Source organism: Streptomyces sp. NPDC048590, assembly GCF_043199535.1.
In the GTDB taxonomy this organism is placed as follows: Bacteria; Actinomycetota; Actinomycetes; order Streptomycetales; family Streptomycetaceae; genus Streptomyces.
In genome coordinates, this window is sequence record NZ_JBICWC010000012.1 from 1 (window position 1) to 57,671 (window position 57,671).

At 72.2% G+C, this 57,671-nt stretch carries 42 protein-coding genes and 2 pseudogenes (1 of these 44 running past the window's edge); 30 read left to right on the plus strand and 14 right to left on the minus strand.

All coding sequences use genetic code 11. The features are described 5' to 3' along the window. On the minus strand, window positions 1-1,403 hold a 1,403-nt coding region (locus tag ACGFNN_RS29785), incomplete at its 3' end, for a S8 family serine peptidase (RefSeq protein WP_393560529.1). 405 nt (window positions 1,404-1,808) lie between these two features. On the opposite strand from ACGFNN_RS29785, the gene ACGFNN_RS29790 reads away from it, so the two are divergent. Both ACGFNN_RS29790 and ACGFNN_RS29795 read left to right on the plus strand, forming a co-directional pair. Continuing rightward, the gene (locus ACGFNN_RS29790) at window positions 1,809-5,561 is read left to right on the plus strand and encodes a S8 family serine peptidase (protein ID WP_393560531.1); all 3,753 of its coding nucleotides are present in this window, start codon (window positions 1,809-1,811) and stop codon (window positions 5,559-5,561) included. Between the two features lie 364 nt (window positions 5,562-5,925). Continuing rightward, window positions 5,926-6,924 (plus strand): TrmB family transcriptional regulator, encoded by a 999-nt coding sequence (locus ACGFNN_RS29795; protein ID WP_393560533.1) that lies wholly within the window; start codon window positions 5,926-5,928, stop codon window positions 6,922-6,924. A gap of 219 nt (window positions 6,925-7,143) precedes the next feature. Here ACGFNN_RS29795 and ACGFNN_RS29800 read toward each other — a convergent pair whose 3' ends face one another. The 4 genes from ACGFNN_RS29800 to ACGFNN_RS29815 form a co-directional block, all read right to left on the minus strand. Continuing rightward, on the minus strand, window positions 7,144-8,178 hold the full coding sequence (locus ACGFNN_RS29800) for a zinc-dependent alcohol dehydrogenase family protein (protein ID WP_393560535.1): 1,035 nt from the start codon (window positions 8,176-8,178) through the stop codon (window positions 7,144-7,146). 110 nt (window positions 8,179-8,288) lie between these two features. Beyond that, window positions 8,289-9,173 carry an aldo/keto reductase gene (locus ACGFNN_RS29805; protein WP_393560536.1) on the minus strand — a complete coding sequence of 295 codons (885 nt, stop codon included), beginning with the start codon at window positions 9,171-9,173 and terminating at the stop codon, window positions 8,289-8,291. Continuing rightward, window positions 9,173-9,598: a hypothetical protein gene (locus ACGFNN_RS29810; RefSeq protein WP_393560537.1), complete on the minus strand. Its 426-nt coding sequence runs from the start codon at window positions 9,596-9,598 to the stop codon at window positions 9,173-9,175. Before ACGFNN_RS29810 ends, ACGFNN_RS29805 begins: the two co-directional genes overlap by 1 nt. 121 nt (window positions 9,599-9,719) lie before the next feature. Continuing rightward, window positions 9,720-9,869, minus strand: coding sequence for a hypothetical protein (locus ACGFNN_RS29815; RefSeq protein WP_393560538.1), 150 nt, complete (start codon window positions 9,867-9,869; stop codon window positions 9,720-9,722). 293 nt (window positions 9,870-10,162) lie between these two features. Here ACGFNN_RS29815 and ACGFNN_RS29820 point away from each other — a divergent pair, with 293 nt between their 5' ends. The 4 genes from ACGFNN_RS29820 to ACGFNN_RS29835 all read left to right on the plus strand — a co-directional run bounded on the left by ACGFNN_RS29820 (window position 10,163) and on the right by ACGFNN_RS29835 (window position 14,234). Continuing rightward, window positions 10,163-11,059: a helix-turn-helix domain-containing protein gene (locus tag ACGFNN_RS29820; protein ID WP_393560540.1), complete on the plus strand. Its 897-nt coding sequence runs from the start codon at window positions 10,163-10,165 to the stop codon at window positions 11,057-11,059. 28 nt (window positions 11,060-11,087) lie between these two features. Continuing rightward, window positions 11,088-12,107, plus strand: a complete 1,020-nt coding sequence (locus ACGFNN_RS29825; protein ID WP_393560542.1) for an aldo/keto reductase — start codon at window positions 11,088-11,090, stop codon at window positions 12,105-12,107. A gap of 157 nt (window positions 12,108-12,264) precedes the next feature. Further along, window positions 12,265-13,329, plus strand: a complete 1,065-nt coding sequence (locus tag ACGFNN_RS29830) for a DMT family transporter (protein ID WP_393560544.1) — start codon at window positions 12,265-12,267, stop codon at window positions 13,327-13,329. After that, window positions 13,308-14,234 carry a LysR substrate-binding domain-containing protein gene (locus ACGFNN_RS29835; RefSeq protein ID WP_393560546.1) on the plus strand — a complete coding sequence of 309 codons (927 nt, stop codon included), beginning with the start codon at window positions 13,308-13,310 and terminating at the stop codon, window positions 14,232-14,234. The genes ACGFNN_RS29830 and ACGFNN_RS29835 overlap by 22 nt, the downstream gene beginning before the upstream one ends. 80 nt (window positions 14,235-14,314) lie before the next feature. Here the strand turns inward: ACGFNN_RS29835 and ACGFNN_RS29840 are convergent. Then, a pseudogene (locus tag ACGFNN_RS29840) lies at window positions 14,315-14,689 on the minus strand (ricin-type beta-trefoil lectin domain protein); the annotation flags it as partial. 1 nt (window position 14,690) lies between these two features. Here ACGFNN_RS29840 and ACGFNN_RS29845 point away from each other — a divergent pair. Together ACGFNN_RS29845 and ACGFNN_RS29850 are read left to right on the plus strand one after the other, a co-directional pair. Then, window positions 14,691-15,719 (plus strand): annotated as a pseudogene (locus ACGFNN_RS29845) (non-reducing end alpha-L-arabinofuranosidase family hydrolase); the annotation flags it as partial. A gap of 656 nt (window positions 15,720-16,375) precedes the next feature. Beyond that, window positions 16,376-17,098 carry a glycoside hydrolase family 11 protein gene (locus ACGFNN_RS29850; protein WP_393560844.1) on the plus strand — a complete coding sequence of 241 codons (723 nt, stop codon included), beginning with the start codon at window positions 16,376-16,378 and terminating at the stop codon, window positions 17,096-17,098. A gap of 205 nt (window positions 17,099-17,303) precedes the next feature. Here ACGFNN_RS29850 and ACGFNN_RS29855 read toward each other — a convergent pair whose 3' ends face one another. The 3 genes from ACGFNN_RS29855 to ACGFNN_RS29865 all read right to left on the minus strand — a co-directional run bounded on the left by ACGFNN_RS29855 (window position 17,304) and on the right by ACGFNN_RS29865 (window position 25,108). Further along, entirely contained in the window at window positions 17,304-21,020 is a 3,717-nt protein-coding gene (locus ACGFNN_RS29855; protein ID WP_393560548.1) for a S8 family serine peptidase, read from the minus strand. A gap of 325 nt (window positions 21,021-21,345) precedes the next feature. Beyond that, entirely contained in the window at window positions 21,346-24,561 is a 3,216-nt protein-coding gene (locus ACGFNN_RS29860) for a TIM-barrel domain-containing protein (RefSeq protein WP_393560846.1), read from the minus strand. A 385-nt stretch (window positions 24,562-24,946) separates the two neighbouring features. Further along, entirely contained in the window at window positions 24,947-25,108 is a 162-nt protein-coding gene (locus tag ACGFNN_RS29865; protein WP_393560550.1) for a hypothetical protein, read from the minus strand. A 39-nt stretch (window positions 25,109-25,147) separates the two neighbouring features. On the opposite strand from ACGFNN_RS29865, the gene ACGFNN_RS29870 reads away from it, so the two are divergent. Next, a complete protein-coding gene (locus ACGFNN_RS29870; protein ID WP_393560552.1) occupies window positions 25,148-25,294 on the plus strand; it encodes a hypothetical protein in 147 nt (48 codons plus the stop codon). A gap of 47 nt (window positions 25,295-25,341) precedes the next feature. On the opposite strand, the gene ACGFNN_RS29875 is transcribed toward ACGFNN_RS29870, so the two are convergent. Then, window positions 25,342-26,511, minus strand: a complete 1,170-nt coding sequence (locus tag ACGFNN_RS29875; RefSeq protein ID WP_393560554.1) for a PucR family transcriptional regulator — start codon at window positions 26,509-26,511, stop codon at window positions 25,342-25,344. Between the two features lie 141 nt (window positions 26,512-26,652). Continuing rightward, window positions 26,653-27,813 (minus strand): alpha-hydroxy-acid oxidizing protein, encoded by a 1,161-nt coding sequence (locus ACGFNN_RS29880; protein ID WP_393560556.1) that lies wholly within the window; start codon window positions 27,811-27,813, stop codon window positions 26,653-26,655. A gap of 263 nt (window positions 27,814-28,076) precedes the next feature. Here ACGFNN_RS29880 and ACGFNN_RS29885 point away from each other — a divergent pair, with 263 nt between their 5' ends. Both ACGFNN_RS29885 and ACGFNN_RS29890 read left to right on the plus strand, forming a co-directional pair. Next, entirely contained in the window at window positions 28,077-28,913 is an 837-nt protein-coding gene (locus ACGFNN_RS29885) for a class II aldolase/adducin family protein (protein ID WP_393560558.1), read from the plus strand. Between the two features lie 252 nt (window positions 28,914-29,165). Beyond that, the gene (locus tag ACGFNN_RS29890; RefSeq protein WP_393560560.1) at window positions 29,166-29,696 is read left to right on the plus strand and encodes a MarR family winged helix-turn-helix transcriptional regulator; all 531 of its coding nucleotides are present in this window, start codon (window positions 29,166-29,168) and stop codon (window positions 29,694-29,696) included. A 43-nt stretch (window positions 29,697-29,739) separates the two neighbouring features. Here the strand turns inward: ACGFNN_RS29890 and ACGFNN_RS29895 are convergent, their stop codons facing one another. Continuing rightward, window positions 29,740-31,458 carry a chloride channel protein gene (locus ACGFNN_RS29895; protein ID WP_393560848.1) on the minus strand — a complete coding sequence of 573 codons (1,719 nt, stop codon included), beginning with the start codon at window positions 31,456-31,458 and terminating at the stop codon, window positions 29,740-29,742. 404 nt (window positions 31,459-31,862) lie between these two features. Here ACGFNN_RS29895 and ACGFNN_RS29900 point away from each other — a divergent pair, with 404 nt between their 5' ends. Further along, a complete protein-coding gene (locus tag ACGFNN_RS29900) occupies window positions 31,863-32,654 on the plus strand; it encodes a class I SAM-dependent methyltransferase (RefSeq protein WP_393560562.1) in 792 nt (263 codons plus the stop codon). A gap of 285 nt (window positions 32,655-32,939) precedes the next feature. Continuing rightward, entirely contained in the window at window positions 32,940-33,278 is a 339-nt protein-coding gene (locus tag ACGFNN_RS29905) for a hypothetical protein (RefSeq protein ID WP_393560564.1), read from the plus strand. A gap of 402 nt (window positions 33,279-33,680) precedes the next feature. On the opposite strand, the gene ACGFNN_RS29910 is transcribed toward ACGFNN_RS29905, so the two are convergent. Next, window positions 33,681-35,018: a hydrolytic protein gene (locus tag ACGFNN_RS29910; protein ID WP_393560566.1), complete on the minus strand. Its 1,338-nt coding sequence runs from the start codon at window positions 35,016-35,018 to the stop codon at window positions 33,681-33,683. 200 nt (window positions 35,019-35,218) lie between these two features. Between ACGFNN_RS29910 and ACGFNN_RS29915 the strand changes: the two genes are divergently transcribed. The 4 genes from ACGFNN_RS29915 (at window position 35,219) to ACGFNN_RS29930 (ending at window position 42,121) form a co-directional block, all read left to right on the plus strand. Continuing rightward, window positions 35,219-35,932, plus strand: coding sequence for a LuxR C-terminal-related transcriptional regulator (locus tag ACGFNN_RS29915; protein WP_393560568.1), 714 nt, complete (start codon window positions 35,219-35,221; stop codon window positions 35,930-35,932). A gap of 152 nt (window positions 35,933-36,084) precedes the next feature. Then, window positions 36,085-39,261, plus strand: coding sequence for a hypothetical protein (locus tag ACGFNN_RS29920; protein ID WP_393560570.1), 3,177 nt, complete (start codon window positions 36,085-36,087; stop codon window positions 39,259-39,261). Next, window positions 39,258-39,965 (plus strand): DUF4255 domain-containing protein, encoded by a 708-nt coding sequence (locus ACGFNN_RS29925; RefSeq protein WP_393560572.1) that lies wholly within the window; start codon window positions 39,258-39,260, stop codon window positions 39,963-39,965. The genes ACGFNN_RS29920 and ACGFNN_RS29925 overlap by 4 nt, the downstream gene beginning before the upstream one ends. An 83-nt stretch (window positions 39,966-40,048) precedes the next feature. Then, a complete protein-coding gene (locus ACGFNN_RS29930; RefSeq protein WP_393560573.1) occupies window positions 40,049-42,121 on the plus strand; it encodes an ATP-binding protein in 2,073 nt (690 codons plus the stop codon). A 62-nt stretch (window positions 42,122-42,183) separates the two neighbouring features. Here ACGFNN_RS29930 and ACGFNN_RS29935 read toward each other — a convergent pair whose 3' ends face one another. Then, on the minus strand, window positions 42,184-44,286 hold the full coding sequence (locus tag ACGFNN_RS29935) for a DUF4157 domain-containing protein (RefSeq protein ID WP_393560575.1): 2,103 nt from the start codon (window positions 44,284-44,286) through the stop codon (window positions 42,184-42,186). Between the two features lie 249 nt (window positions 44,287-44,535). Here ACGFNN_RS29935 and ACGFNN_RS29940 point away from each other — a divergent pair, with 249 nt between their 5' ends. The 13 genes from ACGFNN_RS29940 to ACGFNN_RS30000 all read left to right on the plus strand — a co-directional run. After that, on the plus strand, window positions 44,536-46,092 hold the full coding sequence (locus tag ACGFNN_RS29940) for a phage tail sheath family protein (RefSeq protein ID WP_393560577.1): 1,557 nt from the start codon (window positions 44,536-44,538) through the stop codon (window positions 46,090-46,092). 36 nt (window positions 46,093-46,128) lie between these two features. Then, complete coding sequence (locus ACGFNN_RS29945) at window positions 46,129-46,569, plus strand: phage tail protein (protein WP_362539471.1); 441 nt, start codon at window positions 46,129-46,131, stop codon at window positions 46,567-46,569. Continuing rightward, complete coding sequence (locus ACGFNN_RS29950) at window positions 46,566-47,063, plus strand: hypothetical protein (RefSeq protein WP_393560579.1); 498 nt, start codon at window positions 46,566-46,568, stop codon at window positions 47,061-47,063. Before ACGFNN_RS29945 ends, ACGFNN_RS29950 begins: the two co-directional genes overlap by 4 nt. Beyond that, window positions 47,060-47,218: a DUF6760 family protein gene (locus tag ACGFNN_RS29955; protein WP_362539477.1), complete on the plus strand. Its 159-nt coding sequence runs from the start codon at window positions 47,060-47,062 to the stop codon at window positions 47,216-47,218. Before ACGFNN_RS29950 ends, ACGFNN_RS29955 begins: the two co-directional genes overlap by 4 nt. 1,999 nt (window positions 47,219-49,217) lie before the next feature. Continuing rightward, on the plus strand, window positions 49,218-50,192 hold the full coding sequence (locus ACGFNN_RS29960) for a hypothetical protein (RefSeq protein WP_393560581.1): 975 nt from the start codon (window positions 49,218-49,220) through the stop codon (window positions 50,190-50,192). Between the two features lie 29 nt (window positions 50,193-50,221). Further along, window positions 50,222-50,647, plus strand: a complete 426-nt coding sequence (locus tag ACGFNN_RS29965) for a phage tail protein (protein ID WP_362539483.1) — start codon at window positions 50,222-50,224, stop codon at window positions 50,645-50,647. 92 nt (window positions 50,648-50,739) lie between these two features. Further along, window positions 50,740-51,462 (plus strand): LysM peptidoglycan-binding domain-containing protein, encoded by a 723-nt coding sequence (locus ACGFNN_RS29970; protein ID WP_393560583.1) that lies wholly within the window; start codon window positions 50,740-50,742, stop codon window positions 51,460-51,462. Next, window positions 51,459-53,285 (plus strand): VgrG-related protein, encoded by a 1,827-nt coding sequence (locus ACGFNN_RS29975; RefSeq protein WP_393560585.1) that lies wholly within the window; start codon window positions 51,459-51,461, stop codon window positions 53,283-53,285. The genes ACGFNN_RS29970 and ACGFNN_RS29975 overlap by 4 nt, the downstream gene beginning before the upstream one ends. A gap of 37 nt (window positions 53,286-53,322) precedes the next feature. Beyond that, window positions 53,323-53,643, plus strand: coding sequence for a PAAR domain-containing protein (locus ACGFNN_RS29980; protein ID WP_362663542.1), 321 nt, complete (start codon window positions 53,323-53,325; stop codon window positions 53,641-53,643). Continuing rightward, the gene (locus ACGFNN_RS29985; protein WP_393560587.1) at window positions 53,643-54,113 is read left to right on the plus strand and encodes a GPW/gp25 family protein; all 471 of its coding nucleotides are present in this window, start codon (window positions 53,643-53,645) and stop codon (window positions 54,111-54,113) included. The genes ACGFNN_RS29980 and ACGFNN_RS29985 overlap by 1 nt, the downstream gene beginning before the upstream one ends. Continuing rightward, the gene (locus ACGFNN_RS29990; protein ID WP_393560589.1) at window positions 54,113-56,071 is read left to right on the plus strand and encodes a putative baseplate assembly protein; all 1,959 of its coding nucleotides are present in this window, start codon (window positions 54,113-54,115) and stop codon (window positions 56,069-56,071) included. Before ACGFNN_RS29985 ends, ACGFNN_RS29990 begins: the two co-directional genes overlap by 1 nt. 37 nt (window positions 56,072-56,108) lie before the next feature. Next, window positions 56,109-56,672, plus strand: a complete 564-nt coding sequence (locus tag ACGFNN_RS29995; RefSeq protein ID WP_393560591.1) for a phage tail protein — start codon at window positions 56,109-56,111, stop codon at window positions 56,670-56,672. Window positions 56,673-56,676: 4 nt separating this feature from the next. Further along, window positions 56,677-57,671 carry the 5' portion of an NADase-type glycan-binding domain-containing protein gene (locus ACGFNN_RS30000; protein WP_393560592.1) on the plus strand. The gene runs 202 nt beyond the window's last position, so only the first 995 of its 1,197 coding nucleotides appear in the window; the start codon lies at window positions 56,677-56,679; its stop codon lies beyond the right edge, outside the window.

A 57,671-nucleotide genomic window follows, 5' to 3' on the forward strand; every position in this document is an offset into this window, starting at 1 on the left:
AGGTTGACGACGTCGACGCCCTTGTTGACCACGGCGTCGATCATGCCTTCGGCCAGGGCGTAGGAGGTGCAGCCCGAAGCGAAGAGGCAGACCCGTTCGGAGACGATCCGCGCACCCGGTGCGGCGCCGTCCATCTTCCCGCCGAACATGCCGTGCCCCGCGGTGATACCGGCGACGTGGGTGGCGTGCGCGCCCGCGACGATACCGATGTTCACGAAGTCGGCGGTCTTCCCGACACTGCTCCCACCGCGCGCGGACAGGTCCACGTCGTCCCGGTACTCGACCGTGAACGGCATCGACTCGGCGACCGCCGTCTCCGGGTCGTCGGTGCCGAAGGTGCCCCAGGTGCCGCTCTTCGCGTACGGCTCGACGACGTCCTCGTCACCGAAGGCGTGGTCCAGGTCGGCGTCGACCCAGATCCGGTGGTCGGACGGCCGGTAGAGGACCGCGAACCGGTCCTTGTAGTCGCCGTCCCTGTTGACGTCGCCCCCGAGCTCCCCGCCCCAGGTCGAGTCCTCGTCGAAGATCTGGAACTCGTAAGAGCCGTCGGGCGCCCGGTAGTCGACGCCCCCGTTGCGGAAGGTTCCGTTCACGGCGGAGACGTTCAGCCGCATCTCCAGCCAGGTCGGGTCGGCGTCGGCGACCGGATCGGTGGCCGTCACCCAGTCCTGGATCTTCGGCTTGCCGTCCGTGGTGGTCCGCAGGGCCGGGTGGGAGGCGTCGACACCGGTGTCCAGGATGCCGACCGTGACACCCCGCCCGTCCCACGAGGGGTGCTCGGCGGTGAATCCGGTGGCGCCGGTCTCCGCGACGGGCAGGTACGGGTTGTCGGCCGGAGTGCCCTTGCCCGGCGCGGCGGGGGAGCCCGTCCTGCTCACCTTCTCGTTGTCGGCGGCGGTGACCGGCGACGGATCGGGGATCCTGTACGTCTCGTTCAGGTCCACGGCACGTACCGAGGCGAGTCCGGCGAGTGCGGCGACCTTCCCGGTGGGCACGGTCGCGCGGACGTAGCCGAGCTCGTCGTCCGCCTTCCCGACGTGGCCGCCGACGTCCGCGATCTTCGCGCGCAGCGTCTTCGTGTCGCCCTCACCGGTGGCGAGCATCACGGTGACGGTGCTCTTCTTGCTGCTCTCGGCCTTCTGCAGCAGCGTCCGGTCGTGGGAGCCGAGCTTGTCCTTCGCGGGCGTGAGCGCCTTCTTCGGGGAGTCGGGCACGGATGCGCCCAACGGGCGCGGCACATCTGCTGCCTGGGCGGGCAGGGCCGACAGGCTCAGGAGTGAGCCTGTCAGGCCGACCGCGAGGACGGCGGCGGTGTACCGCCGTCTGCGGCGGGGGGCGGAGCGTGGCATGGGTGCCCTTTCGGATGTCAGGTCCACGGCGGGAGCCGGGACTTCGGCGGTCACGCGAACGACCTCCGCGGGATTGCCGGGAGGTCGTGGTCACCGGTCTACCGAGTGGGGCGCCGCCCCATACCCGGGATTCGTGGCGGATGCATGACAGGCGTCAACTCGCCACGTGTGTGCGGTGATCCGAGCCGCGTCCGGTCCTGCTGCCGATGGACGACACCGGCCCGCGCGTCCGCGGACCGGCGGCGAACGAACCCCGTGCCCGCCCGGCGCAGAGCGGGCGCTGCCTCTCCCCAGTCAGGCGTCATCGTCCGTCCGGCCGACGGTGGCGCACCCGGGGGCGCCGCGCGGCTGGCGGATGTGCGCCAGGACGCCATTCGCCACCTCCGATTCCCCCTTTCGGCAAGGGAATTGATGAGGCTGTTGCCCGCCGGAACCTCTCTCTCCACCCGGAGGACACCTGTGAGACGCAGCAGATCATGGCGGCCGGCGGCCGCCGGCCTCGCGGCCGTCGCCCTGCTGGGCGTCGGTATCCCCGCGGCTACCGCCGACGACGGGGCGGACGCCACCCCAGCAACCTCCGCGCCTGACCGGGCGTCCACGGGCCGGTCGGTCAGCGTCACGCTGATCACCGGTGACATCGTCGACGCCCGCGTCGACGCCGACGGCCGGGTCCTGTCGGCGGCCCCCCGCACTGCCGACGGCACCGATTACCCCGCCGCCGTCTGGCAGGACGGCACGCGCACCTACGTGTTCCCCGAGGGCACCGAGAGGCTCGTCGACGCGGGCACGGTCGACGCCGCGCTGTTCGACATCGGCAGGCTCGTGGCCGACGGATACGACGACGCGCACACCGACACGCTCCCCGTCGTCGTGGCGTACGAGGACGGGCGCAGGCCCCGCGGCGCCACCCCGGGTACCACGACCACCGCGAGCCTCGAATCCATCGGCGGCGCCGGCCTCTCCGTCGCCAAGTCCTCCGCCGCCGACGCGTGGAAGGACCTCGCCCCCCGCGACGGACGGTCCAGGGCCGCGGGCGGCATCCGCAAGATCTGGCTGGACGCCAAGGTGCGCGGCACGGCCGCCCCTGCCCTCGGCACCCCGACCGTCCCGCTCACCGGCGCCACCCGCGCGCACAGCGCCGGGCTCGACGGCTCCGGAGTGAAGGTCGCCGTACTGGACACCGGCGCCGACGCCGGACACCCCGATCTGGCCGGCCGGATCGTTGCGAGCAAGGTCTTCGTCAACGGAGCCGACGGCGAGGACCGCACCGGCCACGGCACGCACACCGCCTCGACCGTCGCCGGCACCGGCGCCGCCTCCGACGGCCGCTACGCCGGCATGGCACCCGGGGCATCCCTGCTCATCGGCAAGGTGCTCGGAGACAACGGATCGGGCAGCATCAGCGGAATCGTCAGCGGCATGGAGTGGGCGGTCGATCAGGGCGCCGACATCGTCTCCATGTCCCTGGGCGCGGACGGCGCCACCAGTTGCGGTGGCCCGGACGTCGAAGCGGTGCAGAAGCTCGGCGACGAGGCTCTGTTCGTCATAGCGGCGGGGAACGCCTCGCTGCGCGGCACCGTGTCCACACCCGGCTGCGCGCCGAAGGCGCTCACGGTCGGTGCCGTCGACCGCAAGGACGGCACGGCGTCGTTCTCCAGCCGCGGTCCGTCCGTGGACGGCAGGAGCGCGAAGCCCGACATCGCGTCGCAGGGCGTCGACGTGGTCGCCGCGAGGTCCGGCGGCCGCGGCGAGCTGGCCTACCAGTCGATGTCCGGTACCTCGATGGCCACCCCGCACGTCGCGGGCGGCGCCGCGTTGCTCCTCCAGCAGCACCCCGGGCTCACCCCGGCCCGCCTCAAGGGCCTGCTGACCACCTCCGCGGCGAGCACCGGTGCGCCCGTCCTGGACCAGGGCTCCGGCCCGCTCGACGTCGCGCGGGCGGTCACCCAGCCGGTGGTCGCCGAACCCGCCTCGCTGCTGGGTGACTTCGCGTACCCGCAGGCCGCTCTCGACGCCGTCGAGAAGCCGGTCACGCTGACCAACATCACGGACAGGCCCGTCACCCTGGCCCTGACCGTGCGGGACGTGCGCGGTGACGACGGCTCCCGGCTGGCCGGCTTCGCGAGGGCGGCCCGGCGCATCGTCACCGTCCCCGCGAACGGCACGGCCGACGTCCCGGTCCGGATCACCCCGTCCGCCCGCCTCGACTCCGGTGACTACGGCACGGTCACCGGGCGCCTCGTCGGCACCGGCGCCCACGGCACCCGCGTCACCGTCCCGTTCGGCGTGCACATGGAGGAGCCGTCCGCCGACCTCACCGTCAAGGGCCTCGACCGGCACGGAGACCCGGCGGCCACCCCGTCGACGTTCCAGCTGTACGACGACCACCGGGACACCGCGAAGCGGTACATCCTCGGCTATCCGGACGCGGGCAGCACCACGATCCGGGTGCCTCTGGGCACGTACGCCCTCGGCGGCGTGATCATGACGCGTGACGCGAAGGGCGGCGTCGGCCTGGTCGCCTCCCTCTCCCAGCTGTACGACCCCGAGGTGAAGGTCTCCGGCGACACCGTCGTCACGCTCGACGCACGGGACGCCCAGCCGGTGGGCTGGGACACCGACCGGCCCAGCCGGCCGGCCGGCTTCGCGCTCGGCACGACCTTCGGCATCGACGAGAGCAGGAAGCTACTGGCGGGCTACGTCACGGCGGTGCCGTCCTACACGCAGCGGGTGTACGCCCAGCGGGTCTCGGGCGACGACCGGCTCACCTTCCTCGCGTCGGCACGCCAGGTCGCCCCGCTCGCGGTGCTGAAGTCGTCCGAGGGCCGGGTCCTCGACTCGCTGCCGCTGCAGACGGCCACCGAGTTCGACGGGAAGGGATCGGCCGAGGTCGTCGCCGTGGGCAAGGGTACGGACGAGAACTTCGCCGCCCACGACCTGACGGGCAGGATCGCCCTGGTCGACGCGGGCGTCGCGGGAGGCAACGGCTACGGATGGGCGAAGGCGGCCGAGAAGGCGGGAGCCGTCGGTGTACTCGCGGCGGTCCCCGACACCGAGGGCAGGTTCCAGATGTCCGGTCCTGAGGGCGTGCCGCAGGCCACCATCACCTGGGCCGACTCGCTGGCGCTCAAGGCGCTGGCCGAGCAGGGCACGGCCACCGTGAGCTGGTCCGGAACCGAGAGGGCGAAGAGCCCCTACGTCTACAACCTGGCGTCCGTCACGCACGGCGCGATCCGGCCGGGCACCGAACGGGTCCGCGACTCCGGCCTCGCCGTGCGCGACGCCCGGTACCACGTGCAGGGCGCCACCGACGCGACCTACTGGTCCGACGTCCAGCTGGGGCTGCCCGGCATGTCGTCGGTCTGGGCCGGCGGCACCACGCTGGCACTGCGCGCGCCGCGGACCCGCACCGAGTTCTTCACCCCGGCCGGCCGGGACGGCCTGACCTGGACGACGCTGATGCGGCGGAACCTCGGACCGAACGGTGGCACCGCCTACGACGGACCGCACACGGTCGACAGGGGCCGGGCGACGGCCGACTGGTACAAGTCGCCCTACGGCCCGGTCCTCAACACCTACGCCAAGCCGCTGATGACCCGGGACAGCAACCGGCTCTCGTACGCCCTCGCACCGGTCGGCGACGCGGGCGGCCACGACTCGACGATGGACCAGAGGGACTCAAGCGCCCGGCAGCTCCTCGTGAACGGGGTGGCGGCCGTCCCCACCGCCGGTCTGGTCACGCTGCCGCAGGAGAAGGCGGAGATCACGTTCCGCCAGGCGTGGAAGCGCCCCGCCTCGGCCACCGCCCGCACCGGACTGGCCTACAGCACGGAATGGACGTTCTCGTCGAGCGCCGCCGACCAGGGCGCTCAGCGCCTGCTCGTCCCCGTCGTCGACGTGCCCAGCGACCTGCGCAACAGCCGGCCGGCCGGTGTGACGACCACGATCGGGATCGGCGCGGTGATCGACGGCGCCGGCGGCCCTGTCTCCCTGGCCGGTGCGACGCTCGAGTACGCCTACGGCGACGAGAGCGCCGCCGAGTCGGTCTCCGACTGGCAACCGGCCCGGCCGGCGCGCGCGGACGGCACCTGGCGGGCGACACTCCCGGCGGACGCGCCCGCGGGCGCCTTCGTGCACCTGCGAGTGACCCTTCGCGACGGTCACGGGGCCGGGGTGACCCAGACCCTGGTCCGCGCCTACGAGGTGCGCTGAGCACCTGCCTCCGGGCCCAGGATCACGGACGGAACGGTCCCGGATCACCGCGTCGCGGCCTCCGCCACGGCGCCCGTGACACCGTGACCGACCCGACCGAAGGGGTCTTGCGCCCTGCCGCGGGGCCCGGCACACCGGGTCCCGCGGCAGGGATTCCGGGCCCTTCGGGGCCGCCGGTGGCCCGGCGCCCGTCGGGCCCGGATGCCGGCGGTCCGCCCGGTCGCACGGCTCTCCGGTACCCCAGCTGTTCCGTATCGGTGCCGGGGGTGCTTGCGCCGGTCTCACGACACTGCGCCAAACTGTGGCCTCCGGCACCGCGGTGGTCGCGGAAGCGGAAGAGGAAGCGGAGGGAGACGAGAGGGCCATGCTGCGATCCATCGGTCTGCCGCAGGACGAGGAGCGGGTGTACCGGGTACTGGTACGGCTGCGCAGTGCGACGGTTCCCGAGGTGGCCCACCACCTGGACCTGGACACGCGGGCTGTCGGCCGGCTGATCGGCAGCCTGGAGAGCGGCGGCATGGTGTCACGTGATGTCGGACGGGACGGCGCCTACGTGGTGGCACCGCCACGGCTGGCCTTCGGCCCCGCACTCGCCGCGGGACGTCATGCCCTGGAACAGGCGGAGTCCACGGTGGCGGCTCTCGCGGACGAGTACCGCCGGGGCGCGGCCGGACAGGAACGGGCGGGGCTGCTGGAGGTGGTGACCGGCGCCGAGGCGATCCGGCACCGGTTCGAGCAGATCCAGTACAGCGCCCAGCGGGAGCTGCACGCCCTCGTCACGGTGGACCCGGCGGTGGTGCGGGAGGACGAGCACGAGGCCGAGGAGCAGGCCACCGGTCGCGGGGTCCGGTACCGGGTGGTCCTGGAACAGGCCGCTCTCGACCGGCCTTCGACCACGGCGGAGCTCTCCGCGGCACTGGGGCGCACCCAGTTGGTACGCGTCGTCGAGCGGGTTCCGTGCAAGCTGGTCGTGGCCGACCGGGCCACTGCGTTGATGCCTTTGCTGCGCCGGGATTCAGGTCCGGGCGACGAGGAGCCGACCTCGGTCGTGGTGCGTGCTCCGGGTGTCGTGGAGGCGCTGCTCAACCTCTTCGAGGCGGTCTGGAACTCGGCCCGTCCACTGCTGCTGTCGGCATCGGGCGAAGTGGAGGCGGAGCCGCAGACGGAGGGCCCGGACGACACCGACCTCCTCCTGCTGTCCCTGATGCTCACCGGGCTGACCGACCGTGCGGTAGCGGCCCGCCTGGGACTGGGACTGCGCACGGTCCAGCGTCGGCTGCAGAGGCTGATGGAGGTCGCCGAGGTCTCCACCCGGATGCAGCTCGGCTGGCATGCCTTCGAACGGGGATGGGTGCGCCGTTGACCCTGCACACCTCGGGACGGCAGAGGCCCTGACCGGTAGCCGCCGGAGCCACAGGCCCGATGGGCACACACATACGTCCGAGGGCCACGGAGGCCGGTCGCCGTCGCGGTGACAGCCGTCGCCGCGCCCGCCGCGAGGCCGGTGACGGCGAGCGTGGAGACGTGGCCCGGGAAGAGGCGCTCGTGGGCGGCCGCAGCCGTGGCGTCGGGCTTGCGGCGGTCACGGGCGCACCAGCGTCTTCAGAGCCTCGCGGTCGTTCATGGCGCGGTAGCCGTCGGCGATGTCCTCCAGCGAGACCGTGCGGTCGAAGACGCGGCCGGGCCGGATCGAGCCGTCGAGGATGTGTGGCATCAGCTCCTCGATGTAGGCGCGGGCCGGGGCCACGCCGCCGGTGAGGGTGATGTTGCGCATGAAGTCGGCGAACCCGAAGGGCACGTCGGTGAACTGCGGCGCGCCGACCCGGCTGACGGTGCCGCCGTCGCGGACCACGCCGAAGCCCGTCACGACGGCCTCCTTCAGGCCGACGCATTCGAGGACCTTGCGGGTGCCCTCGCCGCCGGTCAGTTCGCGGACCCGGGCGACGCCCTCGTCACCGCGTGCGGCGACCACGTCGGTCGCGCCGAACTCGCGGCCGAGATCGGTGCGGGCCTGGTGGCGGCCCATGAGGATGATCTGTTCGGCGCCGAGCAGCCTGGCGGAGATCACGGCGGACAGGCCGACGGCGCCGTCCCCGATGACGGTGACGGTGTCGCCCCTGCCCACGCCTGCGGTACGGGCGGCGTGGTAGCCCGTGCAGAGCACGTCGGAGAGCGTGAGCAGGTCGGGGAGCAGTTCGGAGTCTTCGGCCACGGGCAGTTTCACCAGCGTGCCGTCGGCCTGGGGTACGCGGGCGGCCTGGCCCTGGCCGCCGTCGACGCCGTTCACGCCCCACTGCCCGCCGTGCGGGCAAGAGGTCTGCAGGCCCTCGCGGCAGTAGGCACAGGTGTTGTCGGCCCAGACGAACGGGGCGACGACGACGTCTCCTCGCTGGAGGCCACGTACGTCGGCTCCGGTCTCCTCGACGACGCCGAGGAACTCGTGGCCCATATGGCGTGGGTTGTCGGTGGGCTCCAGCGACTTGTAGGGCCACAGGTCGCTGCCGCAGACGCAGGACAGCACGATGCGGACGACGGCGTCGGTGGGCTGCTGGATCTTCGGGTCGGCGACGTCCTCGACGCGGACGTCGCCGGCGGCGTGCATCAGGGTGGCGCGCACGGTGGGGGCTCCTTCAGGGGCTTGGATGTGGGTTCAGCGTGGTTCGAGGCGCGGGGTGGAGGCGCGGGCCCGGTCGGTCAGGACGTGGCGGCTGGGCGCGTCGACGGAGGTCAGGCTTCGGGGATCGTCCGGCCGAAGTCGGCGAGCGTGACGGCCTCGGGTTCGGGGCCGCCGCGGCGTCCGGTCTCCAGGGCGTCCAAGGCGGCCAGTTCGCCGGCGGTGAGCTCGAAGTCGAAGACGTCGATGTTCTCGGCGATGCGGTGGCGCTTGGTGGACTTCGGGATGACCGAGCGGCCCTGCTGGAGGCCCCAGCGCAGGAGCACCTGCGCGGGGCTCTTGCCGTGGGCCTCGGCGATGCGGGTGACGGCCGGGTCCTCCAGGACGCTGCGGCGGTTGTCGCCGTAGCCCGGGTAGAAGGTGATGCCGCCGATGGGGGACCAGGCCTGGTCGAGGATGCCGTGGGCGTCGTCGAAGTCGAGGACGGCGCGCTGCTGGAAGTAGGGGTGGATCTCCAGCTGGTTGACGGCCGGGACGACGTCGGTGGCGTCGAGCAGCCGGGTGAGGTGGTCGACCATGAAGTTGCTGACGCCGATGGCCCGGACCTTGCCGTCGGCCAGGAGCTTCTCCAGGGCGCGGTAGGCGGCGAGGGTCCTGTCGAAGTCGGACGGCAGGGCCTGGTGCAGGATCAGCAGGTCGATACGGTCGAGCCCGAGCTTGGCCGCGCTCTTGTCGAAACCGTGCAGGGTCTCGTCGTAGCCGTAGTCGCTGATCCAGATCTTCGTCTCGACGAAGATGTCGTCGCGGGGCACGCCGGAGTCGCGGATGGCTCGGCCGACCTCGCGTTCGTTTCCGTAGGCGGCGGCGGTGTCGATGTGGCGATAGCCGAGGTCGAGGGCGTCCCTCACCGCGGCGATGGTCTCGTCGGGCGGGGTCTGGAAGACGCCGAGCCCGAGGGCGGGCATCTCGACGCCGTTGCTGAGCGTGAGGGTCTGCATCAGAGTGACCTTTCGGTTCGGGTTGCCCGTGCGGGCACGATGAGGGCCAGGACCGTGGCGGCCGCCGGGGCGAGGAGGACGGCTGAGTCGGTCAGCGCGGCTCCGGAGCGGGCCGCGATGTCGGCCGGTGAGTGGTCGGTGGAGGCGGTGGCGGCGACGGCGGCCAGCAGGCTCGGGGCAAGGGCGCTGCCGATCTGGTGGACGGTGCCGCCGAGGCCGGAGGCGGCTGAGGGGTTGACGCCGTCGATGCCGCCGGAGGTCAGCGGTGCCGACGTCAGACCTCGCCCTGCTCCGATGAGCGCCATGGTCAGCATGACCATGAAGTAGCTGACGCAGATGATCACGAGGATCAGCGTCGGGGGAGCCGGCGGACTGCACGGCCGCCTTGCCGCGGGCGTCGACGTGAGCTGAGCGGCGGTGGTCATGACATCACCTGCCCCATCGTCAGCCCCTCGTCACCGGCGGTAGCGATCGCACGCCGCTCCGTCGCTGCAGCCGCACTCCCACGTGCGGCGGCGGCCTTCGCCTTTCTCGCATGCTGCCTGTTCACGGCCTGACCAGCACCTTCAGAGCGTCCTCCGACGGGCAGCCTGGCCAGGGTGCCGTCGGCAAGCAGCACTCGGGCTGCCCCGTGGTCGGGTCGGCCACGTCCTCGACGTGGAGGTCGCCTGCTTCGTACATGAGCGCTGCGCGCACGGTGCTCCCTCGGATCGGTGAGGACTGAGGTCAGGACCGACTGAGGTCAGGACCCGCTTCCGCGGTGTCCGGTCCTCGGTCCCGTCCCAGGGAACATCGCGTGGCCCCTCGGGTGGGAGTCACTGCTCTTCCAGGTACTGGCAGTACCTCGCAGGCCCTCCCGGGCCGTCCTACGGTGGAGAGGCCGGCACAAGATTCACGCCGATCCGAGGAGTTCCCCGTGCCACTGCCGTCCGCCGCGACCGCCGCCCGTCCCGCTCCGTGCCGTACGGCGCTCCGCCTGGAGAGCGACCATGGCTGGTCCTGACAAGAAGAGCGTGGCCGGGGAGGTGCGCGAGTTCCTGAGCACCCGCCGGGCCCGGATCACCCCGGAGCAGGCAGGGCTGCCCGTCTACGGCGGCAACCGCCGGGTCGCGGGGCTGCGCCGCGAGGAGGTCGCCCTGCTCGCGGGCATGAGCGTGGACTACTACGTCCGGCTGGAGCGCGGCAACCTCAGCGGCGCCTCCGACTCCGTCCTCGATGCACTCGCGCACGCCTTGCAGCTGAACGAGGCCGAACGCACCCACCTGTACGACCTCGCCCGCGCCTCCACCCCGGCCGGCAGGAGGCCGACCGTGACCTCCTCACGGGTACGGCCCACGATCCTGCGGATGCTCGACTCGATGACCGACGTCCCGGCGTTCGTCCGCAACGCGCGCTTCGACGTCGTGGCCGCCAACGCGCTCGGCCGTGCGCTGTACGCGCCGCTCTTCGACTCCCCGCTGTTCGCGCAGCGCGGGCCGGTCAACAGCGCCCGCTTCCTGTTCCTGGACCCCGCGGCCCAGGACTTCTGGGTCGACTGGGACAAGGGCGCCGACGACGCCGTCGCCTTCCTGCGCACCGAGACCGGCCGGGCGCCGCACGACAAGGCGCTCACCGATCTGGTCGGGGAGCTGACGACCCGCAGCAACGAGTTCGCCCGCAGGTGGGCCCGGCACGACGTGAAGTTCCACCGCTCCGGCCTGAAGAACTTCCACCACCCGCTCGTCGGTGACCTCGCGCTGCCGTACGAGGCGCTGGACCTCCCCTCCGACCCGGGCCTGCGCCTCAACTTCTACACACCCGAGCCGGACTCCCCTGAACGCCAGGCCCTGGACCTGCTCGCCAGCTGGACGACCACCGGCACGGTCGTGCCCGCCGACACCGACTGACCTCACACGAACGAGGAGAACCCACCGCATGCAGTACCGACCGCTCGGCCGCACCGGCGTCCAGGTCAGCCCGCTCTGCCTCGGCGCGATGATGTTCGGCCCCTGGGGCAACGAGGACGAGGCCGACTCGATCCGGATCATCCACCGCGCCCTCGACGCGGGCATCAACTTCGTCGACACCGCCGACGTGTACTCCGCCGGCGTTTCGGAGGAAATCGTCGGCAAGGCCCTCGAGGGCCGCCGCGAGGACGTCTTCCTGGCGACGAAGTTCTTCATGCCGATGGACCAGGACGACCCCAACCAGCGGGGCGGATCCCGCCGTTGGATCATCCGGGAAGTCGAGAACTCCCTGCGCCGTCTGGGCACCGACCACATCGACCTCTACCAGGTCCACCGGCCCAGCCCCGACACCGACGTCGCCGAGACCCTCGGCGCACTCACCGACCTCGTACGCCAGGGCAAGGTCCGCTACATCGGCTCGTCCTCCTACTCCGGCTCGCAGATCGTCGAGGCCCAGTGGGCCTCGCGTGACCGGAACCTGGAGCGGTTCGTCACCGAGCAGCCCCCGTACTCGGTCCTGGTCCGCGGCATCGAGGAGGACGTGCTGCCCACCGCGCGACGGCACGGCATGGGCACCCTCACCTACAGCCCGCTCTCCGGCGGCTGGCTGTCGGGCCGCTACCGCAAGCACGCCACCGAGGGCCCGGCCTCCACCGCCCGCCCCCAGGCCCGCTTCGACATGGACACCCCCGCCAACCAGCGCAAGCTGGAGGCCGTCGAACAGCTCGCGGTCCTGGCGGAGAAGGCCGGTCTCACCCTGATCGAGCTGGCGGTCGCCTTCGTCATCAACCACCCCGGCGTCACCTCCGCGATCGTCGGTCCGCGCACCATGGAGCAGTTGGAGGCGTTCCTGCCCGCGGCCGGCATCGCCCTGTCCCCGGACGTGCTGGACGCCATCGACGAGATCGTCGCCCCCGGTGTCACCGTCAACCCGGTCGACAACAGCTACGGGGACTTCGAGCTGCGGGCCGAGCAGCGCCGACGCTGACGTCACCGGACCCGGCCGACCGGTCGAGGTGGGCCGGGCCGGGGTAGCGGTGCCGTGCTGCCGATCGTGGGCACGAAGCCCAACCATAAGTGAAGCTATTGTTTTGTCGAGAAAATGCTAAATAGATCTTTCTGACGGAAAGTGGCACGTTGGTGGGGTGAACCGCCATCCCGCCTCCCCGCGCTTCCTCGCCCTGACGGGCACCGTCGTACTGTGGGCCGCCGCCTTCCCCGCGATCCGCGTCGCGGTCGACGGGCTCGGCCTGGCCGCGCTGTCCTTCCTCCGGCTCGCCATCGCGGCAGTCGCCCTGCTGGTCATCGCTCCGTTCGCCGGCGTCCGCCTGCCCCGAGGGCGCGACCTTCCCCTCATCGTCCTGTGCGGACTGAGTGGCATGACCGCCTACCAAGTCCTGCTCAACTGGGGGGAGATCCATGTCGAGGCGGGCACTGCCAGCCTGCTCATCGCCGTGGCCCCGATGTTCAGCGTCCTGCTCGCCGGTGTCTTCCTGGCCGAGCCGCTGACCCGAAACGTCGTCGCCGGAAGCGGCATAGCCCTCGCGGGGACTGCCCTGGTCACCCTCGCCGAAGGGTTCTCGGGCTTCAGTCTCGCGTCCCTCGTCGTGCTGGCCGCCGCCGTCGTCCAAGGCGTCTACCACTTCGCCAGCAAGCCATTGCTGCGGCACTACAGCGGCCTGGAAGTGGCCACGTACGCCATGTTCTCGGGGACCGTCCTCGCGTTGCCGCTTCTGCCCGGGTCGGTCGGGGCCGTGTCGGACGCCCCGGCCGGTGCCCTGTGGGCCGTGATCTTCCTGGGGCTGCTGCCTTCGGCACTCGGCTTCGTCATCTGGGGCTACGCCGTCGCCCGCCTGTCCGTGGCCGCTTCCACCGCGGCGCTGTACCTCGTGCCTCCTGTGGCGCTGCTGGTGTCGTTCGTCTGGCTGGGTGAGACCCCGCACCCGCTCGAGTTGCTCGGAGGTGTCGTGTCCGTGGCGGGAGTGGTGCTGATCAACCGCCGCAGGACGGCAGCCTCGGGCCCGGACACACATGCCGCGGCGGCGAAGCGGGTCGCAGGCCCCGCGGCAGCCCGGCCCGCCCGTTCGACCACCGGCAACTGCGCACCACGAGCCGCTGCGGCCGGCTACCGGGGCACAACCCCACACATGACGCGCGGAGCCGAAAGCCGGCCCGGAGAGGGGACACCATGCTCGACGTCCGACGCCTGAGAATCCTGCAACACCTGGCCACCTATGGAACGGTCGCCGCCACGGCCGAGGTCCTCCATCTGACAGCCCCGGCCGTGTCCCAGCAGTTGTCCGTCCTGGAACGCGAAGCCGGGGTGCCCGTCGTCGAGAAGAGCGGGCGCACCCTGCGCCTCACGCCGGCGGGGGAGCTTCTCGTGGCGCACGCCGAGGTGATCCTGGCCGACCTCGCGGCGGCGGAGTCGGATCTTCGGGCGCTGAAGGGAGGGCACCACGGGCTGATCCGGGTGGCTGCCTTCGCCTCCGCCGCGCGGACGTTGTTCCCGGAGGTCTACCGGCTGATCGCCCAGCACGCGGACGAGCAGGCCCGCACGCTCACGGTGCAGCTCGTCGAGCAGGAGCCCGACCCTGCCATGGAAGCCCTGAAGAGACGTCAGGTCGATGTCGTCGTGGCGCACAGCTACTCCGTGGTGCCGCGCAACTTCCCCGACAACTGTCAGCAGGACGTTCTCATGGAGGACCCGGTCCTGCTGTGCCTGCCCGTCGATCAGGCGCAGCGCCTTGAACTCGCGCCCGGTCAGTCGGTGGACCTCACCCGGCTGTCGGGCGAGGCGTGGCTGACTCCAGGACCGGATACCTCCTGCTACCAGATGATCCAGCGGACCTGCGGAGTGGCGGGCTTCGTCCCCGAGGTCCGTGTCCGAAGCAGCGACTTCTCGGTACTCCTGTCGCTGGTGGCGGCCGGGGCCGGTATCGCGCTCGTTCCCCGGCTGGCCATCACGGAGCAGCAGGGGCTGAGTGTGCACCCGCTCGTCGCTCCGGTCACCCGTACCGTCTTCACGGTCGTCCGCACCGGCACCGCCCGCAGGCCGGACGTGCACACGCTGAGCGCGCTGCTGAGGCAGGCGGCCGCCACCGCGACGACGTGATCGCCGCCGCGACGTTCCGGGAGGGCCGGAGAAGCCCACACGCCGTCGTCGAAGAGCCCGTTCGTTCGTGGCGGGCCCCCTCAGGTGCGCGTCCAGCGCTGGTTGCTGCCGTTCGAGCAGGAGTAGAGCTGGATCAGGGTGCCGTTGGCCGTGCCGTTCCCGACGGAGTCGAGGCAGAGGCCGGACTGGACGCCCACGACGGATCCGTCGGAGTTCAGGCGCCACTTCTGGTTGTCGCCGCCCCAGCAGGTGTAGATCTGGACCTTGGTCCCGTTTCCGGTGCCGGCGGCGTCCAGACACTTGTCGCCGTAGACCCGGAGTTCACCGGCGTCGGTGAACGCCCACTGCTGGTTGCTGTTGCCGTTGCAGTCCCGCAGCTGGACTTGGGTGCCGTTGCTCGTGGAGGAGTTGGGCACGTCGATGCAGCGGCCTGAGCCGATGCCCTCCAGCTGCCCGTCAGGGCTGTGTCTGGACGTGAAGGACAGCGGCACGGCCAACGGTGCGGCGGTGCAGCTGTGGACGTGCAACGGCGGCAACAGCCAGATGTGGACCGGACTGACCGCCAACCCGCCGACGGGCGGCGCGTGTTCTCTCCCGTCGACCTACAGCTGGTCGTCGACGGGGGCGCTGGCGCAGCCGGCGAACGGCTGGGTCTCGCTGAAGGACTTCACCAGCGTGCCCTACAACGGGAAGCGCCTGGTCTACGGGACGAACTACGGGTCCGCCTGGGGCTCGATGGCGTTCGCGCCCTTCACGAACTGGTCCGACATGGGGTCGGCGGCGCAGACCGGGATGAATTCGTCGACGGTGGCGCCCACGTTGTTCTACTTTGCGCCCAAGAGCATCTGGGTACTGGCGTACCAGTGGGGTTCGGCGGCTTTCATGTACCGCACTTCGAGTGACCCCGCCAACCCCAACGGCTGGTCCTCCGCCCAGCCGCTGTTCACCGGGAGCATCTCCGGCTCGAACACCGGCCCCATCGACCAGACCCCGATCGGGGACGGTCAGAACATGTACCTGTTCTTCGCCGGGGACAACGGCAAGATCTACCGTTCGTCCATGCCGAAGGGGAACTTCCCCGGTAACTTCGGCTCGTCGTACACGACGGTCCTGAGTGACTCGACGAACAACCTGTTCGAGGCCGTTCAGGTCTACAAGGTCCAGGGGCAGAGCCAGTACCTCATGATCGTCGAGGCGATCGGTGCGAACGACCGTTACTTCCGCTCCTTCACGGCCTCCAGCCTGGGCGGTTCGTGGACCCCGCAGGCCACCAGCGAGAGCAACCCCTTCGCGGGCAAGGCCAACAGCGGCGCCACGTGGACGAACGACATCAGCCACGGTGACCTGGTCCGCAGCACCGCCGACGAGACCATGACGATCGACCCGTGCAACCTGCAGTTCCTCTACCAGGGCAAGGCCCCGAACTCGGGCGGCGACTACAACACCCTGCCCTACCGTCCGGGCGTACTCACCTTGAAGCGCTGACCTCACCGATTCGCGGGTGACCGTGGCGGGACGCCGTCCGCGGATGTGGGCGCGGGCGGCCGGCGACGGTGTGGAACCCATCCGCTGAGCGGCACCACCGCATCGAGGAGTCCCGGCCGAGCGATGGCCGGGACTCCTCCCGCTTCCAGGTGGTCCTGTGGATGCGCGTCGCCCGCGACGGGCGAGGTCATCTGAAGGCACGGGGGCGGACGCCGAATGGGTCACTCTCTGGGTCGGCTCCCGGGCCGACCGAGTGGCTGACCGTCGCCACGGACGCGCCGCGCGCAGTTCGAAAGTTTCGGAAGGCGGGGACGGGAGTGTCCCCCTCCCCTTACGCTCTCGTGGCGTCGCGGGTGTGCGCTCTCGTGGGATGCGCCGATGAGCAGCGGAGACGTGCTGGTCGGCATGTCCCTCGGGAAGGAAACATTTCCGAAAGACGGTCGAAACTGTTGACAGGGTCATGGCGCTCTACGAAAACTGTGGCAACCGCACGGCAGGAGACCGTCGTTCCCCCTCGCGTGATGTGCCGGGGATGACGATCGGCTGTCCCGGTCCGACGACGGGTGACCCCCGCCGTGATCCATGCAAGGTCGCGGGCCGCGGAAGCGGCCCGGCCCCCACCAGCGTTCTCGGGAGGACGCATGCAGCAGGACGGTATGCAGCACGACGGCACGCAGCACGACCGGATTCAGCAGAACCCTCTTCCCCCCGGCCTGAGCCGGCGAGGCTTCCTCGGCGGCGCGGGTGCGGTCGGCCTCGCCGCGGCGTCCGGGCTGCTGTTGCCCGGCACCGCCCACGCCGCCACGACCATCACCAGCAACCAGACCGGTACGGACGGGATGTACTACTCGTTCTGGACCGACGGCGGCGGTTCCGTCTCCATGACACTCAACGGAGGCGGCAGCTACAGCACCCAGTGGACCAACTGCGGCAACTTCGTCGCCGGTAAGGGCTGGAGCACCGGCGGACGCAGGACCGTCCGTTACAACGGCTACTTCAACCCGTCGGGCAACGGCTACGGATGCCTCTACGGCTGGACCTCGAACCCGCTGGTGGAGTACTACATCGTCGACAACTGGGGCAGCTACCGGCCCACCGGTACGTACAAGGGCACCGTCTCCAGCGACGGCGGCACGTACGACATCTACCAGACGACCCGGACCAACGCCCCCTCCGTGGAGGGCACCAAGACCTTCCAGCAGTACTGGAGCGTCCGGCAGTCGAAGGTGACCAGCGGCTCCGGCACCATCACCACTGGGAACCACTTCGACGCCTGGTCGCGCGCAGGCATGAACATGGGCCAGTTCAAGTACTACATGATCATGGCGACCGAGGGCTACCAGAGCAGCGGCAGCTCCAACATCACGGTCAGCGGCTGACGTTCGTACGGCATACGGCCGGCTGCGGACTCCGTCCTCGTGGCGGAGTCCGCAGCCGATCTCGTTCCGGACGAACGTATCCGGAGCGCGAAGGACGCGGGGGCGGAGGTCCGCCGGCTCGCGGGCGCTCGGAGCCGTACGACGAGCGGCTGCCGCCGGACTCCTGCGGCAGCCGCTCCCGCGGTGAAACGGGTTCAGCCGGAGGTCACTTCAGGCCGAAGGCCCGGATCACCTCCTGGGTGACCGCGAGGCCGTCCGGGCCCTGGGCGGTCGTGCGCAGGGAGACCGAGGAGCCGGTCCTGGGGGTGCGCAGCGTCACCGTCCACTCGCCGTCCCCGCGTCCGGTCGCAGACACCGGCTGCCAGGTGGCGCCTTCGTCGTACGACACCTGCACCGCGGCCGAGTCCCCGGTGATCCCGCCTCCGCGGGTGGCGCAGGCCAGGGCCAGGGTCACCTTCCGTCCCGCGGTGACATCGCCGTACAGGTCGGTGTCCACGTCGTAGCGGATGTCCAGCAGCGGGAGGTCCGTCCTGGGCGTGCCCGCCGGGGGAGCGGCGGAGCGGAAGTCCCAACGGGTTTGGGTGCGTACCGACTTGTCCCAGCGGCCCTCACCGGTGCGGTCGGCGTCCAGGGTCAGGCTGTAGGCCTGCTCCTGGCCGGGCAGGCCGTTGTAGGACCCCATGGCGCCCCCTGCCTTGGCCAGCAGGGTTTCTCCCTGCCGGAGTTCGACGCTCTCGCTGCCGCGGACGACCGAGATGGACGAGTGGCCCGGGGCCGCCCCGGTCCACGGCGGAAGGTTCCAGGAGATGCCGTTGCTCGTCCGTCCCGGCACCCAGGTGCCCGTACCGAAGTGGGTGGCGGCGACCGGCTCGAACCAGTCGTCGGTGTCGCGTGCGCCCGCCCGGTAGCCGCTGTCGGTGTTGTACTCGATCATGTTGTCGGCCGTCGTGGCTCCGGCCAGCTTGATCCGGTGCTCCTCGTGCCACTTGCCGGTCTCGGCGGACAGCGGAGTGAGGTAGTCGACGCGGGTGCCCGGGTAGCTCTCCTCCTGCAGGCCGCCCAGACCCTGGCCCCAGGCGGGCAGGACCACGCGGCGGCCGATGCCTTCGGGGGTGAGCCCGCGCTTCCACGGGGCGTGGAAGCGCTCGGTCCTGCGGGCCAGTCCGTCGTGGTCCGGCCGGTAGACCAGATCGTGGTCGGGGAGCGAACCCTTCTGGTGCATCGTCAGGTCGTACTGGTAGTCGGGGTAGCGCTCCTGGGTGACCCGGAGGAGGCCCAGACGGGACTTCGCCTCCTTGATCAGCCGCTCGCCGTCCGACCGGCGGACGCCGGCCAGGGTGAGGCCGTGGGCGTCGGCGTACGTCTCGTAGAGTCGCCCGCCCGTGTCGTTGGCGGTGATCAGCATGGCGGCGCCCGCGTCGGCGGCAGCCTTCGCCCGCTCGTCCGGGCCGGCTCCGCCGCGTTCGACGATCACGGCCCTGCCCTTGACGTCCAGGTTCTCGTAGTCGGCCGCGGTGCCGTTGCCCGCGTAGACCGTCCGCAGCACCTTCAGCCCGTCGTGGTGGGCCGTCCCGGTCTGGCTGGTCAGCTGGATCTCGTGGCCGGTGCCGGTCCGCGCGTCGAGGGCCCGCTCCCGCTGGCGCCAGTGCACGAGCAGGTCCTGGCCGCCGCCCTCCGCCGCCTTCAGGGGCTGTACGTACAACGAGTCCTGGGCGGGGTCCATGAGGAGGGCCGATCCGATGGCACCGCCACCGCCGCCGCCACCTCGCCGGAACTGGACGACCGTCTGCGCGTTCTCGGTCTTCAGCGGTGTGGCCACGGAGACCCTGTGTGTGGTGGAGGCGTCGAGCCGCGCCGTCGCCCCGCCTTCGCCGAGCTTGACGTCCGGGGCGACCAGCATGGCGGTGCCCGTCTCGTCGCTCCTGTCCCCGGTGACGTCCAGGAAGGTGAAGGCGGTGTACGTGCGCGGGGGCAGCCGCAGTGTGGTGCTGCCGTAGACCGAGAAGAAGGCGGGGGTCGACAGTCCCTGGTAGGTCAGGGCTACCGTGCCGTCGGCGGGCTTGCCGTCGCGGCCGGTCAGCTCGACGGTGTAGTCGTACCGCTCCGGCTCCTTGTACAGGGCGAAGCCGGTGTGGGCTGCGAGCTGTCCGGTGGCCCGGTCGGTTGCCGTGACCTGGCCGGAGACCGCCTTCTCGGCGGGCAGGTTCACCGGGTCGAGGCGCAGCGTCACGTCTGCGGAGCCGCCGGCGGGGACCGTGACCGACGGGGCGGACAGCGAGTAGCCGGTGTCCTTGGTGTCCAGTGCCAGATCCAGGGTCACCGCGGCGTCGCCGGTGTTGCGGTAGGTGAGGGTGCGCTCGGCCGGTGCGGCGTTCGCGTTCGGCCAGCGGAACGTGGCCGTGGGCACGGAGCCGGGCGCCTCGATCCTGGTGGTCATCGCCGCGAACACATCCAGGCGGCCGGTTCCCAGCTGGAAGGGCGTGTAGGCGGGCAGCTTCTTCGAACTGGTCATCAGCGCGTTCTTGATCCGCGCCGCGTCCCAGTCGGGGTGGGCCTGACGGAGGATCGCGGCCCCGCCGGCGACATGCGGGGTGGCCATCGAGGTGCCGCTCATCGACACGTACGGCGAGGCGCCGGGCGCGGGGTGCGCTGCGGCTGCGCTGATCGCGGAGCCGGGGGCGGCGATGTCGGGCTTGAGACCCATGGTGCCGGCCACCGGGCCCTGGCTGGAGTACCCGGCCCGCACATCGCTCTTGGTGACCGCGCCCACGGTCAGCGCGGAGGGCGCGGCACCGGGCGAACCGACCGACCCGGGGACCCCGTTGTTGCCCGCCGCGATCACGAACAGCGGGCCGCCGTCGGCGGAGAGCCGGTCCACGGCCTGGGAGACCGGGTCCTTGCCGTCGGACGCGCCGCCGGTGCCGATGCTCATCGACACGACGTCGACGCCTTGCTCCTTCGCCCACTCCATGCCCGCGATGACACCTGAGTCGGTGCCATCGCCCGCGTCCGACAGCACCTTGCCGACGTACAGCCGGGCTCCGGGCGCGACGCCCTTCTTCGCACCGTCCGACGCGGCGCCGGAACCGGCGATGGTCGATGCCACGTGCGTGCCGTGACCGTGCCCGTCGTCGGTGCTCTCACCCGGGACGAAGCTCTTCTCCGCGGCGACGGCGTCCTTGAGGTCCGGGTGAGTGGCGTCGATGCCGGTGTCGAGCACGGCGACCTTGACCCCGGTGCCGTCGTACCCCTCGGACCAGGCCTCGGGCGCCCGGACCTGGGGGACAGACTCGCTGAGGGCGGCCTCGGCCTTGCCGTCGAGCCAGAGCTTGCCGATGCCCGCCGATGCGTCGAAGGCACGCGCCCGGGTGGACGGCACCACGCTCTTCCAGAAGGTGCGGGCGTCCCGGGGGCCGGCCTTCATCGCGGTGGCGCCGATACTGTCCAGCCTGCGCACACGGGTGGCGCCTCGTGGCGCCGCCGGGGCCTTGGCGGCGCGGGTGCGTGGCGCGGCGGCGATCACCGGTATGCCGCCGGAACGGGCGTCGTCGTACCCCATGGCCGCGAGCTGGGTCACGTTGAACAGCTCGGGATCGAGCTTGTCGGCGGCCAGCAGCGGGGCCGCCTCGGCCGGGACGACGTAGGTGTTCTCGCCGTACGTCTGCACCTGCACGCCGCCATGGGCACCGGGGGCGCGGTCCACGGTGACGTCGTCCTGGGGGCCGGGCAGATCGGTGTAGTGCACCTGGTCGCCGGTGACGAGGGTGATGTCGTACGTCGGATACCGGGCGGACGCCGCGGTCGTGGGGTTGTCCGCGGCTGCGGCTGCGGCCGGTGCGGGGAGCAGGAGCCCGCCGCCGAGCACGAGCGCGAGCGCCGCGGTGGCGGCGGGCAGCGTTCTGCGTCTTGGTCGTGGAGTCATGCCAAGGATCTACTCGCTCGGCGTGCCGCCGCGCAGCAGTCTCGGCTGGCGAGGCTGCGTCATGACGACAAGTCGTCATCCTGGCCAGGGAGTTGGAGTGTCCCGCCGCGTGCCCGACGATCGCCGAGGTTCCGTCCGTGGCCGGTTCGCCTGCCGTCGGGACGGACGGCGACGCAGTTCAAGGCCGATGGGCTCCCGAACGGCTTGGTGGTGCGTTGTGAGCCGATGGGATCCCGGACGAACGGCCCCGAGGGCGTGCCCGGTTGTCCGGAGCACGCACTCGGGGCCACCCTTCCCTCGGCGAGGCGCGCGTTCGCGTCTTCCGTCAGCGGAACTCGACGGTGGTCGCGCTCCGGACGGAGCGCGACGGCAGGTCGACCCGCAGGGTCCGGGAACCGGCATCCCAGTGCCAGGCGGACGCAGCCACCCGGGAGCCGTTCGCCGTCACCCGGTCCGGCGTCTGCCCGACGCCCGTGAACGTCACCGACCACGCCTTGCGGTCGGCCTGCCCCCGGTAGGAGCCCTTCGCCGCGCCGATCGCCAGCACGTGCGAGCCCCGGTGTTCCGAGTAGGTCAGCCGGGTGGACGCGGCGTGCTCACCGACCTCGCTGACGCCGTCGTCCTCGTGGAGCGAGAAGGACCCGGACGCGCCGGTGGCGACGGTGACGCCGGCCTCGGACGCCTTGCCCCGGGCGTCGTTCGAGGTGCCGTCGGACCGGGTGACCAGGATCCCGCCCGCGCGGACGAAGACCGGCATGGTGTCGAGCGTGGTGGTGATCTCGTGGGTGGCGCCGCCGGCAGGTGCGGTGTAGGTGCGTCCGGAGAAGTAGTCCGTCCACGTCCCCGGCGGGAACCACACGCTCGTCGTGGTCTTCTCGCCCGGCGTCGTGACCGGGGCGACCAGCACGTCGCTGCCGTAGAGGTACTCGTTGTCCGCCTCGGTGTACGCCTTCGCCTCCTCCGGGTACTCCAGGTACAGCGGCCGTGTGATCGGTGCCCCGGTGGTGTTCGCCTCACGCGCCAGCGTGTAGGTGTAAGGAACCAGGGCCTCCCTCAGCCGCAGGAACTTCTCGGCCGACTCCCGCGCTGCGGTCCCGTACTGCCAGGGGAGGCGGTCGCTGTGGTTGCTGTGCAGGCGGTCGATCGGCTGGAAGGTGCCCAGCTGCACCCAGCGCGCGTACAGGTCGTCGGGCAGCTTGGTGGTGCGGTGGGTCTGCCCGTCGTCGGAGACGTAGCTGTCCGAACCGGGAATGCCGAAGCCGTCGTTGTGCCCGCCGATGTCATGGCTGACGGCCGCGAGACCGGTGGCGGCGGACTCCCCGGGGGTGTAGCCGACCTCGGCCCGCAGAGTGCCCCAACTGGACGTCGTGTCACCGGAGAAGTGGACGGTGGTCCGCTTGTCGGCCCACGGCCCGGTGGGCACTCCGACGCCGCCGCTGTACCCCCCGGCCTGAAGGGAGCCGTACGCCCGTGAGAAGGCGAAGGCCCGGTCGGAGGTCTCGGCGGTCAGGTCCAGGTACTTCTGGTTGATCCACGCGTCGGGTGTGACACCGGCCTGCGAGGAGCGGGAGGCGTCGCAGCACCAGTCGAGCCACCAGAAGTCGTTTCCGGCCCGGTCCATCGGCCGGTGCAGATCGAGGTACGCCCTGAGCTGGTCGGGGTCACCGAAGTCGAAGGTGTAGCAGTCGGGGCCCCCGGCGGAGCCGCAACCGCCCTTGCGAAGCTTGCCCTTGGCGGTCTTCTGCGCTGCGGCGAACTGCGGGTCGTCGGCGAGGATGCTGGGGTGCACGTTGAGCGTGCTGTGCAGTCCCTGGGCGGCGGTCCAGTCGAGGAAGCCCTCGGGGTCGGGGAAGTCCGAGGGATCGAAGTTCCAGCCGCTCCACTTGTTGGGCGCCTTGAAGTCGGTGTCCATGACGAGGACGTCGAGCGGCACCTTCGCCGCACGGAACTGGGAGACGACGGACTTGTACTCCTCGGCCGTGCGGTCGAGATACTCCGAGTACCAGACGCCGTACGCCCAGCGCGGGAGCAGCGGTGAGGGGCCCGTCAGGGTGGCCAGATCGGAGAGGCCCTGCTTGTAGTCGTGGCCGTAGCCGAAGAGATAGCCGTCCCGGTAGGGGGCACCGCCGTGGCCGGGGCGGGAGGAGACGGCACCCGACTTCGCGTCCAGGACGGCCGAGGGGGTGTCGTCGAGCAGGTACCAGCCGTCCCGGTACAGCAGACCCGGGGTCGTCCACGGCGTGGGGTCGCGGTCGCCGTCGAGCCCGTCCAGGCTCCGCCGGTATCCGCCGAGAGCGAGATGGGGCGCGGGTGCCTTCGCGGTCCGTGTGCTCAACGACAGGCTGTCCAGGTTGACATGACAGCTGCCGGTGTCCGGGCACTTCAGCGACACCGTGTCGGTGCCCGCCTTCAGGTGGACGTCCACGGAGGCGGAGGCCCAGGTGTTCCAGTCGTCGGTGGCGGGGAGGGAGAGCGGGGTGTCCGGGCCGTCCCCGGCGCCGACGGTGATCTCCCTGTCCCGGTGTCCGCCGTCGCCACCCGCGCCGTTGGCGTAGCGCAGGCGCAGGGTGTACGTACCGTCCTCGGGTATCCCCGTGATCCGCTGGGTCACGGAGGACCCCTGGTTGAGCTCGGCGAGGAAGCCGGGTCCGGCGTGCCCCTGGTGGTCCGTGGCGACGGCCGTGGAGCCGGCGAGGACGGCGTCCTCGGCCTCACAGCTCGTCCCGAGACGGCACCCCCTCGGAGCGGTGGCCTGCCGGGAGGGGTAGTCGGCGCCGGGATACAGAAGTGCGGCGCTGTCGATGTTGACGCTTCCCGAGTCCGAGGCCGCGCGGTGCACCTTGATCGTGTGGGGCCCCTTGCCGAGCGACAGGGGCAGACGTGCGACGCCCCAGGTGTCCCAGCTGTCGGTCGGAGGCAGGGTGAGGGTGGTGTCGGCGCCGCCGTCGACGCTGACGCTCAGTGTCCGGTCGACGTGGCGGCCGTCGCCGCCGACGGCGTTGGTGTAGCGGACGGCGGCCTCGTACGAGCCCTTCGAGGGGGCGCTCACATCGGCGGTGAACGCGTTGTCGTCGACCTCGAAGCCCGCGAGGAAGCCCTTGCCGGTGAACTCGGTGTGGTCCGTGGCGAGGCCGGGACCGTCGTACAACTGGTCCTCCGCCTCGCAGAGTTCACCGACGGAGCAGGAGGTCCGGTGCCAAGGTGCGGCCGACACGGGGTCCTTGCCGGCGTGCAGCGCGACGGTCAGGTTCTCAGAGGTGAAGGGGCCGGACCCGACCCGGTATCGCATAGTGACCTTGCCGGTGTCGATGGTCAGGACACCGGCGCGGACCGAGGAGGTGAAACGCGGGGGAGTGAAGGCGTCCCGGCCCACCGCGTTGAACGTCGGCCTGTCCTCGAAGTGTCCGTCGCCGGAGTACTCCGTGCGGATGAGGGTCGGAGAGAGCACCTCGAACCGCGCGTCGGTGACGGTCACGGTGGCGCTGCGAGGTGGCGCACCCGCCGCCTCCGCGGCCGTGGCGCCGGGGCCGGTGAGGCCCATCGCGGCCACGGCCGCGCCGGCCAGGAGATGGCCGACGGCTGGTCGCCGTAGCTCACGGATGGTTCTGAGGGACGAGCGCGGACGCACGGCGGCCCCCTTTCCGGGGTCGGGGCACCCGGGCGCACGCGGCTGCTGGGACGGACGCGGACCGCAGACGAACGCGTGAGGGGCGTTGTCGCCGGCGTGCTGGGTGCGTACAACGTTGTAAGAGTTCTGACGGCATGTGATCACAGTCCGTTCCACGCGTCCATACTTCTGACCGACATCGTTGTCAGGCCCCCGCGTCCGGTACCTCTTCGGCTCCGTCGTCCGAGGGCCGGGCGCGCTCGACAAAGGCGAAGGCCCGGGCTCGCGGCGGGTCAGGCGCCGCGAGCCCGGACCGGTCTCAGGTGCGTCCCGGACCGGAGGGAGCGGAGTAGCGCAGGCCGTGACCGAAGCCGAACAACGGGTCGGCGGTGTCGAAGGGGACGTCCGGGCGGCAGGCTTCGACCGCGGCCATCGACCGGTGCACGGCTGCGCGGCAGAGCGCCTGCGGCGAGGCCGTCACGCCAGCGCTCGTTGCGGACGCGGTGTCCGGCGCGGGTGCGTGCCGTCCGGGCCGGCGGGTGTCCTCCCGCAGCAGGTCCTCCGCTTCGATCCGGAGGGCACGGCCGAGCTGTCGGCCACCGAAGAGCACCTGCTGGCCGCACTGCGCCGGTGCGCCGGCGAGATCGAACAGGAGCTGCGCCACTGAGCCGCCGAGCGGCCCCCGCCCAGGTTCTCGGTGCCCGGGGCGCCGGGTCAGGGGTACTGCCGCGCCGTATGGAGGGCGAGCTGGAGCCGGGCGGCGTTGCGGGGGTCCTTGAGTGGCAGGCCGATGAGCTCTTCGAGCCGCCGCAGTCGGTAACGGACGGTGTTGCGGTGGCAGTAGAGGGCCTGCGCCGCCGCCTCCGCCGAGCCGGCGGCGTCGAACCAGGCAGCCGCGGTCCCGAGCAGGAGATCCCGTTCGGACGGAGGCAGCGTGCCCAGGGGGCGCAGAAGCGCGTCGGCGAGGGCCCGGGCATCCCGTCCGCAGGCGGCGACGAGGCTGGCGACCGGGTCCTCGTCGTAGCGGTGCGGCCGCGTGAGCCGGCCGGGGTGGGCGCGTAGCGCGATCCGGGCCTGGCGCAGGGCTTCCGGCGCGTCCTCCAGGAGGCGGAACGGCAGACCGGCGCCCGCCCGCGCGGTGCCGTCGACGACGCAGGCGCGAAGGACCGCCTCCCCGGTGTCGGTCCCGTCCCCGGCGGCGGAGACCAGACCGGCGGTGCCGCCGGGTGCGACGTGCCACAGTACGGACGTCCCACGGCACGCGATCGCCGTCTCCCACGCCTCACGCTGCCGGGGCGACTCGCCCCGCACGGCGAGGACCACGTGGCTGCCGCGTCGAGTGAGCCCGAGGGCCTCGGCGCTGAGCAGCCGGGTGCCGGCGTCGGTCTCGGAGCCGAGCAGGGTGCCCAGGTGACGATGGCGCTCGGCTTCCGCGGTGCGCAGCAGCTCGGCGGAACGGTCGCGGTAGGCGGCGCGCAGCTCGTCCGAGTAGGTGTCGAGCAGCCGCCACACGGTGTCGCTCCGGTCGAGCAGCTCGCGCAGTGTCCGGGTGTCGTCGGGTGCGGCCAACCCGGCGAGTGCGGACCAGGCGTGGCGGAAACCGATCCGGAACCCGTGCAGTACCGCGGCCAGGGGGACGCCCTGTCCCGCCCGGCGCCTGCCGACCTCGCGCACGGCCGGTATGTCGAGGTCGATGCCGTGAGCGATGTGCCGGTAGAAGTCCCGCATCAGGTGGGTGACCGTGTCGGCGATGTCCTGGACCGGGATGCGGGTGCTGTCGGCGAGGTCGGCTTCCGCGTCGACGACCTCCCGCGTGGCGCGGGCCGCGATGGTGTCGACGTCCTGGAGCGCACGATCGCTCAGGGCGGTGATCGTGGTGCTCACGGGGTGTCCTCGGGTCGGCCGGCTACGGGGCTCCGCCCCGCGTCCGGCCAAACTAACCCGCGCGTCCCCGCGGCTCAACGCGCCGGAGCGGCTTGTCCGTCACACTGCTCCGTCGGGCGGTACCAGTAAGCCTTCCCCCGGTCACACCCCCCGTCGGGTGACGAGCGATCCCGGCGTGAGATCGGCGAGGGTGGGGTAACCGTCGACGGCCATGATGAGGTCCGTCTCGGCGAGCAGGGCGCGAAGGACGTGGACGAGGCCGTCCTCACCGCCGAGCGCGAGCCCGTACGCGTAGGGCCGACCCACACCCACCGCCGTCGCGCCGAGGGCGAGCGCCTTGACGATGTCGGCGCCCGAGCGGATCCCGGAGTCGAAGAGCACCGGCGTCCCGTCCGCCGCCTCGACGACGCCGGGCAGCGCCTCGAGGGAGGTGAGTCCGCCGTTGGCCTGGCGGCCACCGTGGGTGGAGCAGTAGATCCCGTCCACGCCGCCGTCCTTGGCGCGACGGACGTCCTCGGGGTGGCAGATGCCCTTGAGGATCAGCGGCAGGTCGGTCAGCGAGCGCAGCCAAGGCAGGTCGTCCCAGGTGAGCGGGTTGCCGAAAACACCTGCGAAGGTGCTCACGACGTCCTTGGTGCCTCCGGCGACCAAGGTCTCGAAGCGAGGGTCTGACGTGTAGTTGGCCAGGCAGTGGCCGCGCAGCTGGGGGAAGTTGGACGTCGCCAGGTCACGCGGGCGCCAGCCCGTGACCCAGGTGTCGAGGGTGACCACGATGCCCTTGAACCCGGCGGCCTCGGCCCGCGCCACGAGCGACGCGGCGAGGTCGCGGTCCGTGGGCGTGTACAGCTGGAAGAAGCCCGGTGTGTCCCCGAACGCGCCGGCGACGTCCTCCATGGGGTCCACGGACAGGGTGGAGGCCACCATCGGCACGCCGGTGCGTGCCGCTGCCCGCGCCGTGGCGAGATCCCCGTGGCCGTCCTGCGCGCACAGCCCGATGACTCCGACGGGCGCCATGAACAGGGGGGAGGGCAGGCTCAGCCCGAACAGGTCGACCGAGAGGTCACGCCGCGTCGCGCCGACCATCATGCGGGGCATGAGCCCGTACCGTTCGAAGACACGGGCGTTCTCGCGCTGGGTGTGCTCGTCGCCGGCGCCGCCCGCGACGTACGACCACACCGAAGGGCTGAGGGCGGACCGGGCGCGCTCCTCCCAGCCCGCGAAGTCCATCGGTAGCGAGGGCGCCACCCCGCGCAGACCGTCGAGGTAGATCTCCATCTGGTAGTCGCCGTACTGCGTGCCCATTCGCGCCTCTTCTCCCGTTCTCCCGATCGCCCGGCCGCCGCGCTTTCTCGGGCGGCCGGAGTGTCACGTCGTCCACCCGGCACGATCGCACCGCGGAGCAGGGGCACGCATCCCCCGGCCCGGAGCTTTGTCCCCGCAGACAACCGGTGGTCCCCGATCCGCGCCACCGGAACATCGACGTACGGCGCGCGCGTACGCAGTATGGCTCCGCAGGAGGCCGCCCGGCCGGGGCGGCCGTGGACACCACGAGGTGGCGGATGACCATGGAAGCCGCAGCACGGAACGGGCGGTACCCGGAGGCGGAGCCCCTGGACCGGGCCGATCTCGGGCCCGTCGCCGAGGAGGAACTGGAGTTCCGCAGGCCGCCCGTCTTCGACGACCCGGCCGTCGAGCGCAGGCACCGCAAGGAACGTCTCGCCGGCGCGCTGCGCCTGTTCGGCAGGTTCGGATTCGAGGAGGGCGTGGCCGGGCACATCACGGTCAGGGACCCGGAGTTCACCGATCACTTCTGGGTCAACCCGTTCGGGATGTCCTTCAAGCACATCCGCGTCAGCGATCTGCTCCTGGTCAACCATGACGGGGACGTCGTCCGGGGCCGGTACCGGGTCAACCGCGCCGCGTTCGCGATCCACGCTGCCGTGCACCAGGCCCGCCCGGACGTGATCGGCGCCGCGCACAGCCACTCCGTGTACGGCAAGGCGCTCTCCGCCACCACGCAGACACTCGAACCGCTGACCCAGGACGCCTGCGCCTTCTACGAGGACCACGGTGTGTACGCGGACTACTCGGGCGTGGCGAACGACCCGGCCGAGGGCCGGAACATCGCCGCCGCGCTGGGCGGGAACAAGGCGGCGATCCTGCGCAACCACGGGCTGCTGACAGCCGGTTCCTCGGTGGACGCGGCGGCGTGGTGGTTCATCACGATGGAGCGGTCCGCACAGGCCCAGCTCGCCGCCAAGGCGGCGGGCGACACCCTGCGGATCGCGCACGAGGACGCGAAGCTGACGTACGGGCAGGTCGGCTCCGAGTTCGCGGGCTGGTTCCAGTTCCAGCCGCTGTTCGACCAGATCGCCCGGTCGGAGCCGGACCTCTTCGACTGAGGAGCCGTGGCATCGTGGCCCGCCCGGACCTCGCGCTCGGTGCGGTTCCGGGCCGGGTCTGCCGACATCATCGCGTCGCCTCCTCGGGGCGCGCTGAGACTCGATCGAGTAACAGCCGCAAGAGATCTTTATTTTAGACTGTGCAATGTTTGCACAGTCTAAATATAGGGCGGCGGTGACGGCCGTGGCCCCCACCGCCGGGCCGGGGCACGCGGCGCGGGTGCCGGACCGGGCACACGGTAGAAAGGTTCCATGGCCAGGAAAGCGGCTCCGCCGGAGCGCATGGACGATGTGGACGCGGTGACGCGCGCGGTGCTGACGGCGTCACGTGTGTTGGTCGCGGTGTCGGCTCGCTCGCTGACCGAGGTGGAGGACCGGGTCACCCTGCCCCAGTTCCGCATGCTGGTCGTGCTCTCCAGCCGTGGTGACATGAAGCTGGTCGCGCTGGCCGAGCTCCTGGGTGTGGCCCCGTCGACGGCCATGCGCATGGTCGACCGGCTGATCGCCGCCGGGCTCGCGGACCGGCAGACCAACCCGGGGAACCGCCGTGAGACCCTGCTGCGCCTCACCGGCGAGGGCCGGCGCACCGTCGAGGACGTCACCGCGCGCCGCCGGGAGGAGATCGCGGCCATCGTCGAGCGTCTCGCCCCCGCGCGGCGTACGGCCTTGATCGCGGCGCTGACCGACTTCAACGAGGCGGGCGGCGAGCCGTCCGCCGCGTCGCCGGATGGTGACGCGGGACTGCACCCGCTGGGCTGGACCGATCCGTCGGCCCACGGGTGACCCCGCTTCGCACCCGTTGTCGTCCCCGGCGCGCGGCGCGCCCTCAGAGCTGAACCGCGGGAACGAGCCGGGGTGCGGGCGTCCCGCCCGAGGAGTGGAGTGCCCTCAGGGCGCTCTGATGGCTGAGCCAGCCGACCGGACGGTTCCTGTCCGGAGCCAGGACGGGTAGACCGGTGCCGGGCGCGGCCACCAAGGTGTGCAGTGCGGCGGCGAGTTGCTCGTCGGAGGAGATCCGTGGCGGCTGCTCCACGAGGTCACCCGCCGCGGTGGGCGCGGCGTCCGGCTGCTCGGCCATGGCTTCGGCCACCGCCCGAGCGGTGACCACGCCCAGGTAGGCATCGTCGGCGCCGACGACGGGCAGCGCGCCGTGCCCGGACAGGCTCAACAGGGCCGCGGCGTCGCCCAGTCGCACCGTGGCCCGTAGAGGGGCCGGCAGAGGTTCCATGACGGAGGAGACCGGTTGCGCGCCGAGGCGTGCACCCGGGGCCGGACCGTCGAGGTCGATACCGCGTCGGCGCAGCTTCAGCGTGTAGATCGTGTCCCGTGTCAGCAGCCGGCTGGTGGCCGTAGCCAGCACGATCGCGAGCATGAGCGGCAGGATGATGGAGTACTCGCCGGTCAGCTCGAAGAGGATCACGACCGCGGTGATGGGCGCCCGTGCCGCGCCGGCGAAGACGGCGCCCATGCCGACCAGGGCGTACGCGCCCACCGCGCCGGCCGATCCGGGGAGCAGCCCGTGGGCGACGGCGCCGTAGGCCGCGCCCAGCATGGCGCCGATGAACAGACTGGGCGCGAAGACGCCGCCGGAGCCGCCGATCCCGATGGTCAGGCTCGTGGCGATCATCTTCCCGGCGAGCAGGAGCAGCAGGAAGCCGATGGCGTACCGGCCTTCGGCCGCCTTCTCCAGGACCGGGTAGCCCACTCCGTACATCTCCGGCAGGGCGAGCAGGACGAGGCCGAGCGCCAGGCCGCCGACCGCCGGGCGCAGCCACTCCGGGCCGCGCCAGATCCAGTCGCAGGCGTCCTCGATCGCGTACAGGACACGGGAGAAGCCGACACCCACCGCGCCCGCCACCACGCCGAGCACCGCGAACAGGGCGTACTGGCCCAGGTGCTGGACGTGGAAGTCGGGCAGGTTCAGGAACGCGACGTCGCCGAAAGCGGCTCGCCCGATCACGCTCGCGGTGACACTGGCCAGCACCGTGGCGCCGAACGCCTCAACGCTGAAGGCCGACAGGATGAGCTCCATCGCGAAGAACACACCGGCCAGCGGCGCGTTGAACGTGGCGGCGATGCCGCCCGCCGCACCACACGCGACCAGCAGTTTCATCCGCTGCTCGGTCACCTTCGTGCAGCGGCCGAGCGTCGAGCCGAGCGCGGAGCCGATCTGCACGATCGGCCCCTCCCGGCCCACCGAACCGCCCGAACCGATGGTGAGCGCCGAGGCGAGCGTCTTGACGACGGCCACCTTGGGGCTGATCCTGCCGCCGCGCTGCGCGACGGCCAGCATCACCTCCGGCACACCGTGTCCGCGTGCCTCCTTGGCGAACCGGTTGACCAGGGGGCCGTACAGCAGACCCGCGACCACCGGTACGACCAGGACGAAGAAGGGGCCGAGCCACGGCAGGTGCGGATGGGCGCTGCCGGGGGAGCCGGCGTAGTCGGTGTGCCCGGAGAAGAGCCGGGTGAACGACTCGATGCACCAGCGGAACACGATGGAACCGAGACCGGCCCCCGCCCCGACCAGGATCGCCATCACCATCAGAGGACCGCGGTCGGTCAGGTGCTCCCGTGCCGCCCGCCTGCCGTCGTGTACGCCGCTCACTGCTTCCCCTTCCTCATTTTTGCATTATGCAAAATAAGTACCGCGGAAGACAGTCGGGAGGAACCGGGGCGATCACGGCGTTCCGGGGGCGCCCTCACGTGCGACGCCTAGCTAGGTGAGGCCGAAGCGTCGCGGACGGCACCTCCTTAGGCCTGGCCGGAAGTGTCTGGTCGGCCGACCGTGTTCCCGGGGGAGTCGGTGCGGCGGTCGGCGGTGGGCCGCATGTCTGCAGACCTCGGCGGCGGCAAATCCGTTGAGTCCCGCCCCGCGACCGTGTTGGCTGACGGTATCGAGCCGTCCGTGCCGAACGGGTGTCCATACGGCTCTACAGGGAGCCGAACGTGCATGACATCGAGATCGACCCGGTCGCACACAACCGGGCTGCCTGGGACAAGTACGTCCAGGAGGGAAACGAGTGGTCGATTCCGGTGAGCGCGGCGGACGTCGAACGCGCACGCGCCGGCGACTGGTCGGTCGTCCTCATCGGGCACCAGCCGGTGGACCGCTCGTGGCTGCCGGCGGATCTCACCGGCAAGGACCTGTTGTGCCTGGCCTCCGGTGGCGGCCAGCAGGGGCCGGTCCTCGCCGCCGCGGGGGCGCACGTCACCGTCTTCGACAACTCACCCCGCCAGCTCGGCCAGGACCGAGCGGTCGCGGAGCGTGACGGACTCGAACTGCGCACCGTGCTGGGCGACATGCGCGACCTGAGCGTCTTCGCCGACGCGACGTTCGACGTCGTGTTCCATCCGGTCTCCAACCTGTTCGTACCGGACCTGTCAGAGGTGTGGCGTGAGTGCTTCCGAGTCCTGCGACCGGGTGGGAGTCTGCTCGCGGGCTTCGTCAACCCGGATGTGTACCTGTTCGACCACGAAGCGCTCGACGAGCGGGGCGAGTTGATCGTCGTCCACAAGCTGCCCTACAGCGATGTCACGTGCTACTCCGCCGAGGAGCGCGCAGCGAAGTTCGGGGCCGGTGCCGCCCTCGAGTACAGCCACTCCCTCGCCGGTCAGATCGGCGGACAGCTTGCCGCGGGCTTCGTCCTCGCCGGTTTCACGGAAGCGCCGCATCAGTCCAACGCCGCGGCTTCGTACATGTCGCACTACTTCGCCACGCTGGCGGTCAAGCCCGGCTGAACCGGCCGCGACAAGCGGTGTCCGCTTCGTCGACGACCGCGAAGCGAAGCCTGATCGGATGAGCGTGACGCAGGTCACCTCGGCCCGCGGGCCGGGAGTGTCAGGGACGGGGCCGCTGTCCGGTCTGGTTCCGGAAGCGCTCGAACAGGGGCCGGTGGCCGACCTCGCTCAACTGTCTCCGCCGGAGACGGCCGCGATCCGGGCCGGTTGCCGAAGTCCTGCCGCTTCCAGGTGAGGTGAGCCATCCCGGCCCGTCATCCCCGTCTCCGCGGAAGGACTGCCCGCATGACCGTTCTCCGGTACGTGTTCCTCGTCTTCCATCTCTTCGGCTTCGCGGCGCTCCTGGGCGGCGTCTTCTACCAGTTGCGAGGGAAGAACCCGGTCACCGGCGGATACATGGTGACCAGTGCGGTCGTCCAGTTGGTCACCGGAGCCGGCCTCATATGGACCCGGAGCTCCCTGGATCTTCCGGTGACCGACGCGAAGATGTGGGTGAAGCTGGCGCTGGACGCCCTGGTGGCGGCCGCCGCTGTGGTGGGTATGCGCGGGAGTCGCCCATGGGCGTTTTACTCCGTGGGGACGTTCACGGCGGCCGCAGCCGTCGTGGCGGTCACCTGGACCTGAGGCAGGCGCCCCGCCCCGTGCGCCACCGGCACCGGTACGGCGGGGCGGCGTACGGGGCGCGAGGCCCGCCGGTCGGGCGCGTTGTTCGTCTTCCGATCCGAGGCGCCCACGGTCACCGGCGATGCCGCGCCGACGCCCATCGCAGTGAGGTACTGGTGCGGCGGCGGGCCCCGGAGCGCGGGTGATCCCCGGGGGTGAGCGGTGCGCCCACACAACATTTAACCCGGAGGGCTGTGAGGTGACACCGGCGCGCCCCCGTGACGTAACAAGCGCAACGAGACTCGTGTCAAGACCTCTGACGGGTTTTCAGCCCGGCGTTATCGATTTCCGGTCGCTTCAAGATCAAAATCTTCCGGTTACCGCCGGGTTCGATCGACAATGGCTGAGGTCGTGAGGCTTGAGTCAACGCGTGGTGAGGCTGAGGAGACCGCTCACATTGAGGACCTCGTGGCATCCGGCGGAGCGCCGGCCGTTCGCCGGGGTGCCGGGCTTCTCGCAGGTGACCTCGACCGTCACCTTTTCGTTCTCGGGGATCTTGATGGGGGTCACCCAGTGGTAGTCCTGGTTGCGGAAGGTCTCCAGCGCGATGGTGGTGACCTTTCGGTCGCCGAAGCTGATCGTCAACAGGCCCTCGTCGCCTTGGAAGTTGGCCACGACAAGGTCCGTCACCCCGAACACGGTCTCCTTCGGGACCTGGTAGGTGCCGGTCTTCGTCTCTCCGGCGGCCGTCTCCAGATCGATGGTCGCCGAGCTCTGCTGGCCTCCCGCGCCGCCTCCGCCGCCGCCCGTACCGCCTCCACTGCCGCTGCCGCCGCCCGCGCCGGGCTCCTCGCCGCCGCCGGGCTGCTCGCCCGTGCCACCGGTTCCGGTCTCCGGCGTCGTCCCGCCGCCCTGTCCCGCCGGAGGTGTCGGGCGGGGCTGCACGGCCTGGGTGGCCGCTTCCTCGGCGGCGCTCCGCACGGCCGGGCGGACCAGTGTGAACCAGGCGATGAGCAGCGCCAGCAGGGCGGCGAGGAGCACCAGCAGCCATCTCGGGAAGACGGGTATCTGGACGAACTCCGCGTCCAGCCGCCTCGGAACGACGCCCTCGGCCTCGGAGGACTCCGGCTCCTCACGCACCCCCGTGGCGTCCACGGTGAACGGCCACACCACCGGGGCCCCGAGCCAGGCGGGCTTGCCGGTGCGGACGCGGAGGCCGACCTCCTTCGACTCGCCGGGCTCCAGCTCGGGGCTCGGAGTGCTGAAGGTGAACGCCAGCTCCTCGCCCTGCTGGCCGGCCGTGAAACCCACCCGCACCGGGGTGTTGCCCTGGTTGCGCACCGCGAGCCGGTAGCGGCCGCGCAGCCAGCCGCGTCGGCGGCGGGGGGCCAGTTCGGCCTGCAGCTCCTTGAACTCCGCTATGTGCACGGTCGTTTCGAGGACGTGGACCGCGTCGGGGTTCTCGGTGGGCAGTACCCGCACACCCAGTGGCATCTCACCCGCCCGGATGTCCGGGGAGCGCGGCGGTTCCAGACGGATCGTCACCGTCTCGGACGTGCCGGGGTACAGGGAGACCCGCGCGGGCTCGACGGTGCTCCAGGCGGCGCAGCCGCCGACGACCTCCAGGCCGTACGCCTCGACGATGTCGCCGTCGTTGCGGACCGTCACGGTGGTGGTGGCGGTTTCGCCGGGAGTCACCGTCACCGGCGGGATGTCGAGACCGGGCGCGCCGGGTCCGGAAGGGGCTGCAGAAGAGGTCACATCAGCACGGTAGAAGCACGCGCGCGAGCCCGGCGATGAACGCGAGGGCAACGGCCGGGCAGACGCGGTGCCCACGTGGTCTGCGACAACTCGCCTGTAGGGCACAGCTGTTACGGCGCGCCGCTTCGCGGGCTCCGCCACCCCGGTGATCGAATCCGAATCACGCCGCCCCCCACGAACCATGAGACAGGTGTCCGTCAATGACCTGCATCGAGGGAAACAGCCCCTCCACCACCACACGGGTGCCCGCCCAGGGGCGGCCCGCACAGCGTGCCTACTCCTCGGGAAGGGCCGAACGGGCGACCGTGGCCGTCTACGCCGGCGATCCGGTGCTCCGCGCCGGTATCGTCCAGCAGCTGCGCCAGCGCCCCGAAATCCAGCTGCTCGCCGACGACGACGCCGAACAGGCCCAGGTGTCCCTGGTCGTCGTGGACCAGGTCGGTGACGACGTGGCCGCCCTGCTCCACCGGCTGCGGCACAACACCGCCACACGCACCGGCCTCGTCGTCGGCACCCTCGGCCACGGGTCACTTCCCCGTGTCATCGAGTGCGGGGTGGCCGCGGTGTTACGGCGTGCCGAGGCCGACCCGGACCGCCTGCTGCACCTGGTCCTGGCGTTGGCCAACGGCGAGGGGGTGCTGCCCGGGGATCTGCTCGGCACCCTGCTCACCCACGTCGGCAGCCTCCAGCGCGCCGCCCTCGACCCGCGGGGCGTGTCCCTGTCCACCCTGAACACCCGCGAGGCGGACATGCTGCGTCTGGTGTCGGAGGGGCTGGACACGGCGGAGATAGCCCGCAAGACCTCCTACTCCGAACGCACCGTCAAGAACGTCCTGCACGAGATCATCACGCGGCTGCAACTGCGCAACCGCGCCCACGCCGTGGGCTACGCGCTCCGCAACGGACTCATCTGACAGGGGTGTCCGGAGGCAGCGGACGTTGCCCGGAAACACACCACGGGCTTCCCCCGGATGCGGCCCCCGGGCCCTGCCGCCGCACGTCGGGACGGGGCACGGTGGCGGGGGCGCCCTCCCGGTGCCGCACCACACTGCGAGGGGAAACCGTCATGGGTACAGCCGGTCTCGGCGGGCGGCACCGCCTGGGCAGACTCGGCACGGCGCTGCTGCTGATGGTCCCGCTCGTCGGGGTCACCGCGGCGGCCGGTCGGGACGACGGCGACACCGGGTCCCGGCCGAAGGCGGCCGCCACCGACACCCGTGTCGCGTACGCCGCCACCCGGCACCGGAGCCTCGGCCGGGTGACGTCCACCGCGACGAGCGCACCGCTGTTCGGCGAGGGGCCCACCCACTACGACACCCAGCCGGCCGCCCTCGGCGACCAGTTGGTCTTCGCCTCGCTGCGCGACGAGAAGACCCCGCAGATCTACCTGCGGACGGCCGACGGTTCGGTGAGCAAGCTCACCGAGGGCATGGACGCCGCGCACCCCAGGCTCGTCCACGAAGGCACATCGGTGGTCTTCGACGCGGCGGAGGCGGTCCCGGGCGGAGGCACCCAGCGGGATCTGTGGATGGTGGGCACCGACGGCGGTCCCCCCACCCGGCTCACCGACACCCCGGCGGACGAGGAGTGGCCCACGGTCTCCCCCGAAGGGAAACGCCTGGCCTACTCCAGTGACGGGGACCCGCTCGTCGGACAGCAGATCTATGTCCGTCGGCTGGACGGCGGCGCCGCCACCCGGGTCACCGGCCCGGAGAACGGCACGGCGACCGAACCGGTGTGGAACCCGGTCGACGACGCCGAGAACCGGGACATCATCGCCTACACCGCGACGGACGAAGGACTGCCCCGTTTGCGATACACCGACGCGGAGAACGGCACGGGCGGGCCGCTGCTCGGCGGGGACTACTCCGGGTGGCGCATCCACGCGGCGGCCTGGCTGCCCGACGGGGACGGCCTGGTCTTCCTGAGCCCCGAGACCACATGCACCTGCACGACCGACTACGACCATGTGTTCCGCTCCACCGCCCACTCCGACCAGGAACCCTCACTGGTGCTCGACGAGGAGCGGGAGGTCGGCTCGCCCACCTGGCTGGGCTCCCTCGACGGCGGCGAGGTCGTGGTGGACCGGGTCTCCGCCTCGGGACCGCACGTGGTGACCCTGCAGGACGCCAGGGCGGACGGGGCCGACCCACGTGACCTGGGGGTGACGATCCTGGAGGAGGACCCCCAGGCCGACACCGACACCACCAGGGACCGGCTGTTCCAGCCCGACGCCGAGTACGACCCGTGGACCGAGCGGCAGAGCTACACGCCCGACGGCAGGCGGATCGCCCTGACCCGCTTCGAGGACGGCCCCGATGGCCGCATCGAACGGATCTGGACGGTGGACGCCGACGCCAACGAGAAGCCGGAGGTCATGCGGCTCGACGACCGGGGCCCGCGGGACTGGGACACCGACCCCGCCTTCTCGCCGGACGGCAGGTACCTCGCCTTCACACGCACCTCGCCGGGCGGCATCGGCGAGGCGGCGGGCCCCAGCAGGATCCTCGTCGCCGAAATCGCCTCAGGGGCGATCATCGGCAGGATCACCCCGCCGGCCGGCGAGCTCGACGGTCAGGACGCCCAGCCCACCTGGTCCTCCGACGGCACCACCCTGGCCTTCACCCGGAACCACGTCATCGACGGGGGAGGCGGCAACAAACACGTCTGGACCGCGCTCGCCGACGACCTGAGCGACCAGACCGACCTCAGCGACAAGATCTGCCCGGGCAGCTGTGAAGTCATCGACGACAGCCCGGCGTTCTCCCCCGACGGACTCTCCGTGGCCTTCAACCGCAAGAGCGGCGGCGGCGCGACCGACGAGCGCAACGGCATCCTCCTCACCTCGGTCTCCGGCGACGACTGCCAGGTGCTGCTGCCCGCCGCCGCCCGTGGGCTGCCCGGAGCCTGCGGCAGGGAACTGCCGGACACCTCCGCCACCGGACCCTTCCAGCCGCGTGACGCCGCCTGGACCGCCGACGGCACCGGCCTGGTGTTCAGCTCCCGCGCCGCACTCCCCGGCAACAGCCCGGAGAAGCTGAGCCTGCTGGCCGTCGGAACCGGTGAGATCACCCCCGTCACCACCGGGCTGCCGGGCCGGCAGAAGGAACCCAGCGTCCGGCAGTCGGTGGACCTCGCTGTCGGCGTGCCCGGCACCACACCGGAGGTGCCCGTGGGGACCGACACCACCGTCCGCGTCGACCTCGTCAACCACGGCCCGTCGGCCTCGCCCGGCACCACACTGACCGTCAGCCCGCCGCCCGGCCTGCAGGTCACCGGACTGACCTGGCCGGGCGGCACCTGCGCGGCCGCCTCCCTCCAGTGCGACGTGGGTGTCGTGCCACCCGGCAGGACCGTGCCGGTCGACGTGACCCTCACCGGCATCACCCCGGGCGACGCACCCGTCGACTGGTCGGTCACCGGGACAGTCCTCGACCCGCGGCCCGACGACAACAACGCCCGGACCCTCGTACCCGTACGTGAGGCCCCCGAGCCCCCGCCGAGCCCCACACCCACACCTGCACCGCCGAGCCCCACTCCGGCCCCGCCGACCACCGCCCCGCCGGCCCCCGCGCCCCCGGAGCCGTCCGAGCCCGAGGCCGGGCCCGGCGTACGCGTCACCGCCCAGCCCAACCCCGGATACGTCGGCGGCCGAGTGGTCGTCACCTACACCGTGCGCAACGGCCGCAACGCCCTCGCGACAGGGCTGCGGCTCCGCCTCGGCCTGCCGCGTGGTGTCCCGAACAGCGGCCCGCCGGCCGGCTGCGACACCTCCTGGGTGTGCGCGCTGACCGACCTCGATCCCGGCGAGAGCACCGTCGTACGGGTCGTGCTCAGCCCCCGCAAGGCGCTCACGGCCACCGTCACCGGCGATCTCACCACCACCGGGACCGACGCGGACCGGGGCGACAACTCCGCCCGGCAGCGGATCCGTGTCCTCCAGCCCCGGATCGAGGCGGTGCCCCCGATCGGCAAGCCCGGCTTCGTCACCTCCGTACGGGGCAAGGACTTTCCGCCCGGTGTGCCGGTCCGGTTCGCCTGGAAGCCGGGGATCACCGCCGCCGCCGCGCCGACCGTGCCGCTGCGGAACGGCACCTTCATCGGTCAGTTGCTGATCCTCGCCAAGGACGCGACCGGGCCCCGCGTCATCACCGCCAGCGGCCCCGGCTTCTCGCCGGTGAAGACCGACTTCCTCGTGGTCAGCGGCACCGTGCAGCCCCCCGACCAGGTGGTGCGGCGGTGATCCACGAGGTCGACGAAGGGCTCCGCCGGCTGCTCGGCGAGGCCGGTCTGGAGGCGTCGGGCGTCGAGGTCGTCCTCGACGCACCCACCCGCGACTGGGCGGCCCGCCGCAGCGCGCCCACGGTCTGTGCCTTCCTGTACGACATCCGTGAGGACGCCACCCGGCGCGGGAGCGGCGCCGGCGAGGTCTACGACGAGGACGGGCACCTGATCGCGAGGCGCAGCCCGCCGCGCTGGTTCGAGCTCACCTACCTCGTCACGGCGTGGGCCAACAGGCCTCAGGACGAACACCGGTTGCTTTCCCAGGTCCTCACCTGCCTGGTTGCCCACGACACCCTGCCCGCCCGGCTCCTCACCGGCTCCCTCGCCGAACTCGGCCTGACCGTGGGCCTGGACACCGGGGGCTCCGGCCTTGACGCGCCTGCCGCCTCCGACGTGTGGTCGGCGCTCGGCGGGGAGCTCAAGGCGTCGCTGGGGGTGCGGGTACGGGCGCCGCTCGCCGGTGCCTCCGCCGCAGCCGCACCGCCGGTCACCGAAGGGCTCGTCGTCCGTGCGGCGACCCGCCAGGACGACGGCGAACCGGCGCCCGGACGGCGGCTGCAGTACACCCAGGTGGCCGACCCGGGACAGGAGGGCTTCACCGGCCCCCGTGAGCGCGGCCCCGCCCCGGCACGCCGCCGTCGCAGAGGGGACCGCCAGCCGTGACACAGACCGCCGGACCAGTCGCACCGGCCCGCCCCGAGCCCGTGGAGCGGCGCGGGGCAGGCCCCGGATCCGAGGACCGATCCATGCCCGTTCCCGCCGAGCCGTCCGGCCCGGACCCCTTGTGGGCCAGGCTCGGTCTGATCGAGCGACGCGTAAGGGAGGCGGTGGCGCGGCGCCGCGCCGCCGACCCGGACCCCGACGACCCGTACCGGGGGCAGTACCTCACCCCGGAGGCCGCGGCCCGCCTCCTCGACGAGCCGGGCGGCCTCGGCGTACCGGCCGTGGAGACCTGGGAGCCGCCGGCAGGGTCCCGGCTCGACGGCCTCGCCCGGAGGTTCGGGCTCGCCCCGACGGACCTGGACCTGCTGCTGGTCGCCCTGCTGCCCGACGTGGACGCACGCTTCGAGCGGCTCTACGGCTACCTCAACGACGATCTGACACGGCGACGGCCCACCGTCGGACTCGCCCTGGAGCTGTGCGGCATGGGCGACCTGGCGTCCGCCCGGTTCCGGCTCGCTCCCGGAGCGCCGCTGACGGCCGGAGGCCTGGTGGAGGTCACCGAACCGGAACGCCCGCCGCTCTCGCGTGTCCTGGTGGTTCCCGACCGGGTCACCGGACACCTGCTCGGCAGTGAGCTGCCCGACGCACGGCTCAGCGGTGTACTCGGCGAACCCCGGGAGGACTTCACCGCCCAGGAGGCGGACATCCGCCGGGTGGCCGACGCGGCCGCCACCGGAACCGGCCTCGTCCATCTGCGCGGCCGGGGAGGCGACGCCGAGGGCTTGGCCGTCGCCGCCCTGCTGACCGCCGGACTCCGCCCGCTGGTGGTGGACGCCGCCGCGCTCGCCCGGCGCTCCGCCGACGTACCCGAACTCGCCCGGGTCACCGCGCGCGAGGCCCGTCTCACCCGCGCCGGGGTCACCCTCGGCCCGCTCGAGTCCCTGCCCGCGGAGCCGGCCGAACGGGCCAGGACACTGCGGGAGATGTGCGCGGCGCTGCGAGGTATCCCCCTGCTCACCCACGGCGCGGGAGGCTGGGACCCGCAGTGGGCGGCCGACACTCCGGTGACCCTGACCGTGGCCGCACCTTCCCCGGAGCGGCAGGCGGCGCGCTGGCGACACGCTCTGGAAGCTGCGGCGGGAGCCGAGGCCGGCCCGGAAGGGGCGTACGAAGGGCTTGCCCACGCGGTAGCCGCGCACCGGCTGGACTCCGGGCAGGTGCGCCGCGCCGCCGAGGTGGCGGTACGCACTGCCGCGCTGGAGGGCCGCCCCGTCGGGGCGGACGACCTGCGTACCGCGGTACGCGCCCAGAACGGCGCCGGACTCGACCGGCTCGCCCGCCGGGTCGAACCCGCAGTCGGATGGGACGACCTGGTGCTCCCGCCCGCCACCGGCCGGCGGCTCCGCGAACTCGCGCTGCGGGCCCGCCACCGCGAACAGGTGCTCGGACAGTGGGGGATGCGTCCGGGCGGCGGCCGTGGGCGAGGGGTGATCGCGCTCTTCGCGGGAGAGTCCGGTACCGGTAAGACCATGTCCGCCGAGGTCGTCGCGGCGGACCTCGGCATGGACCTGTACGTGGTCGACCTGTCCACCGTGGTCGACAAGTACGTCGGGGAGACCGAGAAGAACCTGGAACGGATCTTCACCGAGGCATCGGCCGTCAACGCGGTCCTGCTGTTCGACGAGGCCGACGCCATCTTCGGGAAACGCTCGGAGGTCAAGGACGCCCACGACCGGCACGCCAACATCGAGTCGGCGTACCTGCTCCAGCGCATGGAGTCCTTCGACGGGATCGCCGTGCTCACCACCAACCTGCGGGCCAATCTGGACGAGGCGTTCACCCGCCGCATCGACGTGATCGCCGACTTCCCGGTACCCGACGCCGGCCATCGCCTCGCCCTGTGGGACCGCTGCCTCGGCCCGCGGATACCCCGGGACGACGACCTGGACCTCGGGTTCTGCGCGGGCCGCTTCGAACTGGCCGGTGGCTCGATCCGGGCCTGCGCGGTGACCGCGGCCTATCTCGCGGCCGAGTCGGGCGAGCCCCTCACCATGCGGCAGCTGGTCACCGCGATCGCCCAGGAGTACCGGAAGCTCGGACGGCTGGTCCTGGAGAGCGAGTTCGGGCGCTACCTGGCCGAGGCCACCGGCAGCTGAGCTGACGCGAGGCCGGGGCGGAGCGGACCCGGTCCCGGGCCTGGCCCGGGCAGGATCGGGAGCTACGTCGCCGGAGTGGGCTGACGCAGGATTCCCGACTTGCTCCGGATCGTGGCGTTGCCGAGGTCCACCGTGCCGGGCAGCATCGCCTGCGGGCGCACGAGGTCCCGGAGCATGTACCGCATGAGCTCCTGGCCCGACATGCTCTTGAGGCGGTTGGCGAGCTGCGGGTTGGTCTCCTCGAACCGCATGATCTCCAGCACCGCGCGGTCCACGAGGCCGGGCACGATGTCCCGGCCCTTCAGCGTGTTGGAGCGCAGCCGTTCCTCGTACTCCTTCCGCTGACCGTCGGGGCCGTAGACCATCCTGCTGTGCTGGTCCGCCGCCGCCTGTGTCATGGAGTAGCCGATCTGACCCGCGCGCTCCTTGTCCGGTTCCGAGCCCATCCGCTCCACCAAGGCCACGTCGTCCAGCTCCGCGTGCCGCGTACCGAGGTCGAAGCCGCGTACCGGCAGGGTGTATCCGGCGGGCAACCGCTCCTGCCGGGTGGGCAGGGCGCTCGCGGTCTCGGCCGGGTCGGCCGGAGCGGCGGCACTGCTCGGGTACTCGCGCTGGGCGAAGTCGCTCAGCATGAGCCAGCCCTGGGACTCCAGGGGTGAGTCCGCCAGGGGGATCTCGATCCGGTTCTTCCCGAACCGGCTGTCGCGGAACTCGCTGTCCGGGGCCTCCAGGACGAAGAAGACGAAGCCTTCGTTCGCGATCACGTGCTTGTCGTAGGCCTCGGAGTTGTTGGCGGCGTCAGGGTTGCCTCGCAACAGCTCCGTCTTCGACTTGATCTCAGCGGGACCGGTCAGCGGGGGCAGCCAGTCGGTGTAGTGGCACAACCAGGCCCCCCTGAGCGCGGCGTCCAGAGGGCCCTTTACCCGGTCGACCCACTCCCGCGGCCCCCGTCCGGCGATCTCCTTCGACATGCCGGCCCTGTTCAGCTCGGAGAGCTCACGGAAGTAACTCGGCCCGTGCATGGCGAAGGCGGCGGCGCTGTCCGCCCAGGTTTCCTCGTTCCAGAGCATGCCGCCTGCGGTCATCGCCTCGTAGGGAGGCCGGGCCTCGGCGGGAAAGGAGTTGTCCCGGACCATCTGCTCGGCCACCAGGTCCTTCTCGGCCCTGAGAGCCCGGCGCGCAGCCACGAGGAAGTCCTTGACGACGCCCGACCGCGCCTGGGCACCGAGCTGGTCCTCGGCCTCGCCCACCGCGATCAGAAGACTCCGCAGCCGCTCCATGCAGTACGCGGGATCCCGCCGTGAGTCCGCGTCGTACTTGGCGATGTCCTCCCGAATGGAACGCAGTTGGTCCGGCTCCTCTGCCGGACCCAGCGAGAAGGACTTGAGGAAGGACTTCACGGACCGGCCCGAGGAAGGGGCGGGGAGCCCGCCCGACAGCTCCTCGAAGCCCTTCCGCTGGACCACCGCCGGCCTGGCGACGGCGTCATCCGAAGCGACCGCCGACCGGGAGACGGTCCCCCCGGGTGACGCCGCCGCCTCGGCGGCCGGGACCCCGGCCGCCGGAACAGGGCCCGTCATCACTCGGTGCGCGTTGCTCTCCGCCTCCCGCTCGAAGCGGTCGGACGGGTCACTGACCCGCAGGCCGTCCCCCCGGTCGGTGCCGGAGACCGGGCCCCGGCGCTGCTGGAGCACATGGGTCAGTTCATGGGCCAGGGTGTGCTTGTCGCCACCCCCTTCACCGATGACGACATGGCTGCCCGAGGTGTAGGCCCGGGCGCCGATACCGGACGCGGAACTGCGCGCGTCCGCCCCGGTGTGCAGTCGTACGTCGGAGAAGTCGGCACCGAACCTGCTCTCCATCTCCTGCCTCACCGGACGGGCGAGTGGTGAACCCGCAGAGCGCAGCACCTCGCGCACTTCGGCGTCCGGCTGCTCCGGGGCGTGTTCGGCCGACGCGCGGACACGACGGGCGATCATCCCGTTCACCACCGCGTTGCCGACGCCGTGCTGAGCGGAGCGGAGGGCGTCGGCGGTCAGCGGGGGAAGGCCGACGGCCCCTCCGGGGGACGCCTGCCGGCCGGCGGACGTCTGGCCCTGCGCCGGCTGCCGGACCTCGGTGTCCCCGCTGTGAGCCGTGGAGCCGTGAACCCTGGATCTCCGCACTCACTGCCCCCTCGTAGGCACACCCATGCTGCGGCCCCCAGTGGAACGCGCGGGCGCGGGCGCCGTCCAGGACGGTACGGGCAGAGGGGAGGGCAGGCCGGGGTGGCTGCCGGGCGCCCGTCAGCGGTGGACGAGGGCAGAGCCGCTGCCCCCGCCAGGGTCCCCGCGTCCCTGTCGTCCCGGCCCGCGCACCGCGCAGACTCGCCCTGGACACAGGTGAACGATCCGCAAGAACCTGAAGGAGCGAGCATGCCGACGTACCTCACCCCGGGCGTGTACGTGGAGGAGGTGCAGTCCGGTGCCCGGCCCATCGAAGGGGTCGGCACCGCCGTCGCCGCGTTCGTCGGGTTCGCCCGCAGCGGTCCGTTCCACACGCCGACGCTGGTCACCAGCTGGGACCAGTACACCCAGCTCTTCGGCGGCTTCGCAGAGGGCACCTACCTGCCCCACTCCGTCTACGGCTACTTCGCCAACGGCGGCGGCGCCGCGTACATCGTGCGCATCGGCGGTACGCCCGAGGACAACTCCGCCCCGGCGCAGGGCGGGAAGCGGCGCGAGTCCAAGGCCGCGCAGCCGGTGGAACTCGGCGGCTTCCTGCTCACCGGGCGGCCCGGCAGCACCGGCGTGTCGGTGGAGATCGCCGACGCGGGCGGCGAGAACCCGCCCGAGGACCGCTTTACGTTCCTCGTCCGCCAGGGCGACCAGGTGGTGGAGACGTACGAGGCCTCCACCCGCAAGAACGTCAAGGGCTACCTGGTCACCCAGGCCCGTGCCTCCAAGCTGGTCGAGGTCACCGAGCAGCAGGGCGCCACCCCGAGCCGCCCGGCGAACGGGACCGTGGCGGTCCCGGACGCCCCGGCCTCGCCCACCGCGTCCGGTTCCGGCGAGGTGGCCAGGCTGGACGCCTCCGAGTACGTCGGCGACCCCGCGGCCCGTACCGGGTTCGGCGGCCTCGAGGCCATCGACGAGATCACCATGGTCGCGGTGCCGGACCTGATGAGCGCCTACCAGCGCGGCGACATCGACGCCGAGGGCGTACGGACCGTGCAGCTCGCGGTGATCGCGCACTGCGAGCAGATGGGCGACCGGGTGGCGGTGCTCGACGCCCCGCCCGGCCTCAACGCCCAGCAGGTGCGCAACTGGCGTAACGACGAGGCGGGTTACGACTCCCGGTACGCCACCCTCTACTACCCGTGGGTGCGGGTCTTCGACCCGGCCGCCGGGCGCAACGCCACGGTCCCGCCGAGCGGTCACATCGCCGGTGTCTGGGCGCGCAGCGACGCCGAACGGGGCGTCCACAAGGCCCCCGCCAACGAGGTGATCCGCGGAGCGGTCGACCTGGAGATCCGGCTCAGCAAGGGCGAGCAGGACCTGCTGAACCCGATCGGGGTCAACTGTGTCCGGGCCTTCCCCGGCCGGGGCATCCGGATCTGGGGCGCACGCACCCTCTCCTCGGACCCGGCGTGGCGCTATCTGAACGTGCGCCGGCTCTTCAACTACCTGGAGGAGTCGATCCTCCTGGGCACCCAGTGGGTGGTGTTCGAGCCGAACGACGACCGGCTCTGGTCGAGCATCCGGCGCAACGTCACCGCCTTCCTCACCGAGGAGTGGCGGCGCGGTGCGCTCTTCGGCCGCACTGCCGAAGAGGCCTTCTACGTCAAGTGCGACCGGGACAACAACCCGCAGGAATCCATCGACCAGGGCCGGGTCGTCTGTGACATCGGTGTCTCGCCGGTCAAGCCCGCGGAGTTCGTGGTGTTCAGGCTGGCCCAGTTCTCCGACAGCACCAGCCTCGTCGACGAGTGACCCCCGGGTCCTGTAAGGAATAGGTGACAGACAGTCATGGCAACGGGCGACGCTCTTTCCACCCATGTCTTCGGCGTGCAGCTGGGCGGCTACCTGGTCGAGTCGATCCAGGAGATCAGCGGCTTCACCGTCGAGGAGGATGTCGTCGAGGTGAAGCAGGTCACCGCCGAGGGCAAGCAGATCATCCGCAAGCAGCCGGGTGCCCGGCAGGCCGGCGAGATCACGATCACCCGCGGACTCGACCAGAGCAGCGAGTTCACCAACTGGATCAAGGAGACCCTGAACAACGGCGCGGTGAACTCCGCGCGGCAGAACCTCACCATCGAGATCAAGGACTCCGAGGGCAACACGGTCCGCCGCATCCAGCTGATGCAGGGCTGGGCCTCCAAGTGGGAGGGGCCCTCGCTGAAGGCCGGCGACTCCTCCCCGGCGACCGAGTCCGTCACCATCGTGTTCGAGGAGATCGTCGTCGAATGAGGCGTCGCACGGTGACAGCGGGCAATCTGGACGAGCTCCTCCAGATGACCGACCCCGCGGTCCAGGCGAACGAGCCGGTGGCGGCACCCCCCGCCGCCGTCCCGCCTCCCGGCCAGGGCCAAGGGCTGCGCACGGAGTTCGAGTTCGAGCTGCCGCGCGGGTACGTCGACGAGGCGGGCACGGTCCACCGGCACGGCGCGATGCGCCTGGCCACGGCCCGCGACGAACTCCGGCCGCAGATCGACCTCAGGGTCAAGGAGAACCCGGCCTACCTCAGCGTCGTCCTGCTGAGCCAGGTGATCACCAGGATCGGTGACATCACCGATGTGCACGCGGGCGTCGTGGAGCGCATGTACGCCACGGATGTCGCCTTCCTGCAGGACTTCTACCGTCGCGTCAACAGCGAGGGCCACACCAGGGCGGCGGTGACCTGCCCGCACTGCGAGGGCCACTTCGAGGTCGATCTCTCGGGTGGGCGCCTGGGGGAATCGTGACGTACGCCCTTCCCCGGCTCCGGGAGGAAGTCGCGTACATCGCCTATCACTTCCACTGGGCACGCGAGGAGATCCTCGATCTGACCCACGACGAACGCCGGCAGTGGGTGGCCGAGATCGCCCGGATCAACACCCGTATGAACGAGAGTGGTTGAGTAGATGGCGGCATGGCGGGACAGGTGGCGGCAGCGGGCCGCGCGACTGTCCGGCGGGAAGGGCGCACCGGCGGCGCCCGCCGGCCCGGACCGCCCGACGACCGGCGGTCCCGCGCAGGCGGACCCGTCCGGACCGGACGGCGCGGGCAACCCCTCGGCCGTACCCGGCGACTGGGACGGCGGCTGGCGTCGTACCTCCGCGCCCGAGCTCACCGTCTCGCGGACGCCGCTCGGGGTCAGCGACGGCCTCGTCTTCAGGGCGGGACTCGCCTCCTGGCAGAACCCCTCCCTCGGCGGCACCCTCGGCCACGCCGTGCTGCCCACCGCCCCGACGGGCCTCGTACGGGGAGTCACGCGACCGGCGGAACCCAGTGCGTCGGGCGGCGGAAGCGGGCCGCTGCTGCTCAGAGCGGTACGGACGCAGGGCGATTCGGCGGGTGACGCCGAGGGGCCTTCGGCCCCGGCAGCCGTACGGCCGTCCTCGCGCCCACGCGGAGGTACGGCGGCGGTGCGCGGTGGGCGCGCCGCGGACGCCGGGTCGCCCGGATCCCCCGCCCCTCGTACGCCGACCGGGCGGGGGAGCGGTGAGGGCGCGGGCTCCACGGGATCGCCGGCCGCTCGTACGGCGGCTGCTCCGCCTTCCGCACGGCAGACGGCAGGCGCGCCGGTGGTGGCTCCCGTTCGGGGTGATCACCCTGTGCGGGCCGTCCAAGTGCCCTTGGTCCGGCGGGTGTCGGTGGTCCGGCCGCCGGTCACTCCCGGGCCGGCCGTGCAGCGTACGTCAACGGAGGCGGCCGGGCGGACCGGCGCGGGGGAGGCCCCTCGGGGCGTCGGCGCCGCACGGGTCGTACGGCCCCGCGCGGTCCGGCCCGCGCTGACCGTCGCCCGACGGCCGGCCGGTCCCGTGCGTACCGTCCCGGCCCTGCGGCCCGCCGCTGGTGAGGCGGCCGGTGTGCGCTCGGCCGCCGCCCCCGGCCAGGCCGGCGCACCGACCGGTGCACGGTCTGCGGGGGAGTCGAGCTCTCCGTCTCCCGCAGCGCCGGCCGGTCGGGCACCACTGGGCGCGCCGCTGGGGGAACTTCCGGCCACAGCGCGTCAGTTCACGACTGATGCGACTCAGAAGCCGACGCCGTCCGGCCCGCCCCTCCCTGTCGCGGTCCAGAGGCGAGCGGAAGGCACGGGCACGGACCGGGCGGCCGGTGCGTCCGGCCCTGTCGCAGAGCCCTCCGCGCCCTCCGCGCCCTCCGCGTCCGTGCCTTCCGCACCCGCCGTCCCGGCGCCGCGGGACACGCCGGGCGACCGCTCGGGGGCCCGCGCGCGCGGCGGCCTCGGCGCGCCCCTCCCGTCCCTGCCACCGACGGCAGGCGTGCCCGGTTCCGGTATGCCCGGGTCAGCGGCACACCGGCCGACGGCGGGGCCGGGTGGCGGTACGGGCGCGCCCCTGCTGGGACGGGGCGATGTCCAGCGCGCGGTCACCGAGGGCCCGTTCGCCGGGGGAGGTGCCATGGCTTCCGACGCCGAGGGCCCCGGACCGACGGGCCCGGCCACCCCGCTGGTACGCCCCTCGCACCGCACAGCCCCCGCCGGCACGACGACGGGTGACGGACCCACCGGGTCCGCGCACCGGACGGGAGCACCCACGGGTACGGCGACGGACAGCCCGCGTACGGGGGGCGTCGGGCCGGAACGGCAGCGCCCCGAGCACCGGGCGTCCGTGCCTGGACCGGTCTTCGCGACCGGCGCACACTCCACCTCGCCGGCCGGTCCCCGCCCCGCACCGCCGACCGGGTCGGGCGCCGCCCCCGGCGGTCACCGAGGGCCTTCCCGGGCGTCAGGCCCCATCTCACCCGCTGCCGAAGTCCGGGGCGTACGGCCACCTCGGGCGCCCGCGCCCGGAATCCCCCTCGTCGTCGCGCGCTCCGTGGCGTCGGCGGCGACAGACTCCGGGACCTCCGGCCGGGGCCCGCTCCCGGTCACCGGTGACGGGTCCACGGGCCCGGTGGCCCACCGGCCCGGCGCCACCCCGGCCGGGACGGTCACCGGCCCGATGCTCACCGCCGCATCGCTGCCCCTCCTGCCCGCACGGCCGCTCACCCTGAGCACCCGGGTCCCGGAAGGACTGGCGCCGCCCGCCACCCCCGCCCGCGCGGGAGGCGGCCTCGTCGTACCCGCGCGCTGGCCCGGGACGCCCGCTCACGCCCCGGAAAGCCAGGCCTCACCGCCCGGGTCACCGGGCGCCCCGGTGCAGCGCGCCGCGGCAGCCCACCTGGGTGGAGACGCGCACGGCGTCCGGGCCGGGGCCCCCACGGCACACTCCGCGCCCCACGCACCCACGGGCCGGGCGATCCGGGACCACGCCCGGTCGCCCGGTCACCCCGCCCCGGTTCCGGTGACCGACACCCGGCCCGCCGCACCGCGCGTAGCCGTCGTGACGCCCGCACCGCGCGTACCCGTCGTGATGCCCGCCCCGGCGCGCCCGGAGGCAACCGCCGTACAGGCCGGGAGCCTGCCGGTGAGCGCGCCGGGCACGCCACCGGCAACGGGCGGCCCGCCCACTCCGCAGGCACAGGCCGGGCCCGTGGCCCTGGTGCGCCCCAGGGCGGTGGTCACCGCTCAGCCGCCCGCCGGGGGAGCGGGGGCCGCGCTGCCGGTCCAGCGCGCCCCTTCACCCGCCGGAGACCTGGCGGTCGCCAAGGGAACCCCGGCGAAGGCGGCACCGGCCAAGGACCGGTCGCGGACGGCCTCACCGGCAGGGGACCTCGCGGTCGCCGCGGGCCGTCCGGGCGCACCCGCGCGCTCCACCTCGTCCTCGTCCCCGGCCAAGGGGGCGTCGAGGGCCGACGACCCGAGAGATCCCGGCCTCGACCTCGACGACCTGGCACGCCGCCTCCTCGACCCGGTGGCCCGGCTGCTCCGCACCGAACTGCGGCGCGGCAGGGAACGCACGGGCCGCCCCTACGACGGACGCCGCTGAGGGCGTGGCACGGAACGGATGACGGACTGATGACGGACAACATCTTCGCCACGAGCGTGTTCTTCCGGCTCGCGATCGGCGGCGACGACCTGGGCGCGTTCCAGACCTGCTCGGGCATGGGCGCCGAGGTCGAGATGGAGAGCTATGCGGAGGGCGGGAACAACGGGTTCACCTGGCAACTGCCCGGCAGGGTCAGCTGGTCGAACATCACCCTGACCCGACCGGTCACCGCCGACACGGCGAAGATCGGCCGCTGGCTGGACGAGACGCTGCGGCGGGTGGAACCCAAGGACGGCGAGATCGTGGCACTGAGACCCGACCTGACACGGATCATCAGCTGGCAGGTGTTCGGGATCGTCCCGGTCCGCTGGCAGGGCCCGTCCTTCGACCCCAGCAGCTCCCAGGCGGCGGTGGAGACCCTGGAGATCGCCCACGAGGGTCTGCGGCCCTCCTGACGCGCTGAGTAGCGCGCCCGGCCCGTGACCGCCGCGCGCCCACCGTCCTCGCACCACGCCTCGACACCCGTACCGGGAAAGGAAGTCCACGCATGTCCCCAGCGGTCCGCGCCAGCCGCGCACGGGCACAGCTGACCCTGAAGGAACCTCCCACTTCGGTCGGCGCGAAGCCCGGCGGGACGATCGCACGGCTCGACCTGCAGTTCAACCCGTCCACCCTCCAGCTCCAGAAGACCACGGAGTGGCGGCGCACCCCGTCCAGGATGGCGGGGCAGTCGGCGCTGCCCGAGTTCGTCGGCAGCGGTCCGCGCACCCTGAGCCTCGACGTGTTCCTGGACGCCACGGCCAAGCACGACAACTCCGTGGAGCAGGCGGTCGAGAAGCTGATGAAGGCGTGTGTGCCGACCCCGATGAGCCTCGGCCGGAAGAAGCCGGCCAGCCCGTGGGTGCGGTTCGAATGGGGAACCGCCCGCACCACGTCGTTCGACGGGGTGCTGTCCAGCCTGTCGGTGTCGTACACCCTCTTCGACGTCGACGGGAAGCCGCTCAGGGCCACCTGCCAGCTGTCGATCGAGGAGGCGAGCGTCGACCCCGCGGGGCAGAACCCGACCTCCGGCGCGCGCACCGCACGGAGCACGCACACCGTGGTGGCGGGCGACAGCCTGGCGCTGCTCGCCTGGCGGGAGTACGGCGACGCGACGGCCTGGCGGGTCATCGCGGAGGCCAACGCGATCGACGACCCGATGGCGCTCGTGCCCGGCACCGACCTGGTGGTGCCGGGCCTGCGGGACGCCGGAGCGGAGGAGGAACGATGAGTACGTCGGCGGAACGTGGCGGCCGGTCGTTCGCGGCCGACCCCGTGGTGGAGACCCCCGGGGAACTGCCGCCCGTCTGGGCCGCACAACTGGTGAGCTGTGTGGTCGACGAGAACGTGGGGCTGCCCGACGCGGCCGTGCTCACCTTCCGCGACCCCGACCACGAGTTCCTGCGGGCCACCGGCATAACCATCGGCACCCCGCTGCGGGTGTCCGTCGTCACCGTGGGCGGACAGGCACGCGAACGGCTCTTCAACGGCGAGGTGACCGCACTGGAGGTGGACCGGGACCGCACCGGCTCCTTCACGGTCGTACGGGCCTACTCCAAGGCGCACCGCCTCCAGCGGGGCCGCAAGGTGGTGGCGTACCGGAACATGACCGCGTCGGCGATCGTCCGCAAGGTGGCCTCGGGCGCGGGGCTCGCCTGCGGGAAGGTCGAGGCCGCCCCCGTCACGTACGAGCAGCTGTCGCAGGCGAACGTCTCCGACTGGGAGTTCCTGCAGTACCTCGCGGCAGAGAGCGGCGCCCAGGTGCGGGTCGACGACAAGGGGCTGCTGCAGTTCACCAAGCCGGTGAAGGCAGCCGGCGCGCCGTCCCCGACGACATCGGCCACCCGCAGCCCGATGGTGCTGGAGTACGGACGGAACCTGCTGGCGCTGCGGGCCTCCCTGTCGGCAGCGGACGGGGCGCAGCAGGTGGAGGTGCGGGGCTGGGACGTGACCACCAAACGCCCCCTGGTGGCCCGCAAGCCGTCGGTGACCAGCGACACGGTCGTGCCGGGACTGAGTCCCCAACTCGCCGCACGGTTCGGCAGATCGTCGAAGCTGACCGTCACCGACACCCCGTACCGCACCCAGGCCGAGACGACGGCGGTCGCCGACGCGGTGGCGGACGGTGTCAGTGCCGGCTTCGGTGAGCTCGAGGCGGTGGCGGAGGGCAATCCGCTGCTGCGCGCCGGGAAGCCGGTGGCACTGGGCAACGTCGGTCAGGCGTTCTCCGGGCGTTACACGGCGACGGCCGTCCAGCACGTCCTGGAGCCCAACGGGGGCTATCGCACCACGGTCTGGGTCAGTGCGAGCCCCGACCGATCCCTTACCGGCCTGGTCACCGGCGCCAACGCGCCGAGCCGGGGCCCGCGCATGCCGGGTCTGGCGATCGGCGTGGTGACCGACGTGCGTGAGGTGGGCGGCGCGGAGAGCGGCTCGGTGAAGCTCAAGTTCCCCTGGCTGGACGACACCTACGTCACCGACTGGGTGCGCACCGTGCAGTGGGGAGGCAAGGGCGGAGGGGGCGTTGTGAGCCCCGAGGTCAACGACGAGGTGCTGGTCGGCTTCGAACAGGGCCTGCTCGACAGCCCTTACGTCATCGGCGGCCTCTACAACGGCGTGGACAAGCCGTCGCCGCACGACGTGCCCCTGGTCGACCGGACCAGCGGCCGCGTCAACCGCCGTTCCCTGGTGTCGCGTTCGGGTCACCGGGTGGAGCTGCTCGACGCACGGGCGCCGGGACCCTCCGGGGTCCGGCTGCGCTCCGCCGACGAACGGCTGGAGGTGTTCCTCGACGACCGGAAGGACCGGATCGAGCTGTCCGTGTTCGCGGGCAAGGGCCGGCAGCCCCTCACCTCGGTCACGCTCGACAAGAAGGGCATCACCGTCGACGCGGGGCGTGGAGACGTCAGCGTCTCCGGCCGGAACGTGGACATCAACGGCAGGGTCGGCGTGAAGATCGGCGGCCGGTCGGTGAACGTCACCGGCAGTTCGGGCGTCACCGTCGACGGCGGTCTGCTCGGCGTCCTCAAGGCCAAGCTCATCCGCATCAACTGACCCCGACCAGAAGCCCGTTCATACCGAGGAGTACCGCATGCCAGCCGCAGCCCGCACGGGCGACCCCACCAACCACGGCGGCAGGATCACCACACCGCCGCCCCCGGCCGCCCAGGCGGCGGCCCGTGTCCTCATCGGCGGTCTTCCGGCCGCCGTCGTGGGCAGCCTGTGCGTCTGCCCGGTCCCCCCGCACGCGCTGCTCGGGCCGGCCAATGTGATCATCCCCGACCCGGTGGGCGCGGTGAAGGGCGGCACCGTCCTCATCGGCGGACTGCCGGCCGCACGGGCCCGTGACAAGACGGCCTGCGGCGCGATGGTGCTGACCGGCGCCATGAACGTACTGATCGGCGGGGTGTGATGAGCGAACGGTTCATCGGCAGAGGCTGGGCCTTCCCCCTCGGGGTGGGGCCGACCGGCGGGATAGCGATGGTCGATAAGGAGCGGGAGATCGAGGAGGCCATCCGCCTGGTCCTGGGGACCGCCCCCGGCGAGCGCCCCATGCGGCCCGAGTTCGGCTGCGGCATCCACGAGTACGTCTTCGCCCCGGGCGACGGGGCCACCGCCGGGCGGGTCGCGCAGCAGGTGCGCGAGGCGCTGGAGCGCTGGGAACCGCGGATCGCGGTGGACGACGTGGTGGTCGCCTTCGACGCCGTGGAGGCCGGCACCCTCTACATCGACGTGCACTACACGCTGCGCTCCACCAACGACCGGCGCAACCTGGTCTTCCCGTTCTACACGATCCCCTCCGACGAACCGGCCGGCGAGGGCGCGGAAACCGGGCCCGGCACCTGGCTCACGGCCGTTGCCGGGGAACGGGGCGCCGCCTGATGGCCCTGCCCTCACCCAACCTGGACGACCGCCGGTTCCAGCAGCTGGTCGACGAGGCGAAGCGCTACGTGCAGCAGCGTGCCCCGGAGTGGACCGACCACAACGTCTCCGACCCGGGCGTCACCCTCATCGAGACCTTCGCCTACCTGGTGGACCAGCTGCTGTACCGGCTGAACCGGGTCCCGGACAAGAACTACACCGCCTTCCTCGACCTGTTGGACATCCGGCTGTTCCCGCCCGCCGCGGCCACCGCCGAGGTCGACTTCTGGCTGTCGGCGCCCCAGGCCGACGCGGTGGTGCTGCCCGCGGGCACCGAGGTCACCACCGCGGCCGGGGACGTCGACGAGCCGGTCGCCTTCACCACCGTGGACGAACTCCGCATACTGCCGAGTGAGTTGATACGTCTGGTGACAGCGCCCCGGACCGGTGAGCAGACCGACAGGACCGGGATGCTCGCCGAGGGCCAGGACGTGCCCTGCTTCCAGGCGGCACCGGAACCGGGCGACGCGCTGCTGTTCGGCCTGCCGACGGCGGTGCCGCGATGTGTCGTCGCCGTACGGCTCGACAGCCGCGTCGAGGGCGTCGGCGTGGACCCCCGCCAGCCGCCGCTGGTGTGGGAGGCGTGGGACGGTGGCGGCTGGCAGCCCTGTGAGACGGGAACCGACACCACCGGCGGCCTCAACCGGCCCGGCGAGATCATGGTGCATGTCCCGGCCGGACACACCGCGTCGGTGATCGGCGGCAACCGCGCGGGCTGGCTGCGCTGCCGGGTCACCGAGGCGGAGCCCGGGCAGCCCTTCTACTCGGAGTCGCCGACCGTACGCGAGGCCGAGGTGTTCACCGTCGGCGGAACCATGTCCGTCGAGCACGCCGAGACCGTCACCGATGTGTTCCTCGGAACCTCCGAGGGCGTCGCGGGACAGACCTTCCGGCTCGCCCGCCCGCCGGTACTCCTGGACGCCGAACCGCCGTCGGTCGAAGTGTCCTCGCCCGACGGCTGGCAACCCTGGGACGTCGTCGAGCACTTCGGCCGCTCGGGCCCCACCGACCGGCACGTCCGGGTGGACGCGACGACCGGGGAGTTCGGCTTCCCTCCGGCGCTGCGCGAGCCGGACGGCACCCTCCGCCTCTGCGGGGCCGTACCGCCCAAGGGCGCGGGCATCCGCGTCGCCCGCTACCGCACCGGGGGCGGTCCGGCGGGCAACGTGGCACGCGGGGCGATCTCCGTGCTGCGCAGCTCGGTCCCGTACGTCGCCCGGGTCTCCAACCGGGAGGCGGCGCGAGGCGGGGTCGCCGGTGAGACCCTCGCCAACGCCAAGCTGCGTGCCCCCGAGGCGCTGCGCATGCAGGAGCGTGCGGTGACCGCCGAGGACTACGAGATCCTCAGCCGCCAGGCCGCGCCCTCCGTGCTCCGGGTCCGCTGCCTGCCCGCGGGCGGTGCGGGGGCGGTGAGGGTCCTCGTCGTACCGGACGCGGTCGCCGACGAGGGGGACGACCGGCTCCGCCTGGAGCAGCTGATCCCCTCCGACCAGGTGCTGCGGGCGATCACCCGTACCCTCGACGAACGACGGCTGATCGGTACCCGCCTCGTCGTCGAACCACCCGTCTACCAGGGCGTCACCGTGGTGGCCAGGCTGTCGGCTCCGCCCGGCGACACTGACCGGGTACGCGAGGCCGCACTCGACGCCCTCTTCCGGCACCTCAACCCGCTGCGCGGAGGACCTGACGGCACCGGCTGGCCCTTCGGACGCCCCGTCCAGTACGGAGAGGTGTTCGGCGTGCTGCAACGCGCCACCGGGAACGCGCTGATCGAGGACATCCGTCTGTTCCCCGCAGATCCGATCACCGGCCGCCGCGGTTCGCCCGCGGACCGGATCGACCTCGGTGCCGGCGCGCTGGTCTTCTCGTACCAGCACCAGGTGGTCGTCACCGCGATCGAGCCGGAGGCACGGCGATGAGGGCCGCCCGGACCGGAGCCACCGCGGGGGTGCGCCGATGAGAGCAGCGGTACCCGGTCTGTCCAGCCGACACCCGATCGGCGGGCAACTGCCCGCGTTGTACGCGGACGACGACTTCGCGCAGCGCTTCACCGCAGGGCTGGACACCGTCCTGGCCCCGGTGTTCGCCACGCTCGACAACCTGCCCGCCTATCTCGAACCACGCGTGGCGCCCGCCGACTTCGTGGCGTGGCTCGCCTCCTGGGTGGGAGCCACGGACGACGCGCGGTGGCCGATGGAGCAGCGCCGCGAGGCGGTCGTCAGGGCGATGGAGCTGCACCGCCGGCGCGGCACCGCGCGCGGACTCGTCGACGCCCTGCGTCTCGCGCTCGGGGCCCACGCGCGGGTGACCGAGGACGGCGGCGCCGTGTGGTCCGGCACGCCGGGGGCGGAACTGCCGCCGGAGCCACCGGACGAAGCGCTGGTCCGGGTGTGGCCCGGCGACGGCGCAGGGTCGGTGGATCCGGAGCGGGTCCGCGAGATCGTCCGGGCCATGTGCCCGGTGCACACCGGGTGCCGGATCGAGATCCTGTCCGGCCCGCCCACAGACGAAGGGAGGTGACGTCATGCGCGCATGTCCCGCCTGCGGGGCGTCCAACGGCCCCGGGGACGACTTCTGCGGCAACTGCGGTGCGTACCTGGGCTGGTCGGAGGGGTCCGGCACCCGCGAGCCCGAGGCCCCCGGCGCCCCGGCGCCCGGTGGGGGCGCGCCCCCGGCCACCGCCGGGTCCGGGCCTGAGACGGCGGACCGGGAGCGCCCGGACGACTCGGCCGGCACCACGACGGCCCCCGGCCCGGCAACGGCGACCGCCCCCGGCACCGGGCCTTCCGTATTCGCGGAGGAGGCGGCACCGCCGGATCCGGCAGCAGGCCCGGTGAGCACCCCCGCCACCCCGTCGCCCGCGCCCGCCCCGCCACCCCCGCCGATCCGTCCCGCCCCGTCGCCCGCGCCCCGGCCTCCGGCCCCCGAGGAGCCGCCCGTCCAGGACCCGGTGCCCGTGCTCCCGGCGAAGGCGGTGGCGCCCAGGCCCGTCGTACGTCCCACCGCCCCGGCGGACGAGGTGTCGGGGACGCCGTGTCCCGCCTGCGGTACCCCCAACCAGCCGGGCCGCCGCTTCTGCCGGCGGTGCGCGGCGGAGCTGCGGCCCACCGCCGATCCGGAGGCCCTGCCCTGGTGGCGGACTGTCTGGCCGTTCCGCCGCAAGGTCAGGGCGAGTTCGGGCCGGCTGTGGCGCTTCCTCGTCGTACTCGTCGTCGTGCTGGCCCTCTGCGCGGGCGGGTTCCTGCTGCTCCCCGCAGGACGCGCGCTGATCGAGGACACCCGGGACAAGCTGGGCAAGGCGAAGCCGGTGACCCCGGTGAACACCGAGGCGAGCGCCGAGATACCCCGGCACCCGGCGACCGGCACCACGGACGGGCTGAGCAACCGCTACTGGGGCGCACCGTCGGCGGGCGCCTCGGTGACGTACACCTTCGGGAAGTCCTTCCGCCTGGTCGACCTGATCATCACCAACGGCGCCTCCGGGAAGCCGCAGGAGTACGCCCGGCAGGGGCGCGCGCT

What these genes read in the sequence shown, in the direction of transcription:
- ACGFNN_RS29795 (WP_393560533.1), top strand. Translation starts at nt 5,926, where the DNA reads ATGCTGCGATCCATCGGTCTGCCGCAGGACGAGGAGCGGGTGTACCGG.
- ACGFNN_RS29805 (WP_393560536.1), bottom strand. Translation starts at nt 9,173, where the DNA reads ATGCAGACCCTCACGCTCAGCAACGGCGTCGAGATGCCCGCCCTCGGG.
- ACGFNN_RS29810 (WP_393560537.1), bottom strand. Translation starts at nt 9,598, where the DNA reads ATGACCACCGCCGCTCAGCTCACGTCGACGCCCGCGGCAAGGCGGCCG.
- ACGFNN_RS29820 (WP_393560540.1), top strand. Translation starts at nt 10,163, where the DNA reads ATGGCTGGTCCTGACAAGAAGAGCGTGGCCGGGGAGGTGCGCGAGTTC.
- ACGFNN_RS29825 (WP_393560542.1), top strand. Translation starts at nt 11,088, where the DNA reads ATGCAGTACCGACCGCTCGGCCGCACCGGCGTCCAGGTCAGCCCGCTC.
- ACGFNN_RS29835 (WP_393560546.1), top strand. Translation starts at nt 13,308, where the DNA reads ATGCTCGACGTCCGACGCCTGAGAATCCTGCAACACCTGGCCACCTAT.
- ACGFNN_RS29850 (WP_393560844.1), top strand. Translation starts at nt 16,376, where the DNA reads ATGCAGCACGACGGCACGCAGCACGACCGGATTCAGCAGAACCCTCTT.
- ACGFNN_RS29855 (WP_393560548.1), bottom strand. Translation starts at nt 21,020, where the DNA reads ATGACTCCACGACCAAGACGCAGAACGCTGCCCGCCGCCACCGCGGCG.
- ACGFNN_RS29860 (WP_393560846.1), bottom strand. Translation starts at nt 24,561, where the DNA reads ATGGGCCTCACCGGCCCCGGCGCCACGGCCGCGGAGGCGGCGGGTGCG.
- ACGFNN_RS29880 (WP_393560556.1), bottom strand. Translation starts at nt 27,813, where the DNA reads ATGGGCACGCAGTACGGCGACTACCAGATGGAGATCTACCTCGACGGT.
- ACGFNN_RS29885 (WP_393560558.1), top strand. Translation starts at nt 28,077, where the DNA reads ATGGAAGCCGCAGCACGGAACGGGCGGTACCCGGAGGCGGAGCCCCTG.
- ACGFNN_RS29890 (WP_393560560.1), top strand. Translation starts at nt 29,166, where the DNA reads ATGGCCAGGAAAGCGGCTCCGCCGGAGCGCATGGACGATGTGGACGCG.
- ACGFNN_RS29895 (WP_393560848.1), bottom strand. Translation starts at nt 31,458, where the DNA reads ATGGTGATGGCGATCCTGGTCGGGGCGGGGGCCGGTCTCGGTTCCATC.
- ACGFNN_RS29905 (WP_393560564.1), top strand. Translation starts at nt 32,940, where the DNA reads ATGACCGTTCTCCGGTACGTGTTCCTCGTCTTCCATCTCTTCGGCTTC.
- ACGFNN_RS29915 (WP_393560568.1), top strand. Translation starts at nt 35,219, where the DNA reads ATGACCTGCATCGAGGGAAACAGCCCCTCCACCACCACACGGGTGCCC.
- ACGFNN_RS29920 (WP_393560570.1), top strand. Translation starts at nt 36,085, where the DNA reads ATGGGTACAGCCGGTCTCGGCGGGCGGCACCGCCTGGGCAGACTCGGC.
- ACGFNN_RS29930 (WP_393560573.1), top strand. Translation starts at nt 40,049, where the DNA reads ATGCCCGTTCCCGCCGAGCCGTCCGGCCCGGACCCCTTGTGGGCCAGG.
- ACGFNN_RS29940 (WP_393560577.1), top strand. Translation starts at nt 44,536, where the DNA reads ATGCCGACGTACCTCACCCCGGGCGTGTACGTGGAGGAGGTGCAGTCC.
- ACGFNN_RS29945 (WP_362539471.1), top strand. Translation starts at nt 46,129, where the DNA reads ATGGCAACGGGCGACGCTCTTTCCACCCATGTCTTCGGCGTGCAGCTG.
- ACGFNN_RS29950 (WP_393560579.1), top strand. Translation starts at nt 46,566, where the DNA reads ATGAGGCGTCGCACGGTGACAGCGGGCAATCTGGACGAGCTCCTCCAG.
- ACGFNN_RS29965 (WP_362539483.1), top strand. Translation starts at nt 50,222, where the DNA reads ATGACGGACAACATCTTCGCCACGAGCGTGTTCTTCCGGCTCGCGATC.
- ACGFNN_RS29970 (WP_393560583.1), top strand. Translation starts at nt 50,740, where the DNA reads ATGTCCCCAGCGGTCCGCGCCAGCCGCGCACGGGCACAGCTGACCCTG.
- ACGFNN_RS29975 (WP_393560585.1), top strand. Translation starts at nt 51,459, where the DNA reads ATGAGTACGTCGGCGGAACGTGGCGGCCGGTCGTTCGCGGCCGACCCC.
- ACGFNN_RS29980 (WP_362663542.1), top strand. Translation starts at nt 53,323, where the DNA reads ATGCCAGCCGCAGCCCGCACGGGCGACCCCACCAACCACGGCGGCAGG.
- ACGFNN_RS29985 (WP_393560587.1), top strand. Translation starts at nt 53,643, where the DNA reads ATGAGCGAACGGTTCATCGGCAGAGGCTGGGCCTTCCCCCTCGGGGTG.
- ACGFNN_RS29990 (WP_393560589.1), top strand. Translation starts at nt 54,113, where the DNA reads ATGGCCCTGCCCTCACCCAACCTGGACGACCGCCGGTTCCAGCAGCTG.
- ACGFNN_RS29995 (WP_393560591.1), top strand. Translation starts at nt 56,109, where the DNA reads ATGAGAGCAGCGGTACCCGGTCTGTCCAGCCGACACCCGATCGGCGGG.